The following is a 56,581-nucleotide window of genomic DNA, read 5'->3' on the forward strand; positions in this document are numbered from 1 at the left end:
CATCGACCCGGACGACGATCCGGGGATCGACCCGGTGTGCCGGCCCGAGTTTTACCGCAACAGTGATTAACGTTCAATTAAGAGCGCGGCGGCGACCTTGCGGCCCTCGGCCATCAGGATGTTGTAGGTACGGCAGGCCGCCTGGAAATCCATCGTCTCGACGCCGATACGCTTGGCCGTGAGCATCGCCACGAGCCGCGGGTGCGGGAAGCGCAGCCGCGCGCCGCTGCCGAAGATCACGAGCTCGGGTGCCGGGTCGAGCAGCATCGCGAAATGCTCGGGCGTGAGCGCGTCGAACGACGACACGGGCCAGTCCCGCACCGGTGCGCCGGGCAGCACGATGACGCTTCCTTCGTGGCGCTGTAGGTTGACGTCGACATAATCGGGGCCGTAGCCGGTGACGGTGTTGAGCGCGCCGCTCGTGTCCTGGTGCAGTTTCAAATCGGTATTCCGCGGTTCCGTGGAGGGATTGTCTGGCAAGGGCCGCACGGGCCCGGGCGGCCGGTTTCGCGACCGCCGCGCGCGGGACGCCAGACGGCGCGGGCCCGGAGCGGCCATGGTGCATTGCGAAAGTCAGCCAAAATCCGCTAAATTATAACTTTTTGGTCGCCTCCGGGCGCCAGTTGCATCGTGCGTTGCCACAAGCCGCGTCCGACCGCCCGCATTTCCCCAGTCTAGACAGCGCGCACAGACCGGCCGCTCTCCAGTTTTGATCCCGTCCCCCCGGCCGCAAGGCCAACCCAGGAACCGTGTCGTCGTGAAACCGATTCAGAAGTCGAACAAGCTGCTCAACGTCTGCTACGACATCCGTGGCCCGGTGCTCGAGCACGCGAAGCGCCTCGAGGAAGAAGGCCACCGCATCATCAAGCTGAACATTGGCAACCTCGCGCCGTTCGGTTTCGACGCGCCGGACGAAATCATCCAGGACATGATCCGCAACCTGCCGGCGTCGTCCGGCTATTCGGATTCGAAGGGCGTGTTCTCGGCCCGCAAGGCCGTGATGCACTACACGCAGCAAAAGGGCGTCGTCGGCGTCGGCCTCGACGACATCTACATCGGCAACGGCGCGTCCGAGCTGATCGTGATGGCGACCCAGGCGCTCCTGAACGACGGCGACGAAGTGCTGCTGCCGGCGCCCGACTACCCGCTGTGGACGGCCGCCGTGAGCCTGTCGGGCGGCACGCCCGTGCATTACGTGTGCGACGAGCAGAACGCGTGGATGCCCGACCTCGACGACATCCGCCGCAAGATCACGCCGAACACCAAGGCGATCGTCGTGATCAACCCGAACAACCCGACCGGCGCGCTTTATTCCGACGAATTGCTGCTCGATCTGCTCGAGATTGCGCGCCAGCACGGGCTGATCGTGTTTGCCGACGAGGTCTACGACAAGATCGTCTACGACGGGCTCGAGCACACGGCGCTGGGCTCGCTGTCGGAAGACGTCATCACCGTCACGTTCAACAGCCTGTCGAAGAGCTATCGCTCGTGCGGCTACCGCGCGGGCTGGATGGCCGTGTCGGGCCTCGGCGGCGACAACCGCCGGCGCGCGAAGGATTACCTGGAAGGGCTCGGGATCCTGTCGTCGATGCGCCTGTGCGCGAACGTGCCCGGGCAGTTCGCGATCCAGACCGCGCTCGGCGGCTACCAGAGCATCAACGAGCTGATCGTACCGAGCGGGCGCCTGTACAAGCAGCGCGAGCTGGCGTACGACATGCTCACGTCGATTCCGGGCGTGACCTGCGTGAAGCCGCAGGCCGCGCTGTACATGTTCCCGCGCCTCGATCCGAAGCTCTATCCGATCCAGAACGACCAGCAGTTCATCCTCGACCTGTTGCTCGAGGAACGCGTGCTGCTCGTGCAGGGGACGGGCTTCAACTGGGCGGCGCCGGATCACTTCCGCGTGGTCTTCCTGCCGAACCTCGACGACCTGGCCGATTCGATCAACCGGATCGCGCGCTTCCTCGACGGCTACCGCAAGCGCCATTCGGTCTGAGCGGACATCGTTCCCCGGCATTCATTCACTCTTACTCATCGATCACACGCAGCATGGAACCGATCAAAGTTGGCCTGTTGGGCTTCGGCACCGTCGGTAGCGGCACCTTCACGGTGCTGCACCGCAACCAGGAAGAAATCAAGCGACGCGCAGGGCGCGGCATCGAGGTCGCGCGCATCGCGGTGCGCAACCCGGCCAAGGCGCAGGCCGCGCTCGGCGGTCACGCCGGCGCCGCGCAGATCACCGACGATTTCAACGCGGTCGTCGACGATCCGTCGATTTCGATCATCGCCGAGATGATCGGCGGCACGGGCATCGCGCGCGAGCTCGTGCTGCGCGCGATCGCGAACGGCAAGCACGTCGTGACGGCGAACAAGGCGCTGCTCGCGGTGCACGGCACCGAGATCTTCGAGGCCGCGCGCGAAAAGGGCGTGATGGTCGCGTTCGAGGCCGCCGTCGCCGGCGGCATTCCGATCATCAAGGCGCTGCGCGAAGGCCTGACCGCGAACCGCATCCAGTACATCGCGGGCATCATCAACGGCACGACGAACTACATCCTGTCGGAAATGCGCGACCGCGGCCTCGACTTCGCGACCGCGCTGAAGGCCGCACAGGAACTCGGCTACGCGGAAGCCGATCCGACCTTCGACATCGAAGGCGTCGACGCCGCGCACAAGGCGACCATCATGAGCGCGATCGCGTTCGGCGTGCCGGTCCAGTTCGACCGCGCGTACGTCGAAGGGATCAGCAAGCTCGACGCGACCGACATCCGCTACGCGGAAGAGCTCGGCTACCGGATCAAGCTGCTCGGCATCACGCGCCGCGCCGAAAACGGCATCGAGCTGCGCGTGCATCCGACGCTGATTCCCGAGAAGCGCCTGCTCGCGAACGTCGAGGGTGCGATGAACGCGGTCGTCGTGCACGGCGACGCGGTCGGCACGACGCTGTACTACGGCAAGGGCGCGGGCGCTGAACCGACCGCGTCGGCGGTCGTCGCGGATCTCGTCGACGTCACGCGCCTGCACACGGCCGACCCCGAGCATCGCGTGCCGCACCTCGCGTTCCAGCCGGACAGCCTGTCGAACACGCCGATCCTGCCGATCGAGGAAGTCACGAGCGGCTACTACCTGCGCCTGCGGGTGGCCGACCAGACCGGCGTACTCGCCAACATCACGCGCATCCTCGCCGAATCGGGCATCTCGATCGACGCGCTGCTGCAGAAGGAATCGGAGCAGGTCGACGACGCGAAGGGCGAAACGGACATCATCCTGATCACGCACGAGACGCAGGAGAAGCACGTAAACGCGGCGATCGCGCAGATCGAAGGCCTCGCGACGGTGGTCTCGAAGGTGACGAAGCTGCGCATGGAAGCGCTGAACTGAGGACCAGGAACGACATGAACTACATTTCCACGCGCGGCGCCGGCATCGGCGAGCGCCACACGTTTTCCGACATCCTGCTCGGCGGTCTCGCGAAGGACGGCGGGCTGTACCTGCCGGCCGAGTATCCGAAGGTGTCGGCCGACGAACTGGCGCGCTGGCGCACGCTGCCGTACGCGGATCTCGCGTTCGAGATCCTGTCGAAGTTCTGCGACGACGTGCCGGCCGACGACCTGCGCGCGATCACGCGCCGCACGTATACGGCCGCCGTGTACAGCAACACGCGCCACGGCGAGAACGCGTCCGACATCACGCCGCTGAAGACGCTCGGCACCGAGAGCGGCGCGCCGATTTCGCTGCTCGAACTGTCGAACGGCCCGACGCTCGCGTTCAAGGACATGGCGATGCAGCTGCTCGGCAACCTGTTCGAGTACACGCTCGCGAAGCACGGCGAAGCGCTGAACATCCTCGGCGCGACGTCGGGCGACACGGGCAGCGCGGCCGAATACGCGATGCGCGGCAAGGCCGGCGTGCGCGTGTTCATGCTGTCGCCGCACAAGAAGATGAGTGCGTTCCAGACCGCCCAGATGTTCAGCCTGCAGGATCCGAACATCTTCAACCTCGCGGTCGAAGGCGTGTTCGACGACTGCCAGGACATCGTGAAGGCCGTGTCGAACGATCACGCGTTCAAGGCGCGGCACAAGATCGGCACGGTCAACTCGATCAACTGGGCGCGCGTCGTCGCGCAGGTCGTGTACTACTTCAAGGGCTATTTCGCGGCGACGACGTCCAGCGACGAGCGCGTGTCGTTCACGGTGCCGTCGGGCAACTTCGGCAACGTCTGCGCGGGCCACATCGCGCGGATGATGGGCCTGCCGATCGCGAAGCTCGTGGTCGCGACCAACGAGAACGACGTGCTCGACGAGTTCTTCCGCACCGGCGCATATCGCGTGCGCAGCGCGGAAAACACGTATCACACGAGCAGCCCGAGCATGGATATCTCGAAGGCGTCGAACTTCGAACGCTTTGTGTTCGATCTGCTCGGCCGCGATCCGGCACGCGTGATGCAGTTGTTCCGCGACGTGGAGGAGAAGGGCGGTTTCGATCTCGCGGCAAGCGGCGATTTCGCGCGCGTGGCCGAGTTCGGCTTCGTGTCGGGTCGCAGCAGCCACGCGGACCGCATCGCGACGATCCGCGACGTGTTCTCGCGCTACGACACGATGATCGATACGCACACGGCCGACGGCGTGAAGGTCGCGCGCGAGCACCTCGACGCGGGCGTGCCGATGGTCGTGCTCGAGACTGCCCAGCCGATCAAGTTCGGCGAGACGATCCGCGAAGCGCTCGATCGCGAGGCCGAGCGGCCGGCGGCATTCGACGGGCTCGAGGCGCTGCCGCAGCGTTTCGAGGTCGTGAAGGCCGACGCGCAGCAGGTGAAGGACTTCATTGGCGCGCATACGGGCGTGTAACGCAGCACAGGGGTAGCCTCGGGCCGCGGGGTCGCAAGCCCGGCGGCGCAGGACGGCCGGAATGCCGATTCGTCACACGGATCGGGGTTCCGGCCGTTTTGCTTGGTGGCGGTCGCGCGCAGGGGGCGTTGTCAGATGGCGCGCGAATCAAGTGCCAGCGTCGCGTGTTCGCGCCGATCACGGTTGTCGCATGTCCGGCATATCGCACGTGGGCGCGATGGCGTCGCTACAATGACGTATTGATTCCAACGATCCCCGATTCCTTCGATGTCGAACCCGAATCCCGCGGCGCCGCGCGCGCCGATGCTGTCGACCGCCGAAGCGCTCGCCGCGCTGCTCGAAGCCGCGAAGCCGCTGCCCGGCGCTGAAACCGTCGCCACGCTCGACGGGCTCGGCCGCGTGCTGGCGGCCGACGTGAGCTCGCCGCTCGACGTGCCGCCGATGCATACGAGCGCGATGGACGGCTACGCTGTGCGCGTCGCCGACCTGCTGCACGGCGAGCGGCGCTTGCCGGTGTCGCAGCGGATTCCGGCCGGCCATCCGGCCGCGCCGCTCGCGGCGGGCACGGCCGCGCGGATCTTCACCGGCGCGACGGTGCCGCCCGGCGCCGATGCCGTCGTGATGCAGGAGCAGGCGTCGGCCGACGGCGATGCGGTCGAAATTCTCCACACGCCGAAGGCCGGTGAATGGATCACCGCGCAGGGCGCGGACATCCGCCAGGGTTCGGTGATCCTGCCGGCCGGTACGCGGCTTACGCCACAGGCGCTCGGGCTGGCCGCGTCGGTCGGCTGCGCGCAGCTGTCGGTCGCGCGGCGGATTCGCGTCGCGGTGTTCTTCACCGGCGACGAACTGACGATGCCGGGCGAGCCGCTGAAGCCCGGCGCGATCTACAATTCGAACCGCTTCACGCTACGCGGCCTGCTCGAGCGGCTCGGCTGCCACGTGACCGACTACGGGATCGTGCCCGACTCGCTCGCCGCGACGCGCGACACGCTGCGTGAGGCCGCGCGCGATCACGACGTGATCCTGACGAGCGGCGGCGTATCGGTCGGCGACGAGGATCACGTGAAGCCGGCCGTCGAAGCCGAAGGGCGGCTCGCGCTGTGGCAGATCGCGATGAAGCCGGGCAAGCCGCTCGCGTTCGGCGCGGTGCGCCGCGGCGACGCGCATCCCGACGCGCACTTCATCGGGCTGCCGGGCAATCCCGTGTCGAGCTTCGTCACGTTCCTGCTGTTCGTGCGGCCATTCCTGCTGCGCCTGTCCGGCGTGCGCGACGTTGCGCCGCGCGCGCTGTCGCTTCGCGCGGATTTCTCGCAAAGCAAGGGCGACCGGCGCAACGAATTCCTGCGCGCGCGCGTCAACGCGGCCGGCGGGCTCGACCTGTTCCCGAACCAGAGCTCGGCGGTGCTGACGTCGACGGTCTGGGGCGACGGCCTGATCGACAATCCGCCGCAGCACGCGATCAGCGCAGGCGAGACCGTGCGTTTCATTCCGTTTTCCGAACTGCTGTCGTAACGCGACGGCTTCCTGACCCATGAAGATTCAACTGAAATTCTTTGCAAGCGTGCGCGAGGCGCTGGGCGTGTCCGACGAACAGGCCGACGTGCCGGACGGCGTGACGACCGTCGGCGACGTGCGCGCATGGCTGCGCCTGCGCGGCGGCGCGTGGGCCGAGACGCTCGCCGAAGGGCGCGCGTTGCGCATGGCATGCAATCACGAAATGACCGACCCCGGTACGCGGCTCACCGACGGATGCGAGGTCGCGTTTTTTCCGCCCGTGACGGGCGGTTGAGAGGCGGGCGATGGCTACGGTACGAGTGCAGGCCGACGATTTCGACCTGAACGCCGAAGTGGCGGCGCTACGCGCGCGCAACCCGAAGATCGGCGCGGTCGCGTGCTTCGTTGGCACCGTGCGTGACCTGAACGAAGGCGATTCGGTCGCCGCGATGGAGCTCGAGCATTATCCGGGGATGACCGAGAAGGCGCTCGAGAAGATCGCCGCCGAGGCTGGCCGGCGCTGGCCCGGGATCGACGTCGCGATCGTGCATCGCGTCGGCCGGCTGCTGCCGCTCGACCAGATCGTGATGGTCGCGACGGTCGCATCGCATCGCGGCGATGCGTTCGCGTCGTGCGAGTTCGTGATGGACTACCTGAAGACCGAGGCGCCGTTCTGGAAGAAGGAAACGACGCCGGACGGCGAGCGCTGGGTCGATGCTCGCAGCACCGACGATGCGGCGCTCGCGCGCTGGGGCGTCGAATCGGGCAACACGCCGCGTTGAGCGCGGCGTTCGTGTCGTGCGGCGATGTGCCGCAGGCACTCGCGCGCTTCGGCGCTGCGAATCGACGTGTCAGGCGTCCGGATCCGAGCCGCGCCCGATGATCTTCGTCGGAAACGGCTCGCCGCGGGCGCGTGACGGCAGCGCATGCGGATCGTCGCCCGTGTCGCGGCGGCGTGGCGCGATCGCGTCGAGCAGCGCCTGCTGCTCGGGCGGAATCTGATAATCCCAGCCGAACCGGCTCAACTGCAGGCTCTGCGCGATGCGCAGCGCGGGCTCCATGAAGTGGACGGCCGCGGGCGGCGTGTAGCGCCCCTCGACGGTCTTCAGGAACAGCGACAGCCAGCGGCTGAAATGCGCGGGCTCGATCCCGTCGAGTGGCTGGTGCGCCTGCTGCACGTTGCCGCGATAGCCCTTGGTGCCGAGCACGAGGCTCGACCAGAAGCTCACCATCTTCGGCAGATGCTCGTCCCAGCGACCGTCCAGCTTCGCGTCAAACACGGGGCCGAGCAGCGGATCGGCGCGCACGCGATCGTAGAACGCGTATACGAGGCCGCGGATATTGTCTTCTGTGGGCTCGGCGTCGCGAGGGCGGGCCGGGGCGGTATCGGGCGAGGCGGGCAGGGCGGTCATGGCAAAAAGGGCCGGGGAAAATCAGGCCGTCGGTGTCGTGCCGGCGGAACGGCTGCGTGGGCAACGCGCAGGACGCCGACAGAATTTTGACGCAAAATAGCGTCCACCGATGCCTGAAAAATGCGTAGATTTTGTGAATCTTATTGCGCGCAGGCCGTTCCGGCAACCCGGCGCCGTCAAGCAGCCTCGAGAACCGTCCCGGCGCGCATTCCGATTGATCCGTCCCGCTTGATCGGGGCGTGATCGATCATTTTCCGTATTCGCTCATGAGACTCACCGACTACACTGACTATTCGCTGCGCGTCATGCTGTACCTTGCCGTGCGCGGCGAGGGGCTCGCGACGATCCAGGAGATCTCGGACGCTTACGGCATCTCGAAGAACCATCTGATGAAGGTCGTGCAGCAGCTCGGCGAGCTCGGCTGGGTCGATACCGTGCGCGGCCGCAACGGCGGGCTGCGGCTGTTCCCCGAATCGCTGAAGCTGACGGTCGGCCAGGTGGTGCGTGCGACCGAGAACGATTTCGCGCTGGTCGGCTGCTTTGCGGCCGACGGCGACGAGTCGCGCGGCTGCGTGATCGAGCCGCACTGCCGCCTGAAGGGCGTGCTGGCGGCCGCGCGCGACGCATTCTTCGCCGAACTCGACCGTCACACGCTCGGCGAACTGACCGTGCCCGCGTCGCCGCTCATCGCGCTGCTGGGCATTCGTCCGATCGCGCTGGTGCGTGCCGAGCCGTCCGGGGATGACGCATCGGCGTCCGCCGAATCGCCGTCGAAGGCCGGCTGACACGCCGGTCCCACCGCCACCATCCGGGTGGCGGCCGGCCCGCAGGCCGCCGCATCGCCGCCCGGCGATTTTTGCGCTGAATCAACCTGAATTTCGCTTGAAACCCGTATAACCATCCTCATCTTGGTGTTAATCGAAAAATTGGAGGTCTCACCAAATGAGAATCGACAAGCTCACCACCAAGTTCCAGGAAGCACTCGCGGACGCGCAAAGCCTCGCGGCAGGCCGCGACAATCAATACATCGAACCCGTTCACGTGCTGGCGGCGCTGGTCGCTCAGCAGGACGGCTCCGCCCGCTCGCTGATGTCGCGCGCGGGCGTGCACGTGCAGGCGCTGCAAGGCGCGCTGAACGAAGCCATTTCGCGCTTGCCGCAAGTAACGGGCACGGGCGGCGACATCCAGATCGGCCGTGAGTTGGCCGGGCTGCTGAACCAGGCCGACAAGGAAGCGCAGAAGCTCAACGACACGTTCATCGCGAGCGAGATGTTCCTGCTCGCCGTGTCCGACGACAAGGGCGAAGCCGGCAAGCTCGCGCGCCAGCACGGCCTCACGCGCAAGGCGCTGGAAGCCGCGATCGCCGCGGTGCGCGGCGGCTCGCAGGTGCACAGCCAGGACGCCGAAAGCCAGCGCGAGGCGCTGAAGAAATACACGGTCGACCTGACCGAGCGCGCCCGCGCGGGCAAGCTCGATCCGGTGATCGGCCGCGACGATGAAATCCGCCGCTCGATCCAGATCCTGCAGCGCCGCACGAAGAACAACCCGGTGCTGATCGGTGAGCCGGGCGTCGGCAAGACCGCGATCGTCGAAGGGCTCGCGCAGCGCATCGTCAACGGCGAAGTGCCCGAGACGCTGAAGGGCAAGCGCGTGCTGTCGCTCGACATGGCCGCGCTGCTCGCCGGTGCGAAGTATCGCGGCGAATTCGAGGAGCGTCTGAAGGCGGTGCTCAACGACATCGCGAAGGACGAAGGCCAGACGATCGTCTTCATCGACGAGATCCACACGATGGTCGGCGCGGGCAAGGCCGAAGGCGCGATGGATGCGGGCAACATGCTGAAGCCGGCGCTGTCGCGCGGCGAGCTGCACTGCATCGGCGCGACCACGCTCGACGAATACCGCAAGTACATCGAGAAGGACGCCGCGCTCGAGCGCCGCTTCCAGAAGGTGCTCGTCGACGAGCCGAGCGTCGAGGCGACGATCGCGATCCTGCGCGGGCTGCAGGAGAAATACGAACTGCACCACGGCGTCGACATCACCGACCCGGCGATCGTCGCCGCGGCCGAGCTGTCGCATCGCTACATCACCGATCGTTTCCTGCCGGACAAGGCGATCGACCTGATCGACGAGGCCGCGTCGAAGATCAAGATGGAAATCGATTCGAAGCCCGAAGAGATGGACAAGCTCGATCGTCGCCTGATCCAGCTGAAGATCGAGCGCGAGGCCGTGAAGAAGGAGCAGGACGAGGCGTCGCAGAAGCGCCTGCAGCTGATCGAGGAAGAGATCGAACGCCTCGGCCGCGAATATGCGGACCTGGAAGAGATCTGGACTGCCGAGAAGGCCGCAGTGCAGGGCAGCGCGCAGCTCAAGGAAGAGATCGAGAAGGTGCGGGCCGACATCGTGCGCCTGCAGCGTGAAGGCAAGCTCGAGAAGGTCGCCGAGCTGCAGTACGGCAAGCTGCCGCAACTCGAGTCGCAACTGAAGCAGGTCACTCAGGCCGAAGAGCAGGAGCAACACAACCCGACGCGTCCGCGTCTGCTGCGCACGCAGGTCGGCGCGGAAGAAATCGCGGAAGTCGTGTCGCGTGCAACCGGGATTCCCGTGTCGCGGATGATGCAGGGCGAACGCGAGAAGCTGCTGCACATCGAGGAAAAACTGCACGAGCGCGTGGTTGGCCAGGACGAGGCGATCAGCGCGGTGGCGGATGCGATCCGTCGTTCGCGCGCGGGTCTCGCCGATCCGAACCGCCCGTACGGCTCGTTCCTGTTCCTCGGCCCGACGGGGGTCGGCAAGACCGAGCTGTGCAAGGCGCTGGCGTCGTTCCTGTTCGATTCGGAAGAGCACCTGATCCGCATCGACATGAGCGAGTTCATGGAGAAGCACAGCGTCGCGCGGCTGATTGGCGCGCCGCCGGGCTACGTCGGCTACGAGGAAGGCGGCTACCTGACGGAAGCCGTGCGCCGCAAGCCGTACAGCGTGATCCTGCTCGACGAGATCGAGAAGGCGCACCCGGACGTGTTCAACGTGCTGCTGCAGGTGCTCGACGACGGTCGCATGACCGATGGGCAGGGGCGCACGGTCGACTTCAAGAACACGGTCATCGTGATGACGTCGAACCTCGGCTCGCAGGTCATCCAGGCCATGACGGGCTCGCCGCAGGAAGAGATCAAGGACGCCGTGTGGCTCGAAGTGAAGCAGCACTTCCGCCCCGAGTTCCTGAACCGGATCGACGACGTCGTCGTGTTCCACGCGCTCGATCGCAGCAACATCGAATCGATCGCGAAGATCCAGCTCGCGCGCCTGCACGACCGGCTCGCGAAGCTCGACATGGCGCTCGACGTGTCGCCCGCCGCGCTCGAACAGATCGCGAAGGTCGGCTACGATCCGCTGTTCGGCGCGCGGCCGCTGAAGCGCGCGATCCAGCAGGAGATCGAGAACCCGGTCGCGAAGCTGATCCTCGCGGGCCGCTTTGGTCCGAAGGACGTGATCCCGGTCGACGTCAGCGACGGCACGTTCGTGTTCGACCGCGTCGTGCACTGATCGCCGGTGATCGGCCGCACGCCCGGTTCGCACCGGGCGCGCAAAAACAAACACCCCGCTCAGGCGGGGTGTTTGCATATGGGCGGCCGAAACCGCCGTCGAGGCCGTCAGCCGGCGCGCTGCGGGCTCAGGCCTGCTTGTTGCCGCCGAACATGCCGGCGAGCTGCGTGAGCGTGCCGAGCACGTTCGACGTATCGACCTGGCCGCCGGCCGGCACTTCGCCGTTCGGCGTCGCGCCGTTGACGACGTGCGGCAGCACCTGCGCGAGGATCGACGATGCTTGAGACGGATCGATGCCGACCTTGCTCGCCAGCGACCCGACGACGTCGGAACCGAGCACGTTCTGCAGCGTGTCGGCCGAGATCGGCTGGTTTTCGCCGTTACCGACCCACGAGCCGATGATGTCGCCGGCGCCACCGGCCTTGAACTTCTCGATCAGCCCGTTCAGGCCGCCCGGCTGGTTGTTGATGAATTCGAGCGCAGTCGTGATGAGCGCGCTTTGCGAGTTGCCGCCGGCCTGGCCGCCGATCAGACCGCCAACGATGTCGAGGAGACCCATGGTTCTTCACCTTTACTGAAAAGGGCGCCGCAACGACGGCGCCCGTTGATCGAATGCCGCGCGCACGCGATCGCGCGCGTGGCGCATATCAGGCGCCCGACGCCGCGGCGGCGGAGGCTGCCTTGTCCTTCTTGTTCTTCTTCTTCGAACCCTTCGTCGCCTTCGTGGACGACGCTGCGGCCGGCGCGCTCGCTCCCGCATCGGCGGATGCCGCTGCGGCCGCGGCCGCCTTTTCCTTCTTCGACATGCGCTTGCTCTTGGCCGGCTTGGTCGCCGCGTCGGGGGCGCTCGCGGCCGGGGCCGTCGAGGTCGCGGTCGTGCCGGCCGTTGCGGTCGTCGACATCGACGTTGACGTCGACGCGGTGCCTGCCGACATCGTGGCCGACGTGGTCGCCGACGTTGTCGCGGCCGGCTTCGACAGCTTCACACCCTTCGGCGGCGTCGACGAGCCGCCGATCGTCAGGCCGTTTTCCTCGAGATGCCCGACCGACTTCGTGCCGAGACCCTTCACGCGGTTCGCGAGATCGTCCGCGTCCTTGAACGGGCCGTTCTTGGTGCGTTCGTCGATGATCGCCTTCGACTTCACGGGCCCGAGGCCCTTCACCGATTCGAGCGCGGCCTGGTCGGCCGTGTTGACTTCGACGGCCGCGGCGATGCCGGCGGCAAGCGACAGCGATAGCGCGACGAACAGCATCAGCAGCTTTTTCAGCATGGCAAAGGCTCCCTGGTTCTGACGGATGAATGGCTGTTGCAACGGACGGCGGGGCGAGACCTGGCCGGGTGTCGCCGTTAAGCATAGGACAAATGCGTGCCCTTTTTAAGACAGGCTGACCGAATCTTGCTGAAGGCTTGCGTCGCTGTAAAGACAGAAAGCCGCGTTGTGCGGTGGTTTTGACCATTCTTTACGGTGTCCTCGGCGGTGATTTCAGATTGTCGTGCCTGGCCATTCGACAATGCTTGACTTAGAGTGAACTCTAACTCCTAACCTTGATCCTGCCATGTCGAAAACCGTATCCAGACCTTCCGCCGCCGGTCCGCTGACGATCGGGCAAGTCGCCGAACTGACCGGCGTGTCGACGCATACGCTGCGGTATTACGAGCAGGCCGGCCTGCTGCGCGCGATTTCACGCACGGCGGCCGGGCATCGGCTTTATGCGCCGGCCGACCTTGACTGGCTTGCCTTCGTGATGCGCCTGAAGGCGACCGGCATGCCGATTGCGCAGATGCAGGAGTTCGCGGCGCTGCGTGCACAAGGCGAGTCGACGCTCGGTGCGCGGCGCAGCTTGCTGGCCGCGCATCGCGACGCGGTGCGAGTGCATATCGCGGAACTGCAGGCGAGCCTCGACGCGATCGGCGACAAGATCGCGTACTACGAGGCTGAGGAACGCGAGACGGAACGACGGGCGAACGCTACTCACTCACTCTTGGAACAGGACGGACACCATGGATCGACTCGTTGAAGATCGCTACACGCGCGGCTGGAACAAGCTGAAGGAAATCGACGGCGAAGTGGGCGAACGCGTGATCGCGGCGCTTGCGCCGATCGCGCCGGACTTCGGGCGGCTGCTCGTCGAGTTCGGCTTCGGCGACATCTACAGCCGGCCGCAGCTCGACCTGAGGGCGCGCGAGATCGCGACGATCGCCGCGCTGGCCGCGCTCGGCAACGCGCAGCCGCAACTGAAGGTGCATGTCGAGGCGGCACTGAACGTCGGCTGCACGCGCGACGAGATCGTCGAGGTGTTCATGCAGATGGCCGTCTACGCAGGTTTCCCGGCCGCGCTGAACGCGCTGTTCGCCGCGCACGAGGTGTTCGTGCGGCGCGACGAAGCGGCGGGCGAGGCCGGGAAAGCAAGCGAAGTGGCCACGCAGGCCGCGTGATGGCGGTCGCGCCGGCTCGTCATGCGCGGTGCGGCGCGACGATCCGGTGTTTCGCGATCCGCCGGTACAGCGTCGCGCGCGAGATGCCGAGCGCCTGCGCGGCCGCATCGGGCCGCCAGCGATGCGCGGTGAGCGCCGCGACGATGCGGCCGCGTTCGTCGTCCGGCAGCGCGCCGCCGGACGGGCCGGCGCCGAGCTGCGCGGCGAGATCGGCCGGCAGGTCGCGCCGCGTCACGCGTGCGGCATCGCACACCGCGCATGCATAGCGCAGCACGTTGCGCAGTTGCCGCACGTTGCCCGGCCAGGGATACGCAGCGAGTTGCTCGGCGAGCGACGTGTCGAGCGTGAGCACGTGGCCGGTCGCCTGCGCTTCCTCAGCGAATACCGCGGCGATCACGTCGCGCACGTCCGCGCGCTCGCGCAGCGGCGGCAGTTCGAACGTCGCGCCGCTCAGCCGGTAATACAGATCCTCGCGGAACGTGCCGTCGGCCACCATGCGCGCGAGATCGCGGTGCGTCGCGCAGATCACGTCGAGATCGACGCGCACGGGCGTATCGCTGCCGAGCGGCACGACCTCGCCGTCGGCGAGCACGCGCAGCAGGCGCGTCTGCAGCGTGAGCGGCATGTCGCCGATTTCGTCGAGGAACAGCGTGCCGCCGTCGGCGAGCGCGATCTTGCCGCGCGCGCCGTGCTTGCGCGCACCGGTGAACGCACCCGCCGCATAGCCGAACAGCTCGCTTTCGATCAGCGCCTCGGGCAGCGCGCCGCAGTTGACGGCGACGAACGGCCGTGCGCGTCGCGCACCGGCGTCGTGGATCGCGCGGGCGAACACTTCCTTGCCTGCGCCGGTTTCGCCGAGTACGAGAATCGGCAGCCGCTTGCTCGCGACACGCAGCGCGAGTTCGGCCTGCTTCGCGACGCGCGCGTCGCTGCTGTGCAGGAACGGCGTCAGGGCGCCGACGTGGCGCTGCGCGGTGCCGGGGCGGCGCGATGCCGTGCCGGTTTCGCGGCAGGCGCGCCGTAGCGGCGCGCGCAACCGCGCATAGAGCGGGGCACCGGTCGCGCGCAACCGCAGCGCGACGATCGCATCGAGCCGCGCGGCGTCGCGCAGCGGCATCTCGGTTGCGTCGAAGATCTCGTCGATATGGCGCGGTTCGCGCAGCGCCGGCAGCGCGTCGCGCGCCTGCCGGTTCGCGGCGACGATGTTGCCGCACTCGTCGAACGCGATCAGCCATTCGGGCTGCGCCTCGACGTAATGACGATTCGGATGCCCGAACAATATCCAGTGTTGCGCGGTGCTGTGCACGAAATAGCCGTCCTCGATCAGCGCCGCGCTTTGCCGCACGAGCTGGTACACGAGACGCTGGCTGTCGCGGCCGTCCGGCGACTGGACGGCCGACGCGTCGAGCACGCCGATCAGTTCGCCTCCCGGCGCGAAGATCGGGGCCGCGCTGCAGGTGAGCGTGGTGAACGCCGCGCGGAAGTGGTCGGTCTTGTGCACGGTGATCGGCGCGAGATCGGTCAGCACGCTCGCGACCCCGCAGGTGCCTTCCTCGCTTTCCGACCAGCACGAGCCGATGTGCAGCCCCGCATGACGGAAGTCGTTGCGGCGTTCGCGGTCGATCCGGTAATCGATCGTCACGCCGTGCGCGTCGGTCAGCATCACGCAGTAATCGGCGACGCGAATCATGTCGTGCAGGCGCGTCAGGCACTGGCCCGATGCGCGCAGGAAGGCTTCCTCCTTGTCGCGCACCTCGCGCAGCTCGGCCGCGGTCAGCACGCGCGGGCCGATCGACGACGCGGGGTCGAGCGCGTAGCGCTCGAGCGAGCGCTGCCACGACGACACGAGACGCGCGGAATCGGCAGGCGCGGGCAGGCGTCCGGCGAGCGCGCCGAGCACACGGTCGGCGTGCTGGGCCTGGGGGACGGCATAGGGCATGGTCGGCTCCGGTTCCGTACGGCGGGGAATTCGATGTTCTTGTAGCACATCCGCCTGCGCGGATCACATTGCATCGCAGCACGCGCGCGGCGTGAGACGTTCGTCTCAGCGGCATCTCAGCCGGTCTCGCGCGGTTGAGACGCGCGGGCATGCCGCGCGCGACGGCGGCCCACATCATGGTGTCGCGCGCCGCGCCGCGATACGCGTGGCTTGCCGGCCGAAGCGCAATCCGGATGAAGGTGCCGAAACCGGTGCGCCGGGAGATCGACGGCGTGAGACGCACGCGCGGTTTCGCGGCGCGTCGGGCTGTCAAGGCGGCAGGTGTCGAAGACCGGCATGGCCGCAGAGCCAGTCTGCACGCGGGTTCCGTGGTCGTCGCACACACGGTGGCACGCCGCTTGCAGATGTCATGGGCAAGCCCGGCGCGATCGCGTCGGCTGCGATGATCCGCTGCCCTCGATGACGGCGGACGACACATGCAGGGCCGGTGCAAGCGCCGGTCCACTGGATGGAGACAAGCCAGTGACGACGCCCGTGACCGTCGGTGTGATCGCGAACCCCGCATCGGGGCGCGACATTCGCCGCCTGACGACGCATGCATCCGTGTTCCCGACGGCGGAAAAGGCCAACATGGTCGTGCGCCTGCTCGCCGGCCTCGGCGCGATGGGTGTCGAGCGCGTGCTGACCTTGCGCGACAAGACGGGCATCGCGACGCTATTGATGCGTGCGCTCGATACGCATCGCGCGGTCGCGCCGCACGAACGCTGGCCCGACGTCGAATTCGTGGACCTGCCGATCTCCGATACCGTCACCGACACGCACGCCGGCGCCGCATACATGCACCGGATGGAAGTCGCGCTGATCGTCGTGCTCGGCGGCGACGGCACCCATCGCGCGGTCGCCGCGCATTGCGGCGCGACGCCACTCGTCGCGCTGTCCACGGGCACCAACAACGCGTTTCCCGAACATCGCGAGGCGACCGTCGCGGGCGTCGCGGCCGGACTCGTCGCGACCGGCGCCGTGCCGGCCGAGGTCGCGTTCGTGCGCAACAAGCGGCTCGTCGTGCGCTGCGGGGCGGGCGCGAACGCGGGGCGCGAGGAGATCGCGCTCGTCGACGTGTGTGCGGCCCGGCAGCGCTTCATCGGCGCGCGCGCGATCTCGGGGCCTGACGACATCGACACGCTCTATCTGACTTTCGCGGAGCCGGACGGCATCGGCCTGTCCGCGCTCGGCGGCGCGTGGGCACCGCTCGAGCGCAGCGCGCCGCACGGGCTCGCGATGCGTTTCGCCGCCGACGGCAAGACCGCCGGCACGCCGCTCGTCGCGCCGATCGCACCCGGCCGCGTCGATCGCGTCGTGATGCGCAGCTGCGAGCGGCTCGAGCCGGGCGCGTGGCAGACGATCCCGTTCGAGCACGGCACGCTCGCGTTCGATGGCGAGCGCGAGATCGAGGTCGCGCGCGGCGACCGCTACGAGATCGCGCTCGACTGGCGCGGGCCGCTGACCGTCGATGTCGGCCGCACGCTGCGTTACGCGTCGTCGCGGCAGTTGTTGCGCGATGCCGGCGCGTGGCGCGGCTGACGCCGGCTTCAGGTTTCACCGACGGCCGGGGCCGTCGTGCAATCCGTCGCCGGGGCGTTGCCGCGGCGGCATTCGCAGTCAGACCTATCAAGGAGACACACATGACCGTTTCGACACAGCTCAGCAGGGACACGCTGCTGGATGCGTATCGGCTGATGCGCACGATCCGCGAATTCGAGGAGCGCCTGCACGTCGAGTTCGCGACCGGCGAAATCCCCGGCTTCGTTCACCTGTACGCGGGCGAGGAGGCTTCCGCGGTCGGCACCATCCTGCACCTCGGCCTCGAGGACTATGTCGCCACCACGCACCGCGGGCACGGCCACTGCATCGCGAAAGGCGTCGATGTGCACGGGATGATGGCCGAGATCTACGGAAAGAAGACGGGCGTTTGCCACGGCAAGGGCGGTTCGATGCACATCGCCGACCTGTCGATGGGGATGCTCGGCGCGAACGGGATCGTCGGCGCGGGCGGCCCGCTCGTGTGCGGCGCGGCGCTCGCGGCCAAGCACAAGAAGACGGGCGGCGTCGGGGTGTGCTTCTTCGGCGACGGTGCGTCGAATCAGGGCGTGATCTTCGAATCGATGAACCTCGCGTCGGTGTGGCGACTGCCGGCGATCTTCGTGGCCGAAAACAACGGTTATGCGGAAGCGACGTCGTCGAGCTGGTCGGTCGCGACCGACAACATCGCCGACCGCGCGAACGGCTTCGGGATGCCGGGCGTGATCGTCGACGGCTTCGACTTCTTCGCGGTGCACGAAGCGCTCGGCGAAGCTGTCGCACGCGCACGCAACGGTGGCGGCCCGACGCTCGTCGAAGTGAAGTTCACGCGCTATTTCGGTCACTTCGAAGGCGACGCGCAGACCTATCGCGCGCCGGGCGAAGTGCAGAAGCTGCGCGACGAGAAGGACTGCCTGAAACATTTCGAGGCGCGCGTCGTGCGTGCCGAGGTGCTGACGACCGCCGAACTGCGCGCGGTCGATGCGCAGGTGAAGGCGCTGATCGACGACGCGGTCGCGCAGGCGAAGGCCGCGCCGCTGCCCGACGCGGCCGACTTGCTGACCGACGTGTACGTGTCGTACCCGTGAGCGCGATGTGACACAGCGGCCACCGGCCTGCAGCCGGCACGGCGAACCCAATATTCCAGGAGACGGACATGGCAAGGAAGATCACTTATTCGCAGGCGATCAACGAGGCGCTCGCGCAGGAAATGGCGCGCGACGACAGCGTGATCGTGATGGGCGAGGACAACGCGGGCGGCGCGGGCGCGCCGGGCGAGGACGACGCATGGGGCGGCGTGCTCGGCGTGACGAAGGGGCTGTTCCACAAGTTTCCGGGCCGCGTGCTCGATACGCCGCTTTCGGAAGGCGGCTACATCGGCGCGGCGGTCGGCGCGGCCGCGTGCGGGATGCGGCCCGTCGCGGAGCTGATGTTCATCGATTTCATGGGCGTGTGCTTCGACCAGATATTCAACCAGGCCGCGAAATTCCGTTACATGTTCGGCGGCAAGGCCGTGACGCCGGTCGTGATCCGCGCGATGTACGGTGCCGGCCTGCGCGCGGCCGCCCAGCATTCGCAGATGCTCACGTCGCTGTTTACGCACATCCCGGGGCTGAAGGTCGTGTGCCCGTCGACGCCTTACGACGCGAAGGGGCTGCTGATCCAGTCGATCCGCGACAACGATCCCGTGATCTTCCTCGAACACAAGCTTCTCTACACGCGCGAAGGCGATGTGCCTGAGGAATCCTATGCGATTCCGTTCGGCGAGGCGAACATCGTGCGCGACGGCGATGACGCGACGATCGTCACGTACGGCCGCATGGTGCACCTCGCGACCGACGCGGCCGCGAAGCTCGCGAAGGACGGCATCCAGGTCGACGTGATCGACCTGCGCACGACTTCGCCGCTCGACGAGGAAACGATCCTCGAAAGCGCGGAGCGCACCGGGCGCGTGGTGGTGGTCGATGAAGCGAACCCGCGCTGCTCGATCGCGACCGACATCGCCGCGCTCGTCGCGCGGCGCGCGTTCCGATCGCTCAAGGCACCGATCGAGCTCGTGACCGCACCGCACACGCCCACGCCGTTCGCCGGCGTGCTGGAAGACCTTTACATCCCGTCCGCCGACGCGATCGCGCAGGCGGTACTGAAAACGAGGAGCTGACACGATGTCGATTCACATGATCACGATGCCCAAGTGGGGGCTGTCGATGGAGCAGGGGCAGGTCAACGGCTGGCTGAAGGCGATCGGCGAACGCGTGACGAAGGGCGACGAAGTGCTCGACGTCGAAACCGACAAGATCTCGTCGGGCGTCGAGTGCGCGTTCGACGGCATGCTGCGCCGGCAGATCGCACAGGAGGGCGAGACGCTGCCGGTCGGTGCGCTGCTCGGCGTGGTGGCCGCGGCCGAGGCAAGCGATGCCGACATCGACGCGGCGATCGCCGAATTCCAGCGCGATTTCGTGCCGGCCGCGGCCGCCGACGACGCGGCGGGCCCGCAACCCGAGAAGGCGCAGATCGGCGGTCGCACGGTCCGGTTCCTGAAACTCGGGGACGGGTCCGGTACGCCTGCGGTGCTGATCCACGGCTTCGGCGGCGACCTGAACAACTGGCTGTTCAACCACGCGGAGCTGGCCGCGCATCGGCCCGTGTGGGCGCTCGACCTGCCCGGGCACGGCGAGTCGGGCAAGGCGGTCGACACGGGCAGTCTCGACGAACTGGCCGACGCGGTGCTCGCGCTGCTCGACGCGCAGCACGTCGATCGTGCGCACCTGATCGGGCATTCGATGGGCGGCGCGGTCGCGATGGCCGTGGCCGAACGCGCGCCGCAGCGCGTCGTGTCGCTGACGCTGATAGCGAGCGCGGGGCTCGGCACCGACATCAACCGCGCCTATATCGACGGCTTCGTCGCCGGCAACAGCCGCAACACGCTGAAGCCGCACCTCGGTGCATTGTTCGCCGACGACGCGCTCGTCACGCGGCAACTGGTCGAGGATCTCGTCAAGTACAAGCGGCTCGAAGGCGTGCAGGCCGCGCTGGAGCAGATCGCGAACGCCGCGTTCGACGGCGCGTCCCAGCGGCGCGTGTTCCGCGACCGCGTCGGGGCGCTCGCGCCGCGCACGCTCGTGATCTGGGGCGAGCGCGACCAGGTGATTCCGGCGCAGCATGCGCAGGGCTTGCCGGACGGCGTGCGGGTCGAGGTGATCGCCGGCAGCGGCCACATGGTGCAGATGGAAGCGGCTGCCGACGTGAACCGCTTGATCGTCGCGTTTCTCGGAGACTGACGATGGCCGCCGCGCTCGAACGACCCAGCCTCACCGCGCTCGGCCAGCCGGGCGCGAGGAGCCGCGACAAGCTCGCGCGCATTCCGGTGCGCGTCGAGCCCGCGGCCGGCGCGGCGCTGCCGAAGCCGCCGTGGCTGCGGGCGCGGCCGATGATGAGCGGGGCGGTCGCCGACATGTCGGCCGTGCTGCGCGATCATCGGCTGCATTCCGTCTGCGAGGAGGCGATGTGCCCGAACATCGGCGAATGCTTCGCGCAGCGCACCGCGACCTTCATGATCATGGGCGGACTGTGTACGCGGCGCTGCCCGTTCTGCGACGTCGCGCACGGCCGCCCCGATCCGCTCGATCCCGACGAGCCCGCGCGGCTCGCCGACGCGGTCGCGGCGCTCGAACTACGCTACGTCGTGATCACGTCGGTCGATCGCGACGACCTGCGCGATGGCGGCGCCGCGCATTTTGCGGCCTGCATCGCGGCGGTGCGCGCGAGCGTGCCGGGCATCGGCGTCGAGGTGCTGACGCCCGATTTCCGTGGCCGCGTCGCGCGGGCGCTCGATGCGTTGTCGTCAGCGTGGCCGGACGTGTTCAATCACAACATCGAGACGGTGCCGTCGCTGTATCGGGCGGCGCGGCCGGGCGCCGACTATCGCGGTTCGCTCGAACTGCTCGCGCAGGCGAAGGCCGCGCGGCCGACGCTCGTGACGAAATCGGGCTTGATGCTCGGGCTCGGCGAGCGCGACGACGAGGTGCGGGACACGTTGCGCGACCTGCGCGCGCACGAGGTCGACGTGCTGACGCTCGGCCAGTATCTCGCGCCGTCGGCGCACCATCTGCCGGTGCGCCGCTACGTGAGCCCCGATGCGTTCGCCGCATGGCGAGACGAGGGGCTGGCGCTCGGGTTCAGGGAAGTCGTTGCCGGTCCGCTCGTGCGGTCCTCGTACCACGCGGCCGACGTGCTGGAGGACGCGTAGGCCGCGCGCCTTGCGTCATGCGCCGTATGCGCTGACGGCCGTTTGCGTGCGGCTGACGTGGCGCAGGTAGAGCGCGAGGCCCGCGCCGGCGAGCATCAGGCTGATCGTGTTCGCGAACCAGAAGCCGCGCGCGCCGGTCAGCCAGGCGGGCGCGATGCCGCCGACGTCGAAGCCGAGCACGTAGCCGCCGCCGAGCCCGACACCCCACAGCGCGACCGCATAGATCACGGTCGGCACGACCGCGACCTTGTACGCGCGCAGCACGAATGCGGACGTGATCTGCAGCGCGTCGAAGAAGTGGTAGAAGGTGACGATCGCGACCAGCGGCAGCGCGGCGGCGGCCACGGCGGGATTCGGTGTGTAGCCGCCGACGATCAGCGGACGCAGCGTGAACACCAGCACGCCGTACGCCGCCGCGATCCCGCACGCGAGCATCACGCTGTGCCGGCCGAGCAGGCGTGCCTCGTCCGGGCGGCCGGCGCCGAGTGCGCGTGCCACCAGCGTCGACGCCGCGACGCCGATCGACAGCGGCGTCATGTACAGCACCGCACCGATGTTGCCGGCGATCTGGTGGCCGGCGAGCGTCGTCGTGCCGAATTGCGCGATGAAGAGCGCCATGCACGTGTACGACGTGACCTCGATCAGGTACGACAGGCCCATCGGCACGCCGAGCTTCAGGATCGCCTTCTGGCGTGCCCAGACGGGCCAGCAAAAGCGCGAGAAGATTGAAAGCGGCGAGAACACGTCGAGCTTCGCGAGCAGCGTGAAGCCGATCAGCGCGAGCGCCCAGTTGATCAGCGTGCTGGCGAGCCCGCAGCCGGGCCCGCCGAGGGCCGGCACGCCGAAGCCGCCGAAGATGAACCACACGTTGAGGGGAAACTTGAGCAGCAGCGCGCCAACCTGCAGGATCATCGCGAGGCGCGGCTTGCCGGCCGCGTTGGTCAGCGCGTTGTAGATCCGGAACACGAGGCTCGCCGGCAGGCCGTAGGACAGGATTCGAAGGTAATCGACCGTGCGATCGTGCAGCGCGGGCGGTGCGTGGGCGATGTGCAGCAGCGGTTCGGGAAAGTGCAGCAGCAGGAACCCGGGCACCGCGAGCATCAGCGCGAGCCACAGCGCCTGACGGACTTCCTCGCCGATTTCCGCGTAGCGCCGCGCACCGTAAAGTTGCCCGGTGATGGGCTGCAGCGCGGACAGGATGCCCGTCATCCCGATGTAGACCGACACGTAGATCGACGAACCGAGCCCGAGTGCGGCCAGGTCGATGGCCGAATACCGGCCGACCATCGCCGTGTCGATCACGCCGAACGCGATGATCGCGAGCTGGCCGATGAGCACCGGCCACGCGAGACCGACGATCCGGCGGATGTCGGCGAACATCGTCAATCGACCGTCCGGTGGCGCGGGCCACGGCGCTTGACGGGCGCCGTTGGCCGCTCGATGCGCTCGTACAGGCGGAAGCGTTCGTCGCGGTCGGCGACGCGACGGCCTTCCCACACGAGACGCCACACGTATTGCGACATCGCGCTCGGCTCGCCGAAGTCCGCGCGGTCCTGGCGCAGGATCACGTCGCAGTCGCCCGAGAATTCGAAGTGCATGTCGCCGAAGTACGCGAAGGTCGCGATCTGCGCATCGCCGAGCCGCACGGGCGCGATGCACTCATAGTCTTTCGGCAGATGCGACGCGATCTGTTGCGCGACATCGCTGTAGGTCCGGCCATAGTTGACGATCGGCAGCCACAGCGTCATCAGCAGCACCCACATCAGCGTGGTGCCCGCGCCCGACAGCACGACGCTGCGCCACAGCACCTTCGGCTGGCGCGAGATGCGCCAGCGCGCGAGCAGGCACCAGCACACGGTGACGATCACCGCGCAGATGAACGAGAGGATCTTGAAGTGCGGTTCGTAGCCCGGCACCAGGCGCGCGAGGTTGCGCGCGAGCGGGTGCGGGAAGCCGGTGAGCGATGCGAGCCATACGAGCCACACGAAGGTGCCGAGGATCGTGAAGCTCAGCACCGCGAACCAGTCGAACGCGTTGATCGCGCCGCGCTTGAGTGTCGGCAGCGCGAAGGTAGCGAGCACCGCGAGCGGCGGCAGCAGCAGCATGTACATGCGGTTCGACTGCTGGCTCTGCAGGATCACGAGCGCGACGAGCGGGACCACGACCGACAGCGGAATCGCGATGTGCGCGCGGCGGCGCATGCCGGCCCAGCTCCACCAGGCCCAGATCGCGAGCGGCCACGCGGGCCACGTGAACAGCGGCAGGTTCTTCGCCGCGTAGGCGAGCACCGCGGTCGGCGGGCCCGAGAAGCGCATCAGGCTGCCGTGGATCCACTGGTTGAAGAACCACGCGGCGTCGTCGGGTGCCGCGTGGAGCGCGGCGAGCGGCCACAGTGCGAAGATCGCCGCCGCGAGCGGCAGGCCGATCAGCGGCAGGCGCAGGTTGCGCATCTCCGGCGTGACGAGCCACAGCGCGGCCGTGCCGGCGAGCAGCGCGACGACGAGCACCGGGTTGCCGGACAGCGCGACGAGGCCGATCGCGACGCCCCACCACAGCGCGCCCTGCATCGGCTTGTCGATGCCGCGCACGATGCCGTACACGAACATCGCGATCCACGCGAACTGCGCGAGCTGCGGCGTCGTTTCGTGGCCGCGCTCCGCGAGCCCGAAGCACGCGACGAGAACGAGCAGCGCGCCGTCGGCGAGCGTGCGGCCGTAGTCGCGCGGCTCCGGCTCGCCGCCGAATGCGTACTTGAACGGCTGGACCTCGGCGCGCCGGCCGAGCAGGTAGGCGGCGTACCAGACGAACGCGCATGCGACGCAGAACAGCACGCCCGTGTCGACGCGCGACGCGTTGCTCGCGTCGACCCACGGTGCCAGCGCGCGGATCGACAGCGCGCCGAGCCAGTAGCCGAGCGGCCCGTCGGTCGTGATGAACTTGCCGACGAGATTCGGCAGCAGCCAGTCGTGCCAGCCGCCGGTGGCCATCGTCCACATCACGCCGAAGCCCGCCGCGTCCTCGTTCTTCCACGGGTCGCGGCCGAACAGGCCGAACGCCGCGTAGAGGAGGCAGAGCGTAAGCAGCAGCCAGCGCGGCAGCGCGCGCGTGGCGGAGGCGGTGAGACGAACGACTGGCTTCATGCAGATGAGCGATTTGTTATGAGCAGGCGGCCGGCGCGGTCATGCGCCGACGGCGCCGGATTCGGGCATCCGGCATTGTAGACGCGCCGGCCCGTGCGCGTCGGACGATTACCCCTGCACCGGCCGCCGTGCGGTGTTTTCCCGGCGAGCGGAGACAAAAAAGGGCAGCCTGGGCTGCCCTTTCGTGCGGTACCGGTGTGTTGCAACCACCGGATCGGTGCGAAGCTTACTTCGCGACCTTGCCGCTGGCGCGTGCGCCGAACTTGTTCTTGAACTTCTCGACACGGCCTGCCGTGTCCATGATCTTTTGCTGACCCGTGTAGAACGAGTGCGATTCCGACGACACTTCGATCTTGGCGAGCGGGTAGGTCTTGCCTTCGTGTTCGATGGTTTCACGCGTCTGGATCGTCGAGCGCGTGATGAACTTGAAGCCGTTCGACATGTCTTGGAAGACGACTTCGCGGTAGTCCGGGTGAATGCCAGGTTTCATGATGTTCCTTGGTGAGAGCGGTAGCCAACCCGCCGCTTGCCGTGCCGGACCGCACGCATTTGCACGATTCAGCCGACGTCAAGCCCGGCGCGAGCCACTTGCCTAAGGTCGAAAAACGGCGATTATGCCAGAAAATCAGACGGTTGACGAATAATTTTCACCACGCTTCATCACGCGTCGAGGGCGCCCGTCCGGGCCGGATCCTGCCGATAGTAGCGGGCGAGCAGCCGGTAGAGCTCCGGAAATTCGGACTCGAACGCACGCGGTCGCACGAACAGCGCCTCGCTGCACACCGCGAAGAACTCCGACGGGTGATCGGCCGCATAGGGATCGATCAGCGAGTCGCGCTCGAAGCGCGCCCACGCGCGATCCGGCACCGCATCGACGCGCGCGCAGAACTGGTCGTATGCATACTCGAACACGTCGGCCCACGCCTGCGCGTCGAGGTGCGGCGCGTGCCAGCGGCGAAAAAGGGGCGGATACCCGTCGGCCTCGCCATTGACCATGTCGATCTTGTGCGCGAACTCGTGGATCACGACGTTGTAGGCGTCGCGGCCGTCCGTCATCTGCGCATCTTCCCACGATAGGATCACCGGGCCGCCTTCCCACGCTTCGCCGCTCGCATCCTGCTCGACTTCATGGACGACGCCGTCCTCGTCCTGCACGGTCTTGCGGATGACGAATTCGCCCGGATACACGACGACGCCGACCCAGCCGTCGTACAGCGACAAATCGAGGTTCAGCACGGGCAGACACGCCTGCGCGGCGATCGCGACGATCATCTCGTCGGTCAGCGCGAGTCCGTGCGCGGTCGAGAACGATTTCTTCGCGATGAACAGGCTCGTCAGCTCGCGCAGCCGGCCCAGGTCGCCGGGCGACAGCGCGTCGAGGAATGGCAGGCGCGCGACGGTGTCCCGCCACAGCTCATCGGGAATCGGATGGCTGCGCAGCGCGCGGTCGCGGCGGCGGTCGTCGAGCCAGCGGGTCAGTTTCGAGAGCATGGAAGCAGCGCGGGAGAATCCAAAGCCTGTCTTTTAACTCAATCGATCTCTTTTTGCCATGCCGCGAAGAGGCCGCCGACGAGCGCGATGCCCGCGAGGAAATAGAAACCGTCGAGCGACGCGAGGAACGACGCCTGTTGCGCGACCATCCGCGCGATCGATGCGATCGCGAGGGCGTGCGCCTCGTTCAGCGCATGGCCGGCAGCCGCGTAGCTGCGCGTGAGCGCGTCGACGGTTTGCTGGAACAGCGGATCGAACACGTTCGCGCGCTCCACGAGCCGCGTCTGATGGACGGCCAGCCGGTGCTGCTCGACGATGATCACCGACGACGTCGCGAACGAGATCGTCAGTTGCCGCACGATGTTCTTCAGCCGGTAGCCGTGCGTGTATTCGTCGATCGCGAAGATGCGGAACGTCAGGTTCGCGACCGGCAGCACGATGAACAGCAGCAACAGCCCGCGCAGCAGCAGCGGGACGATCAGCGCGGCCTCGCCGACCTGGGGCGTCATCCGCGTCATCCACAGCGCTGCGACGATCGCGATTGCGAACCCCGGCACGACGAACCATTTCTTGTGCGTGACGCGCTTCGCGTGGCGCAGGTAGACGAACAGCGCGGTGGCCGAGATCAGCGACATCGTGCCGACCAGGCGCCCGGCGTTCTCGACCGGATAGCCGAGCCCGCCTTCGAGCAGGCGGGAAGTGAGGTAGCCGAAGCCCGTCGACTCGTAGTAATAGAACATGTACAGCAGCAGCCCGACCTGGAACGTGCGCTCGCGAAACGCATGCAGCCGCACGAGCGGCGTCGGATGGTTCCACTGGTGATAGGCGAACCACGCGAGCGCGCCAAGGCCCCCGATCGTCAGCAGGATCAGCATCGGCGAGCCGCTGTAGAGCTGGTAGTGCACCTGCTGCAGCACGATCTGCAGCGCGCCTTGCGCGAGCGCGAACAGGACGTACGGCCAGAAATGCCCGGAGCCGCGTTCGTCGTCGGGCGTCCTGCCCGAATCGGGCAGCGTGAGGAGCGCGAGAATCGCGAACGCGATGCCTGCGGGCGCGGTGCACGCGAACAGCGCACGCCACGTCGAATGCGCGACGAGCAGCCCTCCGACGATCGGCGCAAGTGCGCTGCCGAGCAGGATCATGATCAGGAACGCGCGCGTGGCGGGCGGCCGCTCCTGCGGCTTGAAGCTGATCTGGATCAGGATCCGGCATGCACCCATCATCGGGCCGATGAAGTAACCCTGGAAGCCGCGCGCGAACGCGAGCTCGAGCGACGTGTCGGCGAGCGCGGCCGCGATCGCGCCGAACGAGAACATCAGCATGCAGCCGGCGACGTAGCGGCGGTGGCCGAGACGATCGACCCACCATTGCTGCTGCAGGATGCCGAGCACGGCCGTGACCGCATACGCGCTCGACGACCACACGAGCTCGTCGGGCGACGCGTTGATGCCGCCCGCGATGTAGCTCGCGAAGAACGAGAAGGCCGCGTTGTCGAAGTAGTCGATGCCGGTCACGAGCGCGAGCGCCCACGGGAACAGATCCGCACGCAGGTTCGCACGGCTCCACAGCGGCGGGCGACCCGGCGCGACGTTCATTCCCGCTCCTTGCGCGCGCGCCGTGTGCCGGCTTCGGCTTGTCGCTGCGCGATCAGCGTGTCGGGGTTTTCGCCGGCGAGGCGCCGTTCGATGTAGTCGATGTCGTGCTGCAGTTCCTTGCGCAGCGCGACGGCTTCCTTCAGTTCGCGCTGGACGGCCGCAATCCGCTGGTCGAGCGTGTCGATTTGCTCGGCGAGCCCCGAGCGGATGTCGCGCAACGACGCGTCCGAATAGCGGCGCCGGCCGTCGCCCATTTCTTCGAGCGGGCGCTTGAGCATCTCGGTGATGCCGTGTAGCGAAAAGCCGAGCGCGCGCAGCCGCAGGATGCGGGCGAAGCGTTCGAGATCGGCTTCGTCGTAGAGGCGATAGCGGCCGCCGCTGCGTGACGGCGTGACGAGCCCGCGCTCTTCGTAATACTTCAGTGTGCGCGGCGTGACGCCGAGCCGCGACGCGGCGTCGCTCACGGTCAGCAGCGAGGGGGAGGCGTCGTTCGGCATTCGATTGGCGCGGCTTCGGTTGGGGCGATGGCGCGATTATAGATCAACCTGTACGTTCACGTTCAGGTTGGCGCAAAAAAACGGCTGCCGGGCGAAATGCGCGGGCAGCCGTTCGATGCGGAGCGGTGCGGGGGCGATCAGCCGCCGCGGCGCATCAGATCGAAGAACTCGGAGTTGCTCTTCGTCTGGCGGATCTTGTCGAGCAGGAATTCCATCGCCTCGACTTCGTCCATGTCGTGGATGAACTTGCGCAGCACCCAGATCTTTTGAAGGATCTCGGGCTTGATCAGCATTTCTTCGCGACGCGTGCCCGACTTGTTCAGGTTGATCGACGGATAGACGCGCTTTTCCGCGAGACGGCGCTCGAGGTGCACTTCCATGTTGCCGGTGCCCTTGAACTCTTCGTAGATCACGTCGTCCATGCGGCTGCCGGTTTCGATCAGCGCGGTGCCGATGATGGTCAGCGAGCCGCCTTCCTCGATGTTGCGCGCCGCGCCGAAGAAGCGCTTCGGGCGCTGCAGCGCGTTCGCGTCGACACCGCCCGTCAGCACCTTGCCCGATGCCGGGATCACGGTGTTGTACGCGCGTGCGAGACGCGTGATCGAGTCGAGCAGGATCACGACGTCGTGCTTCATTTCGACGAGGCGCTTGGCCTTCTCGATCACCATTTCGGCGACCTGCACGTGACGCGTGGCCGGTTCGTCGAACGTCGAAGCGATCACTTCGCCGGCGACCGAGCGCTGCATTTCGGTCACTTCTTCAGGGCGCTCGTCGATCAGCAGCACGAACAGGATGACGTCCGGATGGTTCTGCTTGATCGCGTGTGCGATGTGCTGGAGCATCACGGTCTTGCCCGACTTCGGCGACGCGACGAGCAGGCCGCGCTGGCCCTTGCCGATCGGCGCGATCATGTCGATGATGCGGCCCGTGACGTTTTCTTCGCCGCGCATTTCGCGTTCGAGCGACAGCGGCTTGTTCGGGTGCAGCGGCGTGAGGTTCTCGAACATGATCTTGTGTTTCGAGGCCTCGGGCGGCTGCCCGTTGACTTTGTCGACCTTCACCAGCGCGAAGTAGCGCTCGCCGTCCTTCGGCGTGCGGACTTCACCTTCGATGGTGTCGCCGGTGTGCAGGTTGAAGCGGCGGATCTGCGACGGGCTGATATAGATGTCGTCGGTGCTCGCGAGGTACGACATTTCCGGCGAGCGCAGGAAGCCGAAACCGTCCGGCAGCACTTCGAGCGTGCCGTCGCCGAAGATCGTCTCTCCCGTCTTGGCGCGCTTTTTGAGAATGGCGAACATCAGTTCCTGCTTGCGCAGGCGGTTCGCGTTTTCGATCTCCAGGCCATTGGCCATTTCGATCAGTTCGGACACGTGCAGAGACTTGAGCTCGGATAAATGCATACGGAGAACCCGCCAGGGAGGAGATGCGACGAAAAGAAATAAGGGAGGAGGGCGAGCGGAAGCGCTCTGAGACTTAATGCGTCTTGTAGACGTTTTTTGATTCTAGCATACGCCGATTCGCGCCTGAGCGGCCGATCGGCGGCTTGACAGCGGACGTGTTGTCGGTTGACAACACGTCCGCGGAACGGCCGGTATTACAGGTGGCTATCCAGGAATGCGGTGAGCTGCGACTTCGACAGCGCGCCGACCTTCTGCGCGGCGGCCGCGCCGTTCTTGAACAGGATCAGCGTCGGGATGCCGCGCACGCCGAACTTCGCAGGCGTTGCCTGGTTGTCGTCGACGTTGATCTTCGCGATCTGCAGCTTGTCGCCGTAATCCTTCGCGACTTCGTCGAGGATCGGGGCGATCATCTTGCACGGGCCGCACCATTCGGCCCAGAAGTCGACGAGCACGGGCTTGTCGGATTTGACGACGTCCTGTTCGAACGATGCGTCGCTGATGTGTTTGATCTGTTCGCTCATTGGGTCAATACCTCTTACGGTTCGGGGACTGCCTGCTCGGCGCGTTGCGGCGCTCCGGCGGCCTTGTCGGCTGCCGGCCGCTGCCGCAGGTCACTCCCCTCTCCGGAAGGAAGGGCGTAAGCGCTGCTTGGCGCGGCTCGCGGGTCGTTCGGGCGTCATATTAGCCTAAATTGCTATCTGCTGCGGGCGGCGATAGTAGTCGCTACGCGAGTAGGGGTACGACGCGCCGTTTGACCGTTGTGTCCCGAAGGTGGAGTCCGGCGCGCAAAATACAAGAGTCACGAAGCGTCACGATATATGACCGCACGTTCGCGCCGGATTGGAAAGCCCGCACGCGCGTCGGTTTGCTCGATCTTTGGCCTTGTTGCGAACAAACGGTCGCATTCGGCCGGAAGCGGTGATAGAATATGCCGTGACGGGCCTCCTCGCATGGTGGGGCGGTGAACCTGGTCAGGTCGGGAACGAAGCAGCCACAATCGTTTTCCGCCAGTGCCGAGGGTCGGGCTCGTCACCTTTCCTCTCGCCCCGTTCGCCGGGCGTTTTTTATTTCTGCGTCATTCTCCGTTCTGCCTGCGCGTTGCCCGTCTTCCGCACCGTTTCACGTGTCGGCGCGACGCAGCGTTACTGATACAATTTCCCGATGACCTATCAAGTTCTCGCACGCAAGTGGCGTCCGAAGGATTTCGCTTCGCTCGTCGGCCAGGAGCACGTCGTCAGGGCGCTCACGCACGCGCTCGACGGCGGGCGTCTCCATCACGCCTATCTGTTTACCGGAACCCGCGGCGTCGGCAAGACGACGCTGTCGCGGATCTTCGCGAAGGCACTCAACTGCGAAACCGGCGTCACGTCGCAGCCGTGCGGTGTGTGCCGCGCGTGCCGCGAGATCGACGAAGGCCGCTTCGTCGATTACGTTGAAATGGACGCGGCGAGCAACCGCGGCGTCGACGAAATGGCCGCGCTGCTCGAGCGCGCGGTGTACGCGCCCGTCGATGCGCGCTTCAAGGTCTACATGATCGACGAAGTGCACATGCTGACGAATCACGCGTTCAACGCGATGCTGAAGACGCTCGAGGAGCCGCCGCCGCACGTCAAGTTCATCCTCGCGACGACCGATCCGCAGAAGATTCCCGTCACCGTGCTGTCGCGCTGCCTGCAGTTCAACCTGAAGCAGATGCCGGCCGGGCACATCGTGTCGCATCTCGAACGGATCCTCGGCGAAGAGCGGATCTCGTTCGAGCAGCAGGCGCTGCGCCTGCTCGCGCGCGCCGCGCAGGGCAGCATGCGCGATGCGCTGTCGCTGACCGACCAGGCGATCGCCTATTCGGCGAACGAAGTGACCGAATCGGCCGTGTCGGGCATGCTCGGCGCGCTCGACCAGACCTACATGGTGCGCCTGCTCGATGCGCTCGCGGCCGGCAACGGCCCGGAGATTCTCGCGATCGCCGACGAGATGTCGCTGCGCAGCCTGTCTTTTTCCACCGCGCTGCAGGATCTTGCGAGCCTGCTGCACCGGATCGCGTGGGCGCAGTTCGCGCCGGGCTCGGTTCTCGACGAATGGCCGGAAGCGGCCGACCTGCGCCGCTTCGCGGAGACGCTGAGCCCCGAGCAGGTTCAACTGTTCTATCAGATCGCGACGGTCGGACGCGCGGAACTCGGCCTTGCGCCGGACGAATACGCCGGCTTCACGATGACGTTGCTGCGGATGCTCGCGTTCGAGCCGGCCGTCGGCGCCGGCAGTGCGCCGGGCGGTCAGCCGGCCGTGCCGCGTGCCGTACCCGCGCCTGCGCCGCGTGTGGCTGCCGCCGCGTCGGCGGCGCCCAAGCCGTCTTTGGAACAGGCAGCCGCCGCGGACGCAGCACGCCCGCAAGCGGCCGCTCCGGTCGCGCCCGCTGCGCGTCCGTCGCCGGCCCGGTCTGACGACGCGGTGACTTCGCCCGCCGTGAAGCCTGTTTCGACGCCGGCTGCGGCTGCAGCGCCGCAGCCGGAAGCAAACCCGGCACCGCAGGCAGCACCGACGCGCGACGCGCTGCCCACTGTCCGCAGCGAACCCGAATTGCCTGCTGCCGCCAAGCGCAACGACGAACCAGCGCCGGCTGCCGAACAGGCGCCGCGTGCCGTGCCGGCCGAGCCCGCCGCGCGCCCGGGGGGCCGCGGGGGGGCGGCTGCCGCACTCGACGTACTACGCAATGCCGGCATGCGCGTGTCGTCCGACCGTTCGCGGGCGGGCGGCGCGTCGAAGCCGGCGGCGGCCCAGCCGGCCCCGGAGAAACCGGCGGCATCGCGACCTGCCGTGCAGGTGCCGACGCCGCGCGCGACGGCACGTGCGCCGCAGCCAGCCGACACGCGCCAGGCCCCGCCGCCGTGGGAAGACATTCCGCCGGACGAATACGTGCCGCTCAGCGCCGACGAGATGTTCGGCGGTGCGGCGGACGACGGCTTCGTGCCTGTGTTCGACAGCGGCCCCGATGACGTGCGCATTGCGCCGAAGGCGGCGGAGGCCCGTCCGTCCGCACCGGTCGACACGCGCCCGCTGCCGCCCGCGATCGCGCTCGACCCGGTCGGCTTCGACGGCGAATGGCCGGCGCTGGCCGCACGGTTGCCGCTGAAGGGCGTCGCGTATCAGCTCGCGTTCAACAGCGAGTTGACGGCCGTCGACGCGACGACGTTGAAATTGTCCGTGCCGGTGCCGCAGTATGCGGACGCCGCCCAGGTCGCGAAGCTGAAGGCCGCCTTGGCCGACGCGCTCGGCAAGCCCGTCGAGGTCGCGGTCGAGGTCGGGCCCGCGCGGCGCACCGCGGCGGCGCTGGATGCGGCCGCGCGTGCGGCACGCCAGCGCGAGGCCGAGCAGGACATCCATGGCGATCCGTTCGTCCAGCAACTCGTGCGTGACTTCGGTGCACGTATCGTCGAAGGTTCGGTGCGGCCGCTCGTCGATTCGGCGCCGGACGGCACATCGCCGACGCTGCATTGAACGAATCGCACCGCGACAGGCACAATCACGCCCGCACATATTGACCGGCACGCGCCGCGTGCCGGTTTTCACACGATCAAGAAGGAGTATTCCCATGTTGAAAGGCAACCTCGCCGGACTGATGAAGCAAGCGCAGCAAATGCAGGAAAACATGAAGAAGATGCAGGAGCAGCTTGCGCAGATCGAAGTCGAAGGGCAGTCGGGTGCCGGGCTCGTCAAGGTGACGATGACCTGCCGCAACGAAGTGCGTCGCGTGGCAATCGACCCGAGCCTCCTCGCGGACGACAAGGACATGCTCGAGGATCTGGTCGCGGCAGCGTTCAACGATGCCGTGCGCAAGGCCGAGGCGACGTCGCAGGAAAAGATGAGCGGCATGACGTCCGGCCTGCCGTTGCCCCCGGGCTTCAAGCTGCCGTTCTGAGCGCAGCGTCCGTTCAGTCCGATCAGCTCGTTCCGCTTTCAGCCGCCGTATGAAACAGCCGTCCGCCCTGTCCGCGCTCGTCGAAGCGTTGCGCGTCTTGCCCGGCGTCGGGCCGAAATCCGCGCAGCGCATGGCGTACCACCTGATGCAGCACGATCGGGAGGGCGCGGAGCGGCTCGGCCGGTCGCTGCTGTTCGCGACCGAGCACCTGCAGCACTGCGAGAAGTGCAATACGTTCACGGAAGCGCAGATCTGCGAGGTGTGCAGCGACGAGGAGCGTGATCCGACGCTGCTGTGCGTCGTCGAGACACCGGCCGACCAGATCATGCTCGAGCAGACGATGACGTATCGCGGGCTGTATTTCGTGCTGATGGGGCGGCTGAGCCCGCTCGACGGGATCGGCCCGAAGGAAATCCATTTCGACCGCCTCGTGCGACGCGCGACCGACGGGATCGTCAAGGAGGTCGTGCTTGCGACCAACTTCACGAACGAGGGCGAGGCCACCGCGCACTACCTCGGCCAGACGCTGAAGGCGCGCGGGCTCGCGGTCACGCGCCTCGCGCGTGGCGTGCCGGTGGGCGGCGAGCTCGAATACGTCGACGCGGGCACGATCGCCCGCGCGATGCTCGACCGCCGCACGATGTAAGCCGGGCGCCGCCGGCCGGCGGCGCCGTTCCTCATGTCAGGGAGACACATGAGCGCCAGTCAGGGCCCCCTCGCGGGCGTCAAAGTGCTCGAATTCGGGACGCTGATCGCGGGGCCGTTCGCGTCGCGCCTCTTCGGCGAATTCGGCGCGGAAGTGATCAAGATCGAGGATCCGAACGGCGGCGACCCGCTGCGCAAGTGGCGCAAGCTGCATCCGGAGCAGGGCGGTACGTCGCTGTGGTGGTCGGTCCAGGCCCGCAACAAGAAATCGGTCACCCTCAACCTGAAATCCGATGCCGGCAAGACGATCGCGCGGCAACTCGCGCGCGAGGCCGACATCGTGATCGAAAACTTCCGCCCGGGCCTGCTCGAGAAGCTCGGGCTCGGCTACGACGTGCTGTCGGCCGACAACCCCGGTCTCGTGATGGTGCGCCTGTCCGGCTACGGGCAGACGGGCCCGTACCGCGACCGGCCGGGCTTTGGCGCGATCGCCGAATCGATGGGCGGGTTGCGCCACATCACCGGCTATCCGGACCTGCCGCCGCCGCGCATCGGCATCTCGATCGGCGACTCGATCGCCGCGCTGCACGGCGTGATCGGCGGGCTGATGGCACTTCACCACCGCAAGGTGAACGGCGGCGCGGGGCAGGTGGTCGACGTCGCGCTGTATGAAGCGGTGTTCAACATGATGGAAAGCGTGGTGCCGGAGTACGGCGTGTACGGGATGGTGCGCGAGCGCACCGGCGCGTCGTTGCCGGGCATCGTGCCGTCGAACACCTACGCGTGCCGCGACGGCAGCATCGTGATCGGCGGCAACAGCGACCCGATCTTCAAGCGGCTGATGAAGGCGATCGAACGCGACGATCTCGCCGACGATCCGGCGCTTGCACGGAACGACGGCCGCGTGCCGCGCACGCAGGAGATCGACGATGCGATCGCCGCGTGGCTCGCGCCGCGTACGATCGACGAGGCGCTCGCCGTGCTCAACGCCGCCGACGTGCCCGCCGGGCGCATCTACAGCGCCGCCGACATGTTCACCGATCCGCAGTTCGTCGCGCGGCAGATGATCCAGCGCTTCAAACTGGCCGACGGCACCGACATTCCGCTGCCGAACATCACGCCGAAATTGTCCGACACACCGGGCGAAACGCGCTGGCTCGGGCCCGAACTCGGCGAGCATACGGACGAGGTGCTGCGCGGCCTCGGTTACGACGCACAGGCGATCGCCGCGCTGCGCGAGGCCGGCGCGATCTGAGTGCCCCAAGGCCGGGCGCTTCGCGTCGGGCTTCAGCGAGGGCAGCCTCTCCCGAGGGGCACGCTTCGGGGCGGAAAACGCCGGGCGGCACAACGTTGTCTCGCGCCCGCGGAACGCCGCCGTGCAATGCGGCGGCGCACCGCGCGCGCGGCGTGCATGCAGGCCCGTCCGCAGCCGCCTGACTGTCGCTCTCGCGCCATCTTTCCTCGGTTACAATCGCCGGATGCGAATCCTACTCAGCAACGACGACGGCTATCTCGCCCCCGGTCTCGCCGCGCTCAGCGACGCGCTGCAGCCGCTGGCCGACCTCACGGTGATCGCGCCCGAGCAGAACTGCAGCGGCGCATCGAATTCCCTCACGCTGTCGCGGCCGCTGTCGGTGCAGCGCGCGCCGAATACGGGTTTCTTCTACGTGAATGGCACGCCGACCGATTCAGTGCACGTCGCGTTGACAGGGATGGCCGACGCGAGGCCCGACCTCGTCGTGTCCGGGATCAACAACGGCCAGAACATGGGCGAAGACACGCTCTATTCAGGGACCGTTGCGGCCGCCACCGAAGGCATCATGTTCGGCGTGCCGGCCATCGCGTTTTCGCTGGCCGAGAAGGGCTGGGCGCATCTGACGGACGCGGCGCGCGTCGCCGCGGAAATCGTCGAACACTATCTCGCGCATCCGCTACCCGGTCAGCCGCTGCTGAACGTCAATATTCCGAATCTGCCGTATGGGGAACTGAAAGGCTGGCAGGTCACGCGCCTCGGCAAGCGTCACCCGTCCCAGCCGGTGATTCGCCAGACCGACCCGCGCGGCGAGCCGGTCTACTGGATCGGTGCCGCGGGTGCTGCGCTGGACGCGAGCGAAGGCACCGATTTCCACGCCGTCGCAAACGGTTTCGTATCGATCACCCCGCTGCAGCTCGATCTCACGCATACGCAAATGCTGCCCGCAACGCGCGAATGGGTGCGCGCAGGAGGGCGGGCTTCATGAGCGGCGAGCGCGCGAAGCGGTTTCCGCTCGCGCTCGAAGATCTCAAGCGAGCGCCACGCAAATCGGAAGGCCGGGCCGGCGAACGCCATGCGGCGGGCTCGGTGCCGAAGGCCGTCGACAAGTCCGCCGCCGTGCCGAAGCCGGTGGCGGTGAAGACGGGCGTCGCCCGCCCGGTGCCCGGCACGACCGCCGCGAAGCCGGCGACCGCGCCGAAACCGACCGCGCTGAAGCCGGCGATGCCCAAGCCGGCTGCGCCGAGCGTCGCGCCGGCCGGTGCGTTCGCGCTGACGTCGGAACGTGTGCGCGAACGCATGGTCGAACGCCTGCGCGCGAACGGCGTGACCGATGCGCGCGTGCTGGATGCGATGGCGGCGGTGCCGCGTCACATGTTCGTGGATCCGGGGCTCGCGACGCAGGCCTATGAGGATGCCGCGCTGCCGATCGGTCACCAGCAAACGATTTCAAAGCCGTCGGTCGTCGCGCGCATGATCGAGCTCGCGATGGCCGGCCGCACGCTCGAGCGCGTGCTCGAGATCGGCACCGGTTGCGGCTACCAGGCCGCGGTGCTGAGTCACGTGGCACGCGACGTGTATTCGATTGAACGCATCAAGCCGCTCTACGAGCGCGCAAAGCTGAACCTGCGGCCGCTGCGCGTGCCGAACATCCGTCTGCATTACGGCGACGGGCGTGTCGGTCTGCCGTCCGCGGGCCCGTTCGACGCGATCGTGATCGCGGCGGCGGGGCTCGACGTGCCACAGGCGCTGCTCGAGCAGCTCGCGATCGGCGGGCGGCTCGTCGCGCCGGTCGGCGCGCAGAGCGGGCAGCCCCAGGTGCTCACGCTCGTCGAGCGCGTCGCGCACGCGCAATGGCGGGAGTCGCGGCTTGATCGCGTTTTCTTTGTCCCTTTAAAATCCGGAGTGATTTGAAACCGATGAGTATGTTGCGCGCGATGCAAAACAACCGAACCAGGGAACCGCTCACGTTCGCCCAGCGCGCGATCTGTGTGGCTGCGTTCTCCACGCTACTGGCCGCCTGTGCGACGCGGCTCGACAACGCGCCCGTCGTCGACCGCTCCGGAGCGCTCGGCACGACCACCGCCGCCCAGCCGGCGGTGCCGCTCGGGCCGCCGCCGCCCGGGTTCTACCGTGTGAAACCGGGCGATACGCTGTACCGGATCGCGCTCGAAAACGGACAGAACTATCGCGACATCGCCGCGTGGAACAACCTGGCGAACCCGAACCAGATCGAGGTCGACCAACTGCTGCGCGTCGCGCCGCCGGGCGGTGCCGCGGTTGCAGGCTCGCAGGTTGCCGCGCCGATCGCAGGCGCCGCCGTCGCGACCGCACCGCTCAGCAGCGGCCCCGCGACGCCGGCCGCAGGCTCGTCGTCCGCGGTCACGCCGCCGGCTGCCGCCGCATCGAGCGATACGGCCGCAGCGCCGAGCGGCCCCGTGACGTTCGCATGGCCCGTGCGCGGCCCGGTGCTGAACGGTTTCGACGACGCGAAGAACAAGGGCGTCAATATTGGCGGCACGTCCGGCGAGGCCGTGAAGGCGGCGGCCGACGGCCGCGTCGTCTACTCGGGCAACGGCCTGCGTGGCTACGGCAATCTCATTATCATCAAACACGATGCAACTTACCTCACGGCGTATGCACACAATCGCGCTTTGATGGTAAAAGAGGGGGACGCGGTAACGAAGGGGCAAAAGATCGCCGAGATGGGTAACAGCGATGCCGACCGCGTGATGCTGCATTTCGAGGTTCGCCGGCAGGGTAAACCTGTCGATCCGCTGAAGTATTTGCCGCCTCAATAACCGAGACGACCATGCCGAAATCGAAGCGCCACGAGCCGCAAGCCGAGTCTGAGAAGATCAGTCGTGCCACGCAAGCATCGGTGGAGCGAGCTGGCGCTTCGACGGACGACGAAGAAGACGTCGCGGAAAACGAACGTGATCTCGAGGCACGCGACGCCGAAGCGGACGGCGACGACGAGCCCGAAGGCCGTGCGGAAGCCGCGCCCGACGTCGACGATTTCCGCGCATTGCTGCAAGCCGAACTCACGGCCGACACGATCCAACATTACCTGAATCGCATCAGCGTGAAGCCGCTCCTGACCGTCGAGGAGGAGCAACGCTATTCGCGTCTCGCGAAGGCCGGCGAATTCGAGGCGCGGCAGGTGATGATCGAGCGCAACCTGCGTCTCGTCGTCAGCATCGCGAAGGGTTACCTGAACCGCGGCGTGCCGCTGCTCGACCTGATCGAGGAAGGCAACCTCGGCCTGATGCACGCGATCGAGAAATTCGACCCGACGCGCGGCTTTCGTTTCTCGACCTACGCGACGTGGTGGATCCGCCAGAGCATCGAACGGGCGATCATGAACCAGGCGCGCACCGTGCGCCTGCCCGTTCACGTGATCCGCGAACTGAACCAGGTGCTGCGTGCGAAGCGCCACCTCGAAAAGAATTCGATGTCGACGGGCGAGGCGGCCGAGCGCCGCGAAGCCAGCATCGACGACATCGCCTATCTCACCGGCAAGACCGCCGAGGAAGTCACCGACATCCTTGCGCTCAACGAGCACACCGCGTCGCTCGACGCACCGCTCGATCTCGATCCCGCGAGCAGCCTGCTCGACCTGCTGCCCGACGACCAGAGCCAGTCGCCCGACGCCGAGGTGCAGCACCGCGAACTCGAGACGCTCACGCGCGCGTGGCTGTCGCGGCTGTCCGACAAGCATCGGCACGTGATCGAGCGCCGCTTCGGCCTGAACCACATCGAACCGGCCACGCTCGAGGAGCTGGCCGACGAGATGGGGCTCACGCGCGAGCGGGTGCGGCAGATCCAGCAGGAAGCGCTGGTGCGCCTCAAGCGGTTCTTTGCCTCCAACGGCGTGCGCAAGGACGCCGTTCTGTAACTGATGACTCCGATTCTCGTTTTTGACATCGAGACCATTCCCGATGTCGACGGCATTCGCCGTCTGGAAGACCTTCCCGCGACGCTCGACGATGCCGCGGTGGCCGAACATGCGTTCGCCGCGCGCCGCGAAAAGACCGGCAGCGATTTCCTGCCGCATCACCTGCAGCGCATCGCGGCGATCTCCTGCGTGTTCCGCGACAACAATGGTTTTCGCGTGCGCTCGCTGGGCACGCCTCAGGACAACGAGGCGACGCTCGTCCAGTCGTTCTATCGCGTGATCGAGAAATACACGCCGCAGCTCGTGTCGTGGAACGGCGGCGGCTTCGATCTGCCGGTGCTCCATTATCGTGCGCTCGTGCACGGGATCCCCGCGACGCGCTACTGGGATCTGGGCGAGGACGACCGCGACTTCAAGTGGAACAACTACATCTCGCGCTATCACTCGCGACACACCGATCTGATGGACGTGCTCGCGATGTATCAGGCGCGCGCAAATGCGCCGCTCGACGCGCTCGCGAAGCTGTGCGGCTTTCCGGGCAAGCTCGGGATGGACGGCAGCCAGGTGTGGCCCGCGTTCCAGGACGGCCGGATCGAGGAAATCCGCAACTATTGCGAAACCGACGTCGTCAATACTTACCTGCTGTATTGCCGGTTCCAGCTGATGCGCGGCGGCCTGACGCCGAGCGAGTATGCTGACGAGATCCTGCTCGTGAAGAACGCGCTGGCGCAGGAGCCCGCGTCGCATTGGGCCGAATACCTGGCCGGTTTCGACGTGTAACGCGAGAGGCTCGCGCCGCGGCAGCGATCAATCGAGTTCGAGCACGATCGGCTGGTGATCCGACGCGCGCAGGTCGCCGTCGATCTCGCAGCGCGTGACGCGTGGCAGCAGCGTATCGGTCACGAACACGAAATCGCATGCGAGCGGCCCTTCCGACCATTGCACCGTGTCGTAGACGCCGGCAGTCGGCGGCGGCGTGCAGCCCGGGTGGCGGGCAATCCACGCGTCGACGAACGGCGGCGCGTCGGCGATCGGCGCCAGCATGCGCCGGTACGCATCGCTGCCGAACGCGCTGTTGAAATCGCCGCAGACGATCGCGTCGCGCGGCTGGCCGGTCGCGATGAACGGCCCCGTCGCATTTTCCGCAGGCGCGGGCCGGTCCGCGTGGGCGCAGGCCTCTCGGTGCCGATCACGCAACGCATCGACCTGCGCGAGTCGCTGGCGCGCCGAATAGTATTCGAGGTGCGTCGTGACGACCCGCAGCAGGCCCGACGGCGTCACCAGCTCGACGTCGAGCGCGACACGCGGCATCGACGGCGCGCCCGCGTCGGCCGGCCATGGCAGCAGGTGGCGCAGCACGCGCCGGACGGGCAGCCGGGTCGCGATCGCATTGCCGAACTGGCGACGCGGCGCGCCGGATTCGAGTGCCGGCAGGTCGACACCGATCGCGTCGATGATCGTATAGCCGGGCAGCAACGCCGCCAGTTCGGCGAACTGGTCGGGGCCCGGCCGGCCGGGCAGTGCGCCGAAGCCGCGCGTCACTTCCTGTAGACACAGCACGTCGAAGTCGCCGAGCCCGCGGGCGGCGGCGATGGTGCGGGGGAGGTCGACGACGCCTTCCGCGTCCCGACCCCATTGAACGTTCCAGTCGATCAGTCGCATGGTCGAGTCTCCTGGGCCTCCTGCGAGCCGAACTTGCGCCGTCCGTGGCCTGGCGCGACGCCGCGCATGCGGGCCGGCGGCAGACCGTGCCTGCATGACGCGGCGCGGTAGACGCACGCATATCGACGCTTGCGCCACGAAAGCGGGCGATGCGGGCTTTCGTCGTCTACAATCTCGCCTTCTTCAACGTTTTGTCAGGAAAAGCTGGTGTCCGAAGCCGTCCCCACTTCTGCGCGCAAATCGAAAAATGCGCCCGTCGCGCCCGGGCCTGCCCCGGTTCTCGAGATCGAATCGCTCGACATGGAAGCGCGCGGTGTCGGCCGCACGACGACCGAGGACGGCTCGCCGGGCAAGGTCATCTTCGTCGAGGGCGCGCTGCCCGGGGAGCGCGTGACCTATTCGAGCTATCGGCGCAAGCCGAGCTACGAGCAGGCGACCGTTGTCGATATTCTGCGCCCAAGCGTGCTGCGCACGCAGCCGAAGTGCAAATTCTTCGGCACCTGCGGCGGCTGCTCGATGCAGCACCTCGACATGCGTGCGCAGGTGGCGATCAAGCAGCGCGTGCTCGAGGACAACCTGTGGCACCTGTCGAAGCTGCGCGCCGAGACGGTGTTCGCGCCGATCCACGGCCCGTCGTGGGGCTACCGCTACCGTGCGCGCCTGACCGTGCGCAACGTCGCGAAGAAGGGCGGCGTGCTGGTCGGATTCCATGAAAAGAAGAGCAGCTATGTCGCCGACATGACGAGCTGCGAAGTGCTGCCGCCGCATGTGTCGGCGATGCTCGTGCCGCTGCGTCGGCTGGTGGAAGGGCTGTCGATCCGTGACCGGATGCCGCAGATCGAGCTCGCGGTCGGTTCGCAAGTCACGGCGCTGGTGCTGCGCGTGCTCGAGCCGATCAATGTGGATGACGAAGCGCTGCTGCGCGCGTTCGCGGACGAGCACAAGGTGCAATTCTGGCTTCAGCCGAAGGGCCCCGACACGGTCACGCCGTTCTATCCGCTGGACGTGCCGCTCGACTACACGCTGCCGGAGTTCGGCATCCGCATGCCGTTCAAGCCGACCGACTTCACGCAGGTCAACCATCAGATCAACCGCGTGCTGGTGGGCCGCGCGCTGCGCCTGCTCGCGCCGTCGCGCGACGATCGCGTGCTCGACCTCTTCTGCGGGATCGGCAATTTCACGCTGCCGCTCGCGCGACTGTCGCGCGAGGTGATGGGCATCGAAGGCAGCGAGACGCTGACGACGCGCGCGCTGGCGAATGCGCGCGAGAACGGTGTCGACGGCCACACGACGTTCGCGTGCCGGAACCTGTTCGAGGTGACGGGCGACGACCTTCGTGCGCTCGGCGCGTTCGACAAGTTCCTGATCGACCCGCCGCGCGAAGGCGCGCTCGCGGTGTCGAAGGCGCTGGCCGAAATCGCGCAGAGCGGCGAAGGCCCGCTGCCGAAGCGGATCGTCTACGTGTCGTGCAACCCGTCGACGCTCGCGCGCGACGCGGGCCTGCTCGTGCACGAGGCCGGCTATCGGCTGAAGGGTGCCGGGGTCGTGAACATGTTCCCGAATACGTCGCACGTCGAATCGATCGCGCTGTTCGAGCGCGACTGAGCGGACGGGCGGTGGACGTAAAAAAACCGGCCCTCGGGCCGGTTTTTTCATGGTGCGTGGCGAACGTCAGTTGCGGTTGCCGCCGAAGATGCCGAGCAGCGCGAGCAGGTTCGTGAACACGTTGTACAGATCGAGGTAGATCGCAAGCGTCGCCGAGATGTAGTTCGTCTCGCCGCCGTTCACGACGCGCTGGACGTCGAACAGCATGTAGGCCGAGAAGATCGCGATCGCGAGCACCGACACGGTGAGCATCAGCGCCGGCAGTTGCAGGAAGATGTTCGCGACCGAGGCAAGCAGGATCACGATCACGCCCATGAACAGCCACTTGCCGAGCCCCGAGAAGTCGCGCTTGCTGACCGTGGCGATCGTCGCCATCGCGGCGAAGATGATGCCGGTGCCGCCGAACGCGAGCATGATCAGCGACGGGCCGTTCGAGAAGCCGAGGATGAAGCTCAGCAGGCGCGACAGCATCAGGCCCATGAAGAACGTGAAGCCGAGCAGCACGAACACGCCGGCCGCGCTGTTTTTCGTCCGTTCGATCGCGAACATGAAGCCGAACGCGATCGCGAAGAACGCCAGCAGGCTCATCATCGGGCTCGTGGCCGCGAACAGCGAGAAGCCCGTCGCGACGCCGACCCATGCCCCCAGCACCGTCGGCACCATCGACAGCGCGAGCAGCCAGTACGTGTTCCGCAGCACGCGATTGCGAACCTCCGCGGTGCTGACGGAGCCGCCGCGGCCGAAATTGTACGGATAGTCGTTCATGGTTTCTCCTAACATTGAACGCGTGGGCGTCCCGGGCCGGTTCGGCGCACGCGGTGTGCGGCGCAGCAAACCGGAGCAGCTATGGCTAAGATACGTTCCGCACCGCTTGGTTTCAATGGCAGGGCGGCGCAAAAATATATCGATTCAGAACCTTTCACTCGTGTAAGGGTTCAATCGCAATGATACACGGGATCGTGCTACAATAGCGGATTCATTTGAACCTGTAACTTCTTAATTTCTTGGAGTTTTTATGGCAATCGAGCGCACCCTGTCGATCATCAAGCCGGATGCGGTGGCAAAGAACGTGATCGGCCAGATCTACAGCCGTTTCGAAGGCGCCGGCCTGAAGATCGTCGCATCGCGCATGGCGCACCTGTCGCGTGCTGACGCAGAGAAGTTCTACGCAGTTCACGCAGCACGTCCGTTCTTCAAGGACCTCGTCGATTTCATGATCTCGGGCCCGGTGATGATCCAGGTTCTGGAAGGTGAAGGCGCGATCCTGAAGAACCGCGACCTGATGGGCGCGACGGATCCGAAGAAGGCGGAAAAGGGCACGATCCGCGCCGACTTCGCCGACAGCATCGACGCGAACGCCGTGCACGGCTCGGACGCAGCGGAAACGGCTGCGGTCGAAATCGCGTTCTTCTTCCCGGAAATGAACGTTTACTCGCGCTAAGCCCTGGCTGACAGCAAGTAGGCAGGATTCAGCGCACGCGGCAAGGCAGCACATCATGACGAGCGAAACTTCCGTCAATCTTCTCGACTTCGATGCCGAGGGTCTTGTCGCGTACTGCGGCAGCCTCGGCGAGAAGCCGTTCCGCGCCAAGCAGTTGCAGCGCTGGATCCATCAGTACAACGCCGGCGATTTCGACGGCATGACCGACCTCGCGAAGTCCCTGAGAGAAAAGCTCAAGGGCCGCGCGTCGATCGTGATGCCCGATATCGTCAGCGATCACGTTTCCACCGACGGCACGCGCAAGTGGCTGATCGACGTCGGAAACGGCAATGCGGTCGAAACCGTTTTCATCCCGGAAGAGACGCGCGGCACGTTGTGCGTGTCGTCGCAAGCCGGGTGTGCGGTCAACTGCCGCTTCTGCTCGACGGGCAAGCAGGGCTTCTCCCGCAACCTGGCGACAGCCGAAATCATCGGCCAGCTCCGGATGGCCGAGTTTGCACTGCGTGCGTCGCTCGGTCGCGCGCCCGGTCCGAACGGCAAGGCCGAACGGGTCGTCACCAACGTGGTGATGATGGGCATGGGCGAGCCGCTGCTGAACTACAGCGCGGTCGTGCCCGCGATGCGGCTGATGCTCGACGACAACGCCTACGGCCTGTCGCGCCGCCGCGTCACGTTGTCGACGTCCGGCGTGGTGCCGATGATGGACCGCCTCGGCGCCGAACTGCCGGTCGCGCTCGCCGTTTCGCTGCACGCACCGAACGACGCGCTGCGCGACGAGCTGGTGCCGCTCAACAAGAAGCATCCGCTTCGCGAGCTGATGGCCGCGTGCCAGCGTTATCTGAAAGTTGCGCCGCGCGACTTCATTACTTTCGAATACTGCATGCTCGACGGCGTCAACGACACCGAAGCGCATGCGCGCGAACTGCTGGCCGTCACGCGCGACGTGCCCTGCAAGTTCAATCTGATCCCGTTCAATCCGTTTCCGGAATCGGGCCTCATCCGCTCGAAGCCGGAGCAGATCAAACGTTTCGCGCAGGTCCTCATCGACGCGGGTGTCGTCACGACCGTGCGCAAGACGCGCGGCGACGACATCGACGCCGCCTGCGGCCAGCTGGCCGGCGCGGTGAAGGACCGCACGCGCCTGGCGGAGCGAACGGGCGCAGCAGCAAAAATCATCGAGGTTCGGGCGGTTTGACGGGGATGCCCGAACCTTTTGGCGGTACAACACGCGAATAGCGATCGGTCGCGGCGCCTCGACGCCGCGCATGATATGGACGGTTGCGGGAGCCGGCGGCGCCCGCCAGTGAAGAAGAATCGACGCGAGGACAAGGATGAGTGAGCCGCAGCCGACAAACGGCGCAGAGATGAATGCCGCGAAGCCGGCGCAGGCAGGGCTTGAAACGCTGGCGGCTGTCGGCCGCCGGCTGGCGGAGCTCCGGGAAGCGAAGGGCTGGACGGTCGACGACGTGTCGGCGCGGCTCAAGGTCGCCCCGCAGAAACTGCGTGCGCTTGAGGCAGGCGACATCAGCCATTTGCCCGGCGTGACGTTCGCGCTCGGCGTCGTGCGCAGCTACGCGAAAATGCTTGGTGTCGATCCCGAGCCGTTTGCACAAGCATTGCGCCGCGAGCGCGGCGTGCCCGAAGTCGATCTGTCGATGCCCGCCTCGTCGGGGACGGATCTCCCGCGCGGCCGCGTGTCGATTCCGCTCGGTGGCTCGTCGCGCCATCATCCGTGGCTGTGGGGAACGGCGATCGTTGTCGTCGCGGTGATCGCGGTACTCATGTGGCACACTGGCGGCGATTCGTCGAGCTGGCTCGCGCGCTTCAAGGGCGGCGGCGACACCGAACATGCGTCGGCGGCGAGCGCGCCGGCGGCGTCTTCCGCCGAAGGGGCGGTCGCGGGCGGTGCGTCGACGGCAGTCAGCAACGAAGTCCCGGCGCAGGTTGCAGCATCCGCCGCGGCACCGCAGGCTGTTGCGTCGGCTGCTCCGGCTGCTTCTGCTCCGGCCCCGACGGCCGTCGTGCCTGCGTCGCAACCGGTCGTCGTGTCGGCAGCGGCGAGCAGCGCGGCCGTGTCGGCGCAGCCCGCGAGCGTCGTGGTGGCGGCAGGCCAGTCGATGGTCGAACTGAAGGTCAAGCAGGATTGCTGGTTCAGCGTGCGCGACAAGAACGGCAAGGAGCTGTTCTCGGCGCTGGTGCGGGCCGGCGAGACGAAGCAGGTCGCCGGCGACGGGCCGTTCAAGGTCACGATCGGCAACAAGGCAGGTCTTGATACGGTCGCGTTCGACGGTAAACCCGTCGATGCGGCGAAATATTCGGCAGCGCGGGGTAACGTGGCGCGGTTCACGTTGCCCTGACGTCAAGCGCCGTGACGCAGGCCTGTCCTGGACGGGCCGCGAGGGCACGGCGCTTTTTCAATTCATGCGCCGGCTTGCGGCGCATTCCGCGTAAATGGATCTATCGATGCAATCCGAAGCTCAATCCCCACGCAGCAGTCAGATTTGTTCAACCGAGCCGGTGTTCGGCGGGCATCAGCCGCGTCGCGTGTCGCATGCGGTGGATGTTCGTTGGGGCGGGCAGCTCGTGACGATCGGCGGCGATGCGCCGGTGCGCGTGCAGTCGATGACGAATACCGACACGGCCGACGCGATCGGCACGGCGATCCAGATCAAGGAACTCGCGAATGCGGGTTCGGAACTGGTGCGCATCACGGTCAATACGCCGGAGGCCGCGGCGGCCGTGCCGGCGATCCGCGAGCAGCTCGACCGGATGGGTGTGACCGTCCCGCTCGTCGGAGACTTCCACTACAACGGCCACCTGCTGCTGCGCGACTATCCGGGCTGCGCGGAGTCGCTGTCGAAGTACCGGATCAACCCGGGTAACGTCGGCCAGGGCGCGAAGCGCGACACGCAGTTCGCGCAGATGATCGAAGCCGCGGCGAAGTACGACAAGCCGGTGCGGATCGGCGTGAACTGGGGCAGTCTCGACCAGGATCTGCTCGCGCGCATGATGGACGAGAACGCTGCGCGCGCGCAGCCGTGGGATGCGCAGAGCGTGATGTACGAAGCGCTGATCCAGTCGGCGATCGGCTCGGCCGAGCGCGCGGTCGAACTGGGTCTCGGCCGTGACCGCATCGTGCTGTCGTGCAAGGTCAGCGGCGTGCAGGATCTGATCGCCGTGTACCGCGAGCTCGGCCGCCGCTGCGGGTTCGCGCTGCACCTCGGTCTGACCGAAGCGGGCATGGGCTCGAAGGGTATCGTCGCTTCGACGGCCGCGCTCGGCGTGCTGCTGCAGGAAGGGATCGGCGACACGATCCGCATTTCGCTGACGCCGGAGCCGGGCGCGTCGCGCACGGGCGAAGTGATCGTCGGCCAGGAAATCCTGCAGACGATGGGCCTGCGCTCGTTCGCGCCGATGGTGATCGCGTGCCCGGGCTGCGGCCGCACGACGAGCACGCTGTTCCAGGAACTCGCGATGCAGATCCAGACCTATCTGCGTGAGCAGATGCCGGTCTGGCGCAAGGAATATCCGGGCGTCGAGAAGATGAACGTCGCGGTGATGGGCTGCATCGTCAACGGCCCGGGCGAGTCGAAGCACGCGAACATCGGCATCAGCCTGCCGGGTTCGGGCGAAAACCCGGCCGCACCCGTCTTCATCGACGGCGAGAAGGTCAGGACGCTGCGCGGTGAGCGGATCGCCGAGGAATTCCAGCAGATCGTCAGCGACTACGTCGCACGCAATTACGGCCGCACCGAGGCCCAGAACTAAATTCGTCCACACACACGAACGATGACTGAACAGAAACGCAAGATCGAGAAGCTCACCGGCGTCAAGGGCATGAACGACATCCTCCCGCAGGATGCCGGCCTCTGGGAGTTCTTCGAAGCTACCGTGAAATCGCTGCTGCGCGCGTACGGCTACCAGAACATCCGCACGCCGATCGTCGAACATACGCAGCTCTTCACGCGCGGCATCGGCGAAGTCACGGACATCGTCGAGAAGGAGATGTACAGCTTCACCGACGCGCTGAACGGCGAGAACCTGACGATGCGCCCGGAGAACACCGCGGCCGTCGTGCGCGCGTCGATCGAGCACAACATGCTGTACGACGGCCCGAAGCGCCTGTGGTACATCGGCCCGATGTTTCGTCACGAGCGTCCGCAGCGTGGCCGCTATCGTCAGTTCCACCAGGTCGGCGTCGAGGCACTCGGCTTCGCTGGTCCGGACGCGGATGCCGAGATCATCATGATGTGCCAGCGCCTGTGGGACGACCTCGGCCTGACCGGCATCAAGCTCGAGATCAACTCGCTCGGCCTTGCTGAAGAGCGTGCCGCGCACCGCGTCGAACTGATCAAGTATCTCGAGCAGTTCGCCGATGTCCTGGACGAGGACGCGAAGCGTCGCCTGTATACGAACCCGCTGCGCGTGCTCGACACGAAGAACCCCGCGCTGCAGGAAATCGCACAGAACGCGCCGAAGCTGATCGACTTCCTCGGTGACGAGTCGCGTGCCCATTTCGAAGGGCTGCAGCGCCTGCTGCTCGCGAACAACATCCCGTTCAAGATCAATCCGCGTCTCGTGCGCGGCCTCGACTACTACAACCTGACCGTGTTCGAGTGGGTGACCGACAAGCTCGGCGCGCAGGGCACGGTCGCGGCCGGCGGCCGCTACGATCCGCTGATCGAGCAGCTCGGCGGCAAGCCGACCGCCGCATGCGGCTGGGCGATGGGTATCGAGCGCATTCTCGAGCTGCTGAAGGAAGAGGATCTCGCGCCCGAGCAGGAAGGTGTCGACGTGTACGTGGTGCACCAGGGCGAGACGGCGCGCGAACAGGCGTTCATCGCGGCCGAGCGTCTGCGCGACACGGGCCTCGACGTGATTTTCCACTGCAGCGCTGACGGCGGCCCGGCAAGCTTCAAGTCGCAGATGAAGCGGGCCGATGCGAGCGGCGCGGCGTTCGCGGTGATCTTCGGCGAAGAAGAGGTCGCGAACGGCACGGTCGGCGTGAAAGCGTTGCGCGGTGCGGGCGAGGATGGGGAAAAGAACGTTCAGCAGACCGTACCGGTCGAAAGCTTGACCGAATTCCTAATCAATGCGATGGTTGCATCCGCCGAAGACGGCGACGACTGATCGCGCTGGCATTCGCTCGACAAGAAAAGCCTGAAAAGGAAGGAATCGCTCGCCGATGAGTTATCACGACGAACAAGAATCGATTGAAAGTCTCAAGGCGTGGTGGGCCCGCTGGGGCAACCTCACCACGTGGATCGTGCTCGCGGCGCTGGTCGTCGCGGCCGGTTTCAACGGCTGGAATTACTGGCAGCGCCGTCAGGCCGCCGAGGCTTCCGGGTTGTACGAGCAGGTGCAGAAGGCTGCCGCCGGGAACGACAAGGCGACGATGGCCCGCGCGGCGGCCGACATGGAAGACAAGTTCGGCAGCACGCCGTATGCGCAGATGACCGCACTGTTGGCGGCGAAGACGCTGTACGCGGCCGGCGATGCCGCCGCCGCGAAGGCGCAGCTGCAATGGGCCGTCGATCACGCCAAGGACGACGAGTACAAGCAGATCGCGAAGCTGCGTCTCGCATCGCTGCTGCTCGACGAGAAGGCGTACGATGCGGGCCTCGCGCTGCTGTCCGGCACGCCGGTCGATGCATTCAAGGGTCTCGTGGCCGATCGCCGCGGCGATCTGCTTGCGGCTCAAGGCAAGACCGACGATGCGCGCGCCGCATACAAGCTTGCGCTCGACGGCCTGTCGCAGGACGACCAGTCCGCGCGTCAGCTCGTGCAGTTCAAGCTCGACGCGCTCGGCGGCTGATCCCGGCCCTTTCAACCTCTTAACTCTGCTTCGCTAACCGATGAATTTGCTGAAACGTTACGCTGTGCCCGTAGCCTGCGCGGCGGCTGTCCTGGCATTGGCGGCCTGCTCGTCGTCGAAGGACGCGCGCCGCGTGCCGACGCCGCTCACCGAGTTCAAGCCCGTCATGGACGTGCAACAGGTCTGGAAGGCGAGCGTCGGCAAGGGCGGGCGCTACCTGTTCTCGCCGGTGGCCGTCGGCGACGCCGTCTACGCGGCGGGCGAGAACGGTTCGGTCGAGAAGATCGACGCGAAGACGGGCCAGACGCTGTGGCGCGCGAAGGTCGGCTCGGATCTGTCGGCCGGAGTCGGCAGTGACGGCAACCTGACGGCGGTCGGCGCATTGAAGGGCGGCGTGTTCGTGCTGGGCCCCGACGGCAAGCAGCTGTGGAAGACGAGCGTGCAGGGCGAGATCTTCTCGCCGCCGCTGGTCGGCAACGGTCTCGTGATCGTGCGCACGATCGACGGCCAGGTGATCGCGTTCAACGCGCAGACGGGCGAACAGAAGTGGAACTACCGCAACCGCGCGGTGCCGCTGAACCTGCGCGTGTCGTCCGGCATGACGTTTGCGGGCGATGCGGCCGTGCTGGCGGGCTTCCCCGGCGGTGGTCTTGTCGCGATCAACCTGCAGTCGGGCGAGCCGTTCTGGCAGACGCCCGTGTCGTTCCCGAAAGGCGTGACCGAAGTGGAGCGTATCAACGACGTCAGCGGTCCGCCGACGCTCGTGGGTGCCGAAACGTGCGCAGTCACGTTCCAGGGCCAGCTCGGCTGCTTCGACGCGAACTCGGGCCGTCCGCTGTGGGAAAAGGCGTTCTCGAGCCGCAGCGGTCTGGCGCAGGACGATTCGGTCGTTGCCGTCGGTGACGACTGGTCGGTCGTGACGGCGTACGACGCGGCGAGCGGCAATCAGCTCTGGCGTAACGACAAGCTGAAGAGCCGCGACGTCGGCGTGCCATACTTGCTCGGCCATGCGGTCGTGATGGGCGACTACAAGGGCTTCGTGCACTTCCTGTCGCGCGAGGACGGCAGCTTCATCGCCCGGATGAAAACCGACGGCAGCGCGATTACCGCGGCGCCGGTCCTGGCCGGCAATACGCTCGTCGTGCAGACGAAGGACGGCGGCCTGTACGGGTTCCGTCCGCGCTAACGCGCACGCAACGAGCGCAATCGCGGTGCGGCGGGCTCGTCCCGCGCGCGCGGTTGCGCGAAATGAAGGCGGCCGGTGTCCCCGGCCGCTCGGTATTTGAAAGGCAGTTCGAAACGAAAGACGACGGCGCGCAACGCGCGCCCGGCGCGCGCATCCGGCGCGGCGCGAATTCGTGATATTTTCATTCAGCGCAGCCGCCCGCAGCAGCGGGCCTCCCGCTGCTGCGCATCACCGTAGAAAACACAGATGAAACCGGTCATTGCCCTCGTTGGGCGCCCCAATGTGGGGAAATCCACGCTGTTCAACCGGCTCACGCGTTCGCGCGATGCGCTGGTCGCCGACTTGCCGGGCCTGACGCGCGATCGCCATTATGGCGAAGGGCGCGTCGGCGCACGGCCGTATCTGGTCGTCGATACCGGCGGCTTCGAGCCCGTCGCGAAGGACGGCATCCTGCACGAGATGGCACGCCAGACGCGGCAGGCCGTCGAGGAAGCCGACGTCGTCGTGTTCATCGTCGACGGCCGTAACGGCCTCGCGCCGCAGGACAAGTCGATCGCCGACTACCTGCGCAAGACCGGCCGGCCGATCTTCCTGGTCGTCAACAAGGCCGAGGGGATGAAGTACACGGCGGTCGCGACGGACTTCTACGAGCTCGGGCTCGGCGATCCGCGCGCGATCTCGGCCGCGCACGGCGACGGCGTGACCGACATGATCAACGAAGCGCTGGAAGTCGCATACGCGGGCCAGCCCGAGGAAGCGGACGAGGACGATCCGTCGCGCGGCATCAAGATCGCGATCGTCGGCCGGCCGAACGTCGGCAAGTCGACGCTCGTGAACGCGCTGATCGGCGAGGACCGCGTGATCGCGTTCGACATGCCGGGCACGACGCGCGATTCGATCTACGTCGACTTCGAGCGTAACAGCAAGAAATATACGTTGATCGACACCGCGGGCCTGCGACGTCGCGGCAAGGTGTTCGAGGCGATCGAGAAATTCTCGGTCGTGAAGACGCTGCAGTCGATCTCCGACGCGAACGTCGTCATTCTTCTGCTGGATGCGCAGCAGGACATTTCCGACCAGGACGCGCACATCGCCGGCTTCGTCGTCGAACAGGGTCGCGCGCTCGTGATCGGCGTCAACAAGTGGGACGGCCTCGACGACCATGCGCGCGATCGTGCGAAAGCGGATTTGACCCGCAAGCTGAAATTCCTCGACTTCGCGAAATCGCACTACATCTCGGCCGCGAAGAAGACGGGCATCGGCGCGCTGATGCGCTCGGTCGACGACGCGTACGCGGCGGCGATGGCGAAACTGCCGACGCCGAAGCTCACGCGCGCGCTGATCGAGGCGGTCGAGTTCCAGCAGCCGCGTCGTCGCGGTCCGGTGCGTCCGAAGCTGCGCTACGCGCACCAGGGCGGCCAGAATCCGCCGCTGATCGTCATCCACGGCAACGCGCTCGATGCAGTGACGGAAACCTACAAGCGTTACCTCGAAAACCGGTTCCGCGAAACTTTCTCACTGACCGGGACTCCATTGCGCATAGAGTTCCGTTCGTCGACGAACCCGTACGCGGACAAGGGCTGAAGCAAGTCCTGCAAGGGGTAGGCCGCATGGCCTAGGCCCGGGCGGGGCATGCAAAATCGGCTATAGTGTAGCGATTGGCGCCGGATCTCTTTTTCTTCGTCGCCAATCCAGATCAACCTGCAAAAAAAGATGGAGTACGCCATGAGCAACAAAGGGCAATTGTTACAAGACCCGTTTTTGAACGCACTGCGCAAAGAGCACGTTCCCGTTTCGATCTATCTCGTCAACGGCATCAAGCTGCAAGGGAACATTGAATCGTTCGACCAGTACGTCGTGTTGCTCCGTAATACGGTGACCCAGATGGTCTACAAGCACGCCATCTCGACGGTCGTGCCGGCGCGCCCGGTGAATTTCCACCCGGACGCGGAAGCCTCGTCCTAACCCATCGCAGCGGCCGGCGTCCGGTCGCCGCGAGCGACCGATGCCAGCCGCCTTATCTTGACACCCGATAATTTGATCAACGCAGCGCTCGTCGGCATCGACTTCGGCAAGACCGATTTCGAAGCCAGTCTCGAAGAACTCAGTCTTCTCGCCTCCAGTGCGGGGGCCCGTCCCGCCGTCACCCTCACGGGTCGTCGCGCCAGTCCCGATGCCAAGATGTTCATCGGCAGCGGCAAAGCCGAAGAATTGCGGCTTGCCTGCGACGCGCACAACGTCGAAATCGTCATCTTCAACCACGCACTGGCACCGGCCCAGCAACGCAATCTGGAGCAGGCGCTTAACCGGCGGGTGGTCGATCGCACGAGCCTCATCCTCGATATCTTCGCGCAGCGTGCCCGCAGCCACGAAGGCAAGCTGCAGGTCGAGCTCGCGCAGTTGCAATACCTGTCGACCCGCCTGATTCGCGCGTGGACCCACCTGGAGCGGCAAAAGGGCGGTATCGGCCTGCGCGGCCCCGGTGAAACCCAGCTCGAAACCGACCGCCGGCTGATCGGCGAGCGCATCAAGATGCTGAAGTCGCGGCTCGACCGGCTGCGCCGGCAGCACAGCACGCAGCGGCGCCAGCGCGCGCGCAGCGGCACGATGTCGGTGTCGCTCGTCGGCTATACGAACGCGGGCAAGTCGACGCTGTTCAATGCGCTGACGAAAGCGCAGGCCTATGCGGCCGACCAGCTGTTCGCCACGCTCGATACGACGTCGCGGCGCGTGTACCTCGGCGACGAGGCAGGCCAGATCGTCGTGTCCGATACGGTGGGGTTCATTCGCGAACTGCCTCACCAGCTGGTTGCCGCATTTCGCGCGACCCTTGAGGAAACGATCCACGCGGATCTGCTGCTGCACGTCGTCGACGCGTCGAGCGCGGTGCGGCTCGAACAGATCGAGCAGGTGAACGGCGTGCTGCACGAGATCGGTGCGGACACGATCCGGCAGGTGCTGGTGTTCAACAAGATCGACGCCGTGCCCGAGCTGGCGGCCCGCGGCGACGCGGTCGAGCGGGACGAGTATGGTAATATTTCGCGCGTCTTTTTGAGCGCACGCACCGGTCAGGGTCTTGATGCGTTGCGTGCCGCCATCGCCGAGATCGCCTCCGCGGAACACCTTTCCGGCGCGACGTTACCCAACGGCGCGCTCGACGGCGCACCCGCTGAACCGCACGAAGACCACACGATTTCCGAACACGGGCGCTAACCGGTCCCGGCCGGTTCGCTGGCGTCTAATCTGGTGAACAAACTCTGGTGAACGAATACAACGAGCGGAGTACCTGGCGGCGGATGCGCGCCTTGCTGTCAATCAACGATCCCCGCTGGGGACGCGGTGAAGGCAAGGGCAACGACGGATCCCGTCCGCGTGCGAACGAATCGAAGCGTCCGCCCGGTGGCGACGGTGACGGTCCGCCCGATCTCGACGAGATGTGGCGCAACTTCAACCGGCGTCTGAGCGGCCTGTTCGGCGGCAAGGGCGGCAACGGCTTCCGGCCCGACAATGGCCGGGCCGCGCGCGTCGGCGTCGGCATCGTGATCGGCGTGCTGGTCGCGGTCTACGCAGGCAGCGGGCTGTTCGTCGTGCAGGAGGGCCAGACGGGCGTCGTGCTGCAGTTCGGCAAGCTGTCCGGCACGGTCGGCCAGGGCGTGCACTGGCGCGCACCGTATCCGTTCGCGTCGCACGAGATCGTCGACACAGCGCAGGTCCGTTCGATCGAGATCGGCCGCAACAACGTCGTGCGTCTCGCGAACGTGAAGGAAGCGGCGATGTTGACGCGCGACGCCGACATCGTCGACGTGCGTTTCATCGTCCAGTACCGCATTCGTTCGGCAACCGACTACCTGTTCCGTAGCGTCGACCCGGAGCGCAGTGTGTCGCAGGCCGCCCAGGCCGCGGTGCGTGCGATCGTCGGCACGCGCAGCGCGGCCGACATGCTGAACCAGGATCGCGACGCGCTGCGCGAGCAATTGTCCGCCGCGATCCAGCGCGATCTCGATCGCTACCAGTCGGGCCTCGAGATCACGGCCGTCACGATGCAGAACGTCGCGGCGCCCGAGCAGACACAGGCCGCATACGCCGAAGTCGCGAAGGCGCGCGAAGATCGCGAGGCCGCGAAGCGTGCGGCGCAGGCCTACGCGAACGACCTGCTGCCGAAGGCGCAGGGCGATGCCGCGAAACTCGCCGATGAAGCGAAGGCGTATGCCGATCGCGTGGTCACGGAAGCAGAGGGCGACGCCGACCGGTTCAAGCAGGTCTATGCACAGTATTCGAAAGCGCCCGCGGTGATCCGTGAGCGGATGTACCTCGAGACGATGCAGGAAATCTATTCGAACGCGACGAAAGTGTTCGTCGGCAACAAGGGTGGCAACAGCGTCGTGTATCTGCCGCTCGACAAGCTCGTCGAGCAGGGGCGACAAAACGCCGCGAATGCCGCGAATGCCGCGAATACCACAACGCCGGCCGGTGCATCCGAGCCCGCCGCGGCGTCGGCCCCGGCCGCCGCTGCGTCGAGCGCACCCGCGAGCGCGGTTTCGTCCGCGGCGGCGCCTGCACCGGGCAGCGACGTGCTGCGGTCGCGCGAAGCGTTCCGCAGCCGCTCGCGTGAAGACGATACGAAGTAACGGAGAGCGCAGAACATGAACCGAATCATTGCGCTCGTCGTCGCAATCGTGATCGCTGCCTTCGCGGCGTCGTCGACCGTCCTGACCGTCGACCCGCGCCACACTGCCGTGTTGTCGGGCCGCGACGGCGCGCAACCCGAACTCGCGGGCCCCGGCATCCATTTCAAGTTGCCGCCGCCGCTGCAGACGGCGACGCTGATCGACACGCGCCTGCAATCGCTCGAGTCGTCCGATCCGCTGCAACTGGCGACCGAAGACAAGCACGATATGCTGGTCGCGTATGCGGTCAAGTACCGGATCAGCGATCCGATGAAGTATTTCACGGCGACGGGCGGCGACCCGGCGGCTGCCAACGAGCGTCTGGCCGGCGCGCTGAAGAGCGCACTCGGCGACGCGTTCGGCAAGCGCGCGCTCGACGACGCGCTCGGCGGCCAGCGCGACATTGCCAATGCGGTGCGCGAGGCGGTGCGTGTGAATGCATCGGGCTTGGGCGTCGACGTGGTCGACGTGCAGTTGACGCGTGTCGACTTGCCAGCTGCGCAGACGGATGCCGTCTATCAGCGGATGATCGCCGCGCTGCGCGACCAGGCCGCGCAGGTGCGTGCGGATAGCGCCGCCGACGTCGAGCAGATCAAGGCCGACGCGGAACGCGAACAGCAGGCGGTGCTCGCGAATGCGTACAAGTCCGCGCAGATGATCAAGGGCGAGGGCGACGCGAAGGCCGCGTCGATCGCCGCCGAAGCGTTCGGCCGTGATCCGCAGTTCTATCAGTTTTACGCGAGCCTGCAGGCTTACCGGAATACCTTCAAGCGCAACGACATCATCGTCGTCGACCCCGACAGCGAGTTTTTCCGTTTCATGCGCAGCCCGACGGGCGGTGCCGCACCGGCGGCACCCGCTCCCCGCAAACACTGACC

At 66.8% G+C, this 56,581-nt stretch carries 52 protein-coding genes and 1 other RNA gene; 38 read left to right on the forward strand and 15 right to left on the reverse strand.

What is annotated here, in order from left to right:
• Window positions 1–66 precede the first annotated feature (66 nt).
• On the reverse strand, window positions 67–441 hold the full coding sequence (locus tag WS75_RS08555; protein ID WP_059680090.1) for an Mth938-like domain-containing protein: 375 nt from the start codon (window positions 439–441) through the stop codon (window positions 67–69).
• Window positions 442–757: 316 nt separating this feature from the next.
• Between WS75_RS08555 and WS75_RS08560 the strand changes: the two genes are divergently transcribed.
• From WS75_RS08560 to WS75_RS08585, 6 genes are all read left to right on the forward strand, one after another.
• Window positions 758–1,996, forward strand: coding sequence for a pyridoxal phosphate-dependent aminotransferase (locus tag WS75_RS08560; RefSeq protein WP_059680091.1), 1,239 nt, complete (start codon window positions 758–760; stop codon window positions 1,994–1,996).
• A 53-nt stretch (window positions 1,997–2,049) separates the two neighbouring features.
• Window positions 2,050–3,378 (forward strand): homoserine dehydrogenase, encoded by a 1,329-nt coding sequence (locus WS75_RS08565; RefSeq protein ID WP_059680092.1) that lies wholly within the window; start codon window positions 2,050–2,052, stop codon window positions 3,376–3,378.
• A gap of 14 nt (window positions 3,379–3,392) precedes the next feature.
• Window positions 3,393–4,844, forward strand: a complete 1,452-nt coding sequence (thrC, locus tag WS75_RS08570) for a threonine synthase (protein WP_059680093.1) — start codon at window positions 3,393–3,395, stop codon at window positions 4,842–4,844.
• Between the two features lie 267 nt (window positions 4,845–5,111).
• Window positions 5,112–6,359: a molybdopterin molybdotransferase MoeA gene (locus WS75_RS08575; RefSeq protein ID WP_059680094.1), complete on the forward strand. Its 1,248-nt coding sequence runs from the start codon at window positions 5,112–5,114 to the stop codon at window positions 6,357–6,359.
• Window positions 6,360–6,378: 19 nt separating this feature from the next.
• Window positions 6,379–6,636: a molybdopterin converting factor subunit 1 gene (moaD, locus tag WS75_RS08580; RefSeq protein WP_014896872.1), complete on the forward strand. Its 258-nt coding sequence runs from the start codon at window positions 6,379–6,381 to the stop codon at window positions 6,634–6,636.
• A 10-nt stretch (window positions 6,637–6,646) separates the two neighbouring features.
• A complete protein-coding gene (locus WS75_RS08585; protein WP_034188668.1) occupies window positions 6,647–7,123 on the forward strand; it encodes a molybdenum cofactor biosynthesis protein MoaE in 477 nt (158 codons plus the stop codon).
• A 69-nt stretch (window positions 7,124–7,192) separates the two neighbouring features.
• Here WS75_RS08585 and WS75_RS08590 read toward each other — a convergent pair whose 3' ends face one another.
• A complete protein-coding gene (locus tag WS75_RS08590) occupies window positions 7,193–7,753 on the reverse strand; it encodes a group III truncated hemoglobin (protein ID WP_059680095.1) in 561 nt (186 codons plus the stop codon).
• 266 nt (window positions 7,754–8,019) lie between these two features.
• On the opposite strand from WS75_RS08590, the gene WS75_RS08595 reads away from it, so the two are divergent.
• The gene (locus tag WS75_RS08595) at window positions 8,020–8,538 is read left to right on the forward strand and encodes an Rrf2 family transcriptional regulator (protein ID WP_059680141.1); all 519 of its coding nucleotides are present in this window, start codon (window positions 8,020–8,022) and stop codon (window positions 8,536–8,538) included.
• Between the two features lie 157 nt (window positions 8,539–8,695).
• On the forward strand, window positions 8,696–11,293 hold the full coding sequence (clpB, locus tag WS75_RS08600) for an ATP-dependent chaperone ClpB (RefSeq protein WP_059680096.1): 2,598 nt from the start codon (window positions 8,696–8,698) through the stop codon (window positions 11,291–11,293).
• Window positions 11,294–11,420: 127 nt separating this feature from the next.
• Here clpB and WS75_RS08605 read toward each other — a convergent pair whose 3' ends face one another.
• Window positions 11,421–11,852: a YidB family protein gene (locus tag WS75_RS08605; protein WP_059680097.1), complete on the reverse strand. Its 432-nt coding sequence runs from the start codon at window positions 11,850–11,852 to the stop codon at window positions 11,421–11,423.
• A gap of 88 nt (window positions 11,853–11,940) precedes the next feature.
• Window positions 11,941–12,564, reverse strand: a complete 624-nt coding sequence (locus WS75_RS08610) for a ComEA family DNA-binding protein (protein WP_059680098.1) — start codon at window positions 12,562–12,564, stop codon at window positions 11,941–11,943.
• A gap of 286 nt (window positions 12,565–12,850) precedes the next feature.
• On the opposite strand from WS75_RS08610, the gene WS75_RS08615 reads away from it, so the two are divergent.
• Together WS75_RS08615 and WS75_RS08620 are read left to right on the forward strand one after the other, a co-directional pair.
• On the forward strand, window positions 12,851–13,312 hold the full coding sequence (locus WS75_RS08615; RefSeq protein WP_059680099.1) for a MerR family transcriptional regulator: 462 nt from the start codon (window positions 12,851–12,853) through the stop codon (window positions 13,310–13,312).
• Window positions 13,296–13,730, forward strand: a complete 435-nt coding sequence (locus WS75_RS08620; RefSeq protein WP_059680100.1) for a carboxymuconolactone decarboxylase family protein — start codon at window positions 13,296–13,298, stop codon at window positions 13,728–13,730. The genes WS75_RS08615 and WS75_RS08620 overlap by 17 nt, the downstream gene beginning before the upstream one ends.
• Before the next feature lie 19 nt (window positions 13,731–13,749).
• Here the strand turns inward: WS75_RS08620 and WS75_RS08625 are convergent, their stop codons facing one another.
• On the reverse strand, window positions 13,750–15,669 hold the full coding sequence (locus WS75_RS08625) for a sigma-54-dependent Fis family transcriptional regulator (protein WP_059680101.1): 1,920 nt from the start codon (window positions 15,667–15,669) through the stop codon (window positions 13,750–13,752).
• A 522-nt stretch (window positions 15,670–16,191) separates the two neighbouring features.
• On the opposite strand from WS75_RS08625, the gene WS75_RS08630 reads away from it, so the two are divergent.
• The 5 genes from WS75_RS08630 (at window position 16,192) to lipA (ending at window position 21,496) form a co-directional block, all read left to right on the forward strand.
• Window positions 16,192–17,250 (forward strand): ATP-NAD kinase family protein, encoded by a 1,059-nt coding sequence (locus tag WS75_RS08630; RefSeq protein WP_059680102.1) that lies wholly within the window; start codon window positions 16,192–16,194, stop codon window positions 17,248–17,250.
• Window positions 17,251–17,351: 101 nt separating this feature from the next.
• Window positions 17,352–18,335 carry a thiamine pyrophosphate-dependent dehydrogenase E1 component subunit alpha gene (locus WS75_RS08635; protein WP_059680103.1) on the forward strand — a complete coding sequence of 328 codons (984 nt, stop codon included), beginning with the start codon at window positions 17,352–17,354 and terminating at the stop codon, window positions 18,333–18,335.
• A 68-nt stretch (window positions 18,336–18,403) separates the two neighbouring features.
• Window positions 18,404–19,408, forward strand: a complete 1,005-nt coding sequence (locus tag WS75_RS08640; protein WP_059680104.1) for an alpha-ketoacid dehydrogenase subunit beta — start codon at window positions 18,404–18,406, stop codon at window positions 19,406–19,408.
• Window positions 19,409–19,412: 4 nt separating this feature from the next.
• Window positions 19,413–20,528, forward strand: coding sequence for an acetoin dehydrogenase dihydrolipoyllysine-residue acetyltransferase subunit (locus tag WS75_RS08645; RefSeq protein ID WP_059680105.1), 1,116 nt, complete (start codon window positions 19,413–19,415; stop codon window positions 20,526–20,528).
• 2 nt (window positions 20,529–20,530) lie between these two features.
• Complete coding sequence (lipA, locus tag WS75_RS08650; protein ID WP_059680106.1) at window positions 20,531–21,496, forward strand: lipoyl synthase; 966 nt, start codon at window positions 20,531–20,533, stop codon at window positions 21,494–21,496.
• A gap of 15 nt (window positions 21,497–21,511) precedes the next feature.
• On the opposite strand, the gene WS75_RS08655 is transcribed toward lipA, so the two are convergent.
• The 8 genes from WS75_RS08655 to trxA form a co-directional block, all read right to left on the reverse strand.
• Window positions 21,512–22,876: an MATE family efflux transporter gene (locus tag WS75_RS08655; RefSeq protein WP_059680107.1), complete on the reverse strand. Its 1,365-nt coding sequence runs from the start codon at window positions 22,874–22,876 to the stop codon at window positions 21,512–21,514.
• Between the two features lie 2 nt (window positions 22,877–22,878).
• Window positions 22,879–24,636, reverse strand: a complete 1,758-nt coding sequence (locus WS75_RS08660; RefSeq protein WP_059680108.1) for an ArnT family glycosyltransferase — start codon at window positions 24,634–24,636, stop codon at window positions 22,879–22,881.
• Between the two features lie 226 nt (window positions 24,637–24,862).
• Window positions 24,863–25,126 carry a type B 50S ribosomal protein L31 gene (locus tag WS75_RS08665; RefSeq protein ID WP_040144297.1) on the reverse strand — a complete coding sequence of 88 codons (264 nt, stop codon included), beginning with the start codon at window positions 25,124–25,126 and terminating at the stop codon, window positions 24,863–24,865.
• Window positions 25,127–25,296: 170 nt separating this feature from the next.
• Window positions 25,297–26,127: a zinc-dependent peptidase gene (locus WS75_RS08670; RefSeq protein WP_059680109.1), complete on the reverse strand. Its 831-nt coding sequence runs from the start codon at window positions 26,125–26,127 to the stop codon at window positions 25,297–25,299.
• A 38-nt stretch (window positions 26,128–26,165) separates the two neighbouring features.
• Window positions 26,166–27,722: an MFS transporter gene (locus WS75_RS08675; protein WP_059680110.1), complete on the reverse strand. Its 1,557-nt coding sequence runs from the start codon at window positions 27,720–27,722 to the stop codon at window positions 26,166–26,168.
• A complete protein-coding gene (locus tag WS75_RS08680; protein ID WP_059680111.1) occupies window positions 27,719–28,219 on the reverse strand; it encodes a MerR family transcriptional regulator in 501 nt (166 codons plus the stop codon). Before WS75_RS08680 ends, WS75_RS08675 begins: the two co-directional genes overlap by 4 nt.
• Before the next feature lie 137 nt (window positions 28,220–28,356).
• Window positions 28,357–29,619 carry a transcription termination factor Rho gene (gene rho, locus WS75_RS08685; protein ID WP_006478662.1) on the reverse strand — a complete coding sequence of 421 codons (1,263 nt, stop codon included), beginning with the start codon at window positions 29,617–29,619 and terminating at the stop codon, window positions 28,357–28,359.
• 194 nt (window positions 29,620–29,813) lie between these two features.
• Window positions 29,814–30,140 (reverse strand): thioredoxin TrxA, encoded by a 327-nt coding sequence (gene trxA / locus WS75_RS08690; protein WP_006402348.1) that lies wholly within the window; start codon window positions 30,138–30,140, stop codon window positions 29,814–29,816.
• Window positions 30,141–30,554: 414 nt separating this feature from the next.
• Here trxA and ffs point away from each other — a divergent pair.
• From ffs to WS75_RS08740, 10 genes are all read left to right on the forward strand, one after another.
• Window positions 30,555–30,653, forward strand: an RNA gene (ffs, locus tag WS75_RS08695) — signal recognition particle sRNA small type.
• Between the two features lie 127 nt (window positions 30,654–30,780).
• Window positions 30,781–33,111 carry a DNA polymerase III subunit gamma/tau gene (gene dnaX, locus WS75_RS08700; protein ID WP_059680112.1) on the forward strand — a complete coding sequence of 777 codons (2,331 nt, stop codon included), beginning with the start codon at window positions 30,781–30,783 and terminating at the stop codon, window positions 33,109–33,111.
• A gap of 94 nt (window positions 33,112–33,205) precedes the next feature.
• The gene (locus WS75_RS08705) at window positions 33,206–33,532 is read left to right on the forward strand and encodes a YbaB/EbfC family nucleoid-associated protein (protein ID WP_006755698.1); all 327 of its coding nucleotides are present in this window, start codon (window positions 33,206–33,208) and stop codon (window positions 33,530–33,532) included.
• A gap of 49 nt (window positions 33,533–33,581) precedes the next feature.
• Window positions 33,582–34,178, forward strand: a complete 597-nt coding sequence (gene recR / locus WS75_RS08710; RefSeq protein WP_059680113.1) for a recombination mediator RecR — start codon at window positions 33,582–33,584, stop codon at window positions 34,176–34,178.
• Between the two features lie 48 nt (window positions 34,179–34,226).
• Window positions 34,227–35,432: a CaiB/BaiF CoA transferase family protein gene (locus tag WS75_RS08715; protein ID WP_059680114.1), complete on the forward strand. Its 1,206-nt coding sequence runs from the start codon at window positions 34,227–34,229 to the stop codon at window positions 35,430–35,432.
• 223 nt (window positions 35,433–35,655) lie between these two features.
• On the forward strand, window positions 35,656–36,417 hold the full coding sequence (gene surE / locus WS75_RS08720; protein WP_059680115.1) for a 5'/3'-nucleotidase SurE: 762 nt from the start codon (window positions 35,656–35,658) through the stop codon (window positions 36,415–36,417).
• Window positions 36,414–37,343 (forward strand): protein-L-isoaspartate(D-aspartate) O-methyltransferase, encoded by a 930-nt coding sequence (locus tag WS75_RS08725; RefSeq protein WP_059680116.1) that lies wholly within the window; start codon window positions 36,414–36,416, stop codon window positions 37,341–37,343. The genes surE and WS75_RS08725 overlap by 4 nt, the downstream gene beginning before the upstream one ends.
• Before the next feature lie 5 nt (window positions 37,344–37,348).
• Window positions 37,349–38,230, forward strand: a complete 882-nt coding sequence (locus WS75_RS08730; protein WP_059680117.1) for a peptidoglycan DD-metalloendopeptidase family protein — start codon at window positions 37,349–37,351, stop codon at window positions 38,228–38,230.
• An 11-nt stretch (window positions 38,231–38,241) separates the two neighbouring features.
• Entirely contained in the window at window positions 38,242–39,327 is a 1,086-nt protein-coding gene (gene rpoS, locus WS75_RS08735; protein ID WP_059680118.1) for an RNA polymerase sigma factor RpoS, read from the forward strand.
• Between the two features lie 3 nt (window positions 39,328–39,330).
• Entirely contained in the window at window positions 39,331–40,107 is a 777-nt protein-coding gene (locus WS75_RS08740) for a 3'-5' exonuclease (RefSeq protein WP_059449876.1), read from the forward strand.
• Between the two features lie 27 nt (window positions 40,108–40,134).
• Here WS75_RS08740 and WS75_RS08745 read toward each other — a convergent pair whose 3' ends face one another.
• Window positions 40,135–40,989, reverse strand: coding sequence for an endonuclease/exonuclease/phosphatase family protein (locus WS75_RS08745; RefSeq protein WP_059680119.1), 855 nt, complete (start codon window positions 40,987–40,989; stop codon window positions 40,135–40,137).
• A 207-nt stretch (window positions 40,990–41,196) separates the two neighbouring features.
• Here WS75_RS08745 and rlmD point away from each other — a divergent pair, with 207 nt between their 5' ends.
• Window positions 41,197–42,594, forward strand: a complete 1,398-nt coding sequence (gene rlmD, locus WS75_RS08750) for a 23S rRNA (uracil(1939)-C(5))-methyltransferase RlmD (RefSeq protein ID WP_082729537.1) — start codon at window positions 41,197–41,199, stop codon at window positions 42,592–42,594.
• Window positions 42,595–42,660: 66 nt separating this feature from the next.
• Here rlmD and WS75_RS08755 read toward each other — a convergent pair whose 3' ends face one another.
• Window positions 42,661–43,359, reverse strand: a complete 699-nt coding sequence (locus WS75_RS08755; protein WP_006761414.1) for a Bax inhibitor-1/YccA family protein — start codon at window positions 43,357–43,359, stop codon at window positions 42,661–42,663.
• A 250-nt stretch (window positions 43,360–43,609) separates the two neighbouring features.
• Here WS75_RS08755 and ndk point away from each other — a divergent pair, with 250 nt between their 5' ends.
• The 12 genes from ndk (at window position 43,610) to hflC (ending at window position 56,579) form a co-directional block, all read left to right on the forward strand.
• A complete protein-coding gene (gene ndk / locus WS75_RS08760; protein ID WP_006478674.1) occupies window positions 43,610–44,035 on the forward strand; it encodes a nucleoside-diphosphate kinase in 426 nt (141 codons plus the stop codon).
• Window positions 44,036–44,090: 55 nt separating this feature from the next.
• Window positions 44,091–45,230: a 23S rRNA (adenine(2503)-C(2))-methyltransferase RlmN gene (gene rlmN, locus WS75_RS08765; protein ID WP_059680121.1), complete on the forward strand. Its 1,140-nt coding sequence runs from the start codon at window positions 44,091–44,093 to the stop codon at window positions 45,228–45,230.
• Window positions 45,231–45,366: 136 nt separating this feature from the next.
• Window positions 45,367–46,392, forward strand: a complete 1,026-nt coding sequence (locus WS75_RS08770; protein WP_059680122.1) for a helix-turn-helix domain-containing protein — start codon at window positions 45,367–45,369, stop codon at window positions 46,390–46,392.
• A 106-nt stretch (window positions 46,393–46,498) separates the two neighbouring features.
• On the forward strand, window positions 46,499–47,803 hold the full coding sequence (gene ispG, locus WS75_RS08775) for a flavodoxin-dependent (E)-4-hydroxy-3-methylbut-2-enyl-diphosphate synthase (RefSeq protein WP_059680142.1): 1,305 nt from the start codon (window positions 46,499–46,501) through the stop codon (window positions 47,801–47,803).
• 21 nt (window positions 47,804–47,824) lie between these two features.
• Entirely contained in the window at window positions 47,825–49,165 is a 1,341-nt protein-coding gene (gene hisS / locus WS75_RS08780) for a histidine--tRNA ligase (RefSeq protein ID WP_044848982.1), read from the forward strand.
• A 55-nt stretch (window positions 49,166–49,220) separates the two neighbouring features.
• Window positions 49,221–49,850, forward strand: coding sequence for a tetratricopeptide repeat protein (locus WS75_RS08785; protein WP_059680123.1), 630 nt, complete (start codon window positions 49,221–49,223; stop codon window positions 49,848–49,850).
• Window positions 49,851–49,890: 40 nt separating this feature from the next.
• Window positions 49,891–51,036: an outer membrane protein assembly factor BamB gene (gene bamB / locus WS75_RS08790; RefSeq protein ID WP_059680124.1), complete on the forward strand. Its 1,146-nt coding sequence runs from the start codon at window positions 49,891–49,893 to the stop codon at window positions 51,034–51,036.
• A 246-nt stretch (window positions 51,037–51,282) separates the two neighbouring features.
• Entirely contained in the window at window positions 51,283–52,620 is a 1,338-nt protein-coding gene (der, locus tag WS75_RS08795) for a ribosome biogenesis GTPase Der (RefSeq protein WP_059680125.1), read from the forward strand.
• 141 nt (window positions 52,621–52,761) lie between these two features.
• On the forward strand, window positions 52,762–53,001 hold the full coding sequence (gene hfq, locus WS75_RS08800) for an RNA chaperone Hfq (protein WP_006399927.1): 240 nt from the start codon (window positions 52,762–52,764) through the stop codon (window positions 52,999–53,001).
• A 72-nt stretch (window positions 53,002–53,073) separates the two neighbouring features.
• Window positions 53,074–54,249: a GTPase HflX gene (gene hflX, locus WS75_RS08805; RefSeq protein WP_174908897.1), complete on the forward strand. Its 1,176-nt coding sequence runs from the start codon at window positions 53,074–53,076 to the stop codon at window positions 54,247–54,249.
• Window positions 54,250–54,296: 47 nt separating this feature from the next.
• Window positions 54,297–55,664, forward strand: coding sequence for an FtsH protease activity modulator HflK (gene hflK / locus WS75_RS08810; protein ID WP_059680127.1), 1,368 nt, complete (start codon window positions 54,297–54,299; stop codon window positions 55,662–55,664).
• 15 nt (window positions 55,665–55,679) lie between these two features.
• On the forward strand, window positions 55,680–56,579 hold the full coding sequence (gene hflC, locus WS75_RS08815; protein WP_059680128.1) for a protease modulator HflC: 900 nt from the start codon (window positions 55,680–55,682) through the stop codon (window positions 56,577–56,579).
• Window positions 56,580–56,581 lie beyond the last annotated feature (2 nt).

The organism is Burkholderia sp. FL-7-2-10-S1-D7, from assembly GCF_001524185.1.
GTDB classification, from domain to species: Bacteria; Pseudomonadota; Gammaproteobacteria; order Burkholderiales; family Burkholderiaceae; genus Burkholderia; species Burkholderia diffusa.

Excerpts from the sequence above, each read along its gene's own strand:
- surE (WP_059680115.1), top strand. The coding sequence starts at position 35,656 with ATGCGAATCCTACTCAGCAACGACGACGGCTATCTCGCCCCCGGTCTC.
- WS75_RS08585 (WP_034188668.1), top strand. The coding sequence starts at position 6,647 with ATGGCTACGGTACGAGTGCAGGCCGACGATTTCGACCTGAACGCCGAA.
- WS75_RS08575 (WP_059680094.1), top strand. The coding sequence starts at position 5,112 with ATGTCGAACCCGAATCCCGCGGCGCCGCGCGCGCCGATGCTGTCGACC.
- bamB (WP_059680124.1), top strand. The coding sequence starts at position 49,891 with ATGAATTTGCTGAAACGTTACGCTGTGCCCGTAGCCTGCGCGGCGGCT.
- rpoS (WP_059680118.1), top strand. The coding sequence starts at position 38,242 with ATGCCGAAATCGAAGCGCCACGAGCCGCAAGCCGAGTCTGAGAAGATC.
- WS75_RS08625 (WP_059680101.1), bottom strand. The coding sequence starts at position 15,669 with ATGCCCTATGCCGTCCCCCAGGCCCAGCACGCCGACCGTGTGCTCGGC.
- WS75_RS08635 (WP_059680103.1), top strand. The coding sequence starts at position 17,352 with ATGACCGTTTCGACACAGCTCAGCAGGGACACGCTGCTGGATGCGTAT.
- WS75_RS08605 (WP_059680097.1), bottom strand. The coding sequence starts at position 11,852 with ATGGGTCTCCTCGACATCGTTGGCGGTCTGATCGGCGGCCAGGCCGGC.
- WS75_RS08680 (WP_059680111.1), bottom strand. The coding sequence starts at position 28,219 with ATGCCGAACGACGCCTCCCCCTCGCTGCTGACCGTGAGCGACGCCGCG.
- WS75_RS08725 (WP_059680116.1), top strand. The coding sequence starts at position 36,414 with ATGAGCGGCGAGCGCGCGAAGCGGTTTCCGCTCGCGCTCGAAGATCTC.
- WS75_RS08645 (WP_059680105.1), top strand. The coding sequence starts at position 19,413 with ATGTCGATTCACATGATCACGATGCCCAAGTGGGGGCTGTCGATGGAG.
- WS75_RS08785 (WP_059680123.1), top strand. The coding sequence starts at position 49,221 with ATGAGTTATCACGACGAACAAGAATCGATTGAAAGTCTCAAGGCGTGG.
- dnaX (WP_059680112.1), top strand. The coding sequence starts at position 30,781 with ATGACCTATCAAGTTCTCGCACGCAAGTGGCGTCCGAAGGATTTCGCT.
- WS75_RS08665 (WP_040144297.1), bottom strand. The coding sequence starts at position 25,126 with ATGAAACCTGGCATTCACCCGGACTACCGCGAAGTCGTCTTCCAAGAC.
- recR (WP_059680113.1), top strand. The coding sequence starts at position 33,582 with ATGAAACAGCCGTCCGCCCTGTCCGCGCTCGTCGAAGCGTTGCGCGTC.
- clpB (WP_059680096.1), top strand. The coding sequence starts at position 8,696 with ATGAGAATCGACAAGCTCACCACCAAGTTCCAGGAAGCACTCGCGGAC.
- WS75_RS08705 (WP_006755698.1), top strand. The coding sequence starts at position 33,206 with ATGTTGAAAGGCAACCTCGCCGGACTGATGAAGCAAGCGCAGCAAATG.
- WS75_RS08565 (WP_059680092.1), top strand. The coding sequence starts at position 2,050 with ATGGAACCGATCAAAGTTGGCCTGTTGGGCTTCGGCACCGTCGGTAGC.
- WS75_RS08610 (WP_059680098.1), bottom strand. The coding sequence starts at position 12,564 with ATGCTGAAAAAGCTGCTGATGCTGTTCGTCGCGCTATCGCTGTCGCTT.
- WS75_RS08730 (WP_059680117.1), top strand. The coding sequence starts at position 37,349 with ATGAGTATGTTGCGCGCGATGCAAAACAACCGAACCAGGGAACCGCTC.
- hflC (WP_059680128.1), top strand. The coding sequence starts at position 55,680 with ATGAACCGAATCATTGCGCTCGTCGTCGCAATCGTGATCGCTGCCTTC.
- WS75_RS08740 (WP_059449876.1), top strand. The coding sequence starts at position 39,331 with ATGACTCCGATTCTCGTTTTTGACATCGAGACCATTCCCGATGTCGAC.
- WS75_RS08640 (WP_059680104.1), top strand. The coding sequence starts at position 18,404 with ATGGCAAGGAAGATCACTTATTCGCAGGCGATCAACGAGGCGCTCGCG.
- rlmN (WP_059680121.1), top strand. The coding sequence starts at position 44,091 with ATGACGAGCGAAACTTCCGTCAATCTTCTCGACTTCGATGCCGAGGGT.
- WS75_RS08615 (WP_059680099.1), top strand. The coding sequence starts at position 12,851 with ATGTCGAAAACCGTATCCAGACCTTCCGCCGCCGGTCCGCTGACGATC.
- thrC (WP_059680093.1), top strand. The coding sequence starts at position 3,393 with ATGAACTACATTTCCACGCGCGGCGCCGGCATCGGCGAGCGCCACACG.
- WS75_RS08715 (WP_059680114.1), top strand. The coding sequence starts at position 34,227 with ATGAGCGCCAGTCAGGGCCCCCTCGCGGGCGTCAAAGTGCTCGAATTC.
- der (WP_059680125.1), top strand. The coding sequence starts at position 51,283 with ATGAAACCGGTCATTGCCCTCGTTGGGCGCCCCAATGTGGGGAAATCC.
- ispG (WP_059680142.1), top strand. The coding sequence starts at position 46,499 with ATGCAATCCGAAGCTCAATCCCCACGCAGCAGTCAGATTTGTTCAACC.
- WS75_RS08770 (WP_059680122.1), top strand. The coding sequence starts at position 45,367 with ATGAGTGAGCCGCAGCCGACAAACGGCGCAGAGATGAATGCCGCGAAG.
- hisS (WP_044848982.1), top strand. The coding sequence starts at position 47,825 with ATGACTGAACAGAAACGCAAGATCGAGAAGCTCACCGGCGTCAAGGGC.
- moaD (WP_014896872.1), top strand. The coding sequence starts at position 6,379 with ATGAAGATTCAACTGAAATTCTTTGCAAGCGTGCGCGAGGCGCTGGGC.
- lipA (WP_059680106.1), top strand. The coding sequence starts at position 20,531 with ATGGCCGCCGCGCTCGAACGACCCAGCCTCACCGCGCTCGGCCAGCCG.
- WS75_RS08655 (WP_059680107.1), bottom strand. The coding sequence starts at position 22,876 with ATGTTCGCCGACATCCGCCGGATCGTCGGTCTCGCGTGGCCGGTGCTC.
- WS75_RS08660 (WP_059680108.1), bottom strand. The coding sequence starts at position 24,636 with ATGAAGCCAGTCGTTCGTCTCACCGCCTCCGCCACGCGCGCGCTGCCG.
- WS75_RS08590 (WP_059680095.1), bottom strand. The coding sequence starts at position 7,753 with ATGACCGCCCTGCCCGCCTCGCCCGATACCGCCCCGGCCCGCCCTCGC.
- WS75_RS08675 (WP_059680110.1), bottom strand. The coding sequence starts at position 27,722 with ATGAACGTCGCGCCGGGTCGCCCGCCGCTGTGGAGCCGTGCGAACCTG.
- WS75_RS08745 (WP_059680119.1), bottom strand. The coding sequence starts at position 40,989 with ATGCGACTGATCGACTGGAACGTTCAATGGGGTCGGGACGCGGAAGGC.
- WS75_RS08595 (WP_059680141.1), top strand. The coding sequence starts at position 8,020 with ATGAGACTCACCGACTACACTGACTATTCGCTGCGCGTCATGCTGTAC.
- hfq (WP_006399927.1), top strand. The coding sequence starts at position 52,762 with ATGAGCAACAAAGGGCAATTGTTACAAGACCCGTTTTTGAACGCACTG.
- WS75_RS08620 (WP_059680100.1), top strand. The coding sequence starts at position 13,296 with ATGGATCGACTCGTTGAAGATCGCTACACGCGCGGCTGGAACAAGCTG.
- trxA (WP_006402348.1), bottom strand. The coding sequence starts at position 30,140 with ATGAGCGAACAGATCAAACACATCAGCGACGCATCGTTCGAACAGGAC.
- WS75_RS08755 (WP_006761414.1), bottom strand. The coding sequence starts at position 43,359 with ATGAACGACTATCCGTACAATTTCGGCCGCGGCGGCTCCGTCAGCACC.
- ndk (WP_006478674.1), top strand. The coding sequence starts at position 43,610 with ATGGCAATCGAGCGCACCCTGTCGATCATCAAGCCGGATGCGGTGGCA.
- rho (WP_006478662.1), bottom strand. The coding sequence starts at position 29,619 with ATGCATTTATCCGAGCTCAAGTCTCTGCACGTGTCCGAACTGATCGAA.
- WS75_RS08670 (WP_059680109.1), bottom strand. The coding sequence starts at position 26,127 with ATGCTCTCGAAACTGACCCGCTGGCTCGACGACCGCCGCCGCGACCGC.